Annotated in this window: 54 protein-coding genes and 4 tRNA genes; 1 reads left to right on the forward strand and 57 read right to left on the reverse strand. The window is 54.3% G+C overall.

The genetic code is table 11. The features are described 5' to 3' along the window. Positions 1-90 precede the first annotated feature (90 nt). From ACP7CZ_RS26240 to ACP7CZ_RS26275, 8 genes are all read right to left on the reverse strand, one after another. Positions 91-1,674 (reverse strand): UvrD-helicase domain-containing protein, encoded by a 1,584-nt coding sequence (locus tag ACP7CZ_RS26240; protein WP_294173734.1) that lies wholly within the window; start codon positions 1,672-1,674, stop codon positions 91-93. Then, complete coding sequence (locus ACP7CZ_RS26245) at positions 1,656-3,476, reverse strand: ATP-dependent nuclease (protein ID WP_294173737.1); 1,821 nt, start codon at positions 3,474-3,476, stop codon at positions 1,656-1,658. Before ACP7CZ_RS26245 ends, ACP7CZ_RS26240 begins: the two co-directional genes overlap by 19 nt. Positions 3,477-3,767: 291 nt before the next feature. Next, a complete protein-coding gene (locus tag ACP7CZ_RS26250; protein ID WP_294173739.1) occupies positions 3,768-4,259 on the reverse strand; it encodes a protein kinase in 492 nt (163 codons plus the stop codon). Continuing rightward, positions 4,252-6,234 carry an integrase gene (locus tag ACP7CZ_RS26255; protein ID WP_294173740.1) on the reverse strand — a complete coding sequence of 661 codons (1,983 nt, stop codon included), beginning with the start codon at positions 6,232-6,234 and terminating at the stop codon, positions 4,252-4,254. Before ACP7CZ_RS26255 ends, ACP7CZ_RS26250 begins: the two co-directional genes overlap by 8 nt. Beyond that, a complete protein-coding gene (locus tag ACP7CZ_RS26260) occupies positions 6,231-7,805 on the reverse strand; it encodes a tyrosine-type recombinase/integrase (protein WP_294363410.1) in 1,575 nt (524 codons plus the stop codon). Before ACP7CZ_RS26260 ends, ACP7CZ_RS26255 begins: the two co-directional genes overlap by 4 nt. A 1-nt stretch (position 7,806) precedes the next feature. Then, positions 7,807-8,877, reverse strand: a complete 1,071-nt coding sequence (locus tag ACP7CZ_RS26265) for a site-specific integrase (protein WP_294173744.1) — start codon at positions 8,875-8,877, stop codon at positions 7,807-7,809. 368 nt (positions 8,878-9,245) lie between these two features. Beyond that, positions 9,246-9,761 (reverse strand): single-stranded DNA-binding protein, encoded by a 516-nt coding sequence (locus ACP7CZ_RS26270; RefSeq protein ID WP_003232445.1) that lies wholly within the window; start codon positions 9,759-9,761, stop codon positions 9,246-9,248. 9 nt (positions 9,762-9,770) lie between these two features. Then, the gene (locus tag ACP7CZ_RS26275) at positions 9,771-11,165 is read right to left on the reverse strand and encodes an MFS transporter (RefSeq protein WP_014720149.1); all 1,395 of its coding nucleotides are present in this window, start codon (positions 11,163-11,165) and stop codon (positions 9,771-9,773) included. A 178-nt stretch (positions 11,166-11,343) separates the two neighbouring features. Between ACP7CZ_RS26275 and uvrA the strand changes: the two genes are divergently transcribed. Then, positions 11,344-14,178 (forward strand): excinuclease ABC subunit UvrA, encoded by a 2,835-nt coding sequence (gene uvrA, locus ACP7CZ_RS26280; protein WP_054918198.1) that lies wholly within the window; start codon positions 11,344-11,346, stop codon positions 14,176-14,178. A gap of 67 nt (positions 14,179-14,245) precedes the next feature. Here uvrA and bfr read toward each other — a convergent pair whose 3' ends face one another. From bfr to birA, 49 genes are all read right to left on the reverse strand, one after another. Continuing rightward, on the reverse strand, positions 14,246-14,710 hold the full coding sequence (bfr, locus tag ACP7CZ_RS26285; protein ID WP_003176400.1) for a bacterioferritin: 465 nt from the start codon (positions 14,708-14,710) through the stop codon (positions 14,246-14,248). Positions 14,711-14,865: 155 nt separating this feature from the next. Beyond that, entirely contained in the window at positions 14,866-16,314 is a 1,449-nt protein-coding gene (locus ACP7CZ_RS26290; protein WP_044269390.1) for a catalase, read from the reverse strand. Between the two features lie 237 nt (positions 16,315-16,551). Next, positions 16,552-16,938, reverse strand: coding sequence for a 50S ribosomal protein L17 (rplQ, locus tag ACP7CZ_RS26295; RefSeq protein WP_003176402.1), 387 nt, complete (start codon positions 16,936-16,938; stop codon positions 16,552-16,554). A 41-nt stretch (positions 16,939-16,979) separates the two neighbouring features. Beyond that, positions 16,980-17,981, reverse strand: a complete 1,002-nt coding sequence (locus ACP7CZ_RS26300; RefSeq protein WP_003176403.1) for a DNA-directed RNA polymerase subunit alpha — start codon at positions 17,979-17,981, stop codon at positions 16,980-16,982. A gap of 22 nt (positions 17,982-18,003) precedes the next feature. Continuing rightward, a complete protein-coding gene (gene rpsD, locus ACP7CZ_RS26305; protein WP_003176404.1) occupies positions 18,004-18,624 on the reverse strand; it encodes a 30S ribosomal protein S4 in 621 nt (206 codons plus the stop codon). 18 nt (positions 18,625-18,642) lie between these two features. Then, positions 18,643-19,032: a 30S ribosomal protein S11 gene (gene rpsK / locus ACP7CZ_RS26310; protein ID WP_002555466.1), complete on the reverse strand. Its 390-nt coding sequence runs from the start codon at positions 19,030-19,032 to the stop codon at positions 18,643-18,645. 30 nt (positions 19,033-19,062) lie between these two features. Then, a complete protein-coding gene (rpsM, locus tag ACP7CZ_RS26315; RefSeq protein ID WP_003194635.1) occupies positions 19,063-19,419 on the reverse strand; it encodes a 30S ribosomal protein S13 in 357 nt (118 codons plus the stop codon). Between the two features lie 129 nt (positions 19,420-19,548). Then, positions 19,549-19,665 carry a 50S ribosomal protein L36 gene (rpmJ, locus tag ACP7CZ_RS26320; protein ID WP_002555468.1) on the reverse strand — a complete coding sequence of 39 codons (117 nt, stop codon included), beginning with the start codon at positions 19,663-19,665 and terminating at the stop codon, positions 19,549-19,551. Positions 19,666-19,693: 28 nt separating this feature from the next. Next, positions 19,694-21,022 carry a preprotein translocase subunit SecY gene (gene secY / locus ACP7CZ_RS26325; RefSeq protein ID WP_003194637.1) on the reverse strand — a complete coding sequence of 443 codons (1,329 nt, stop codon included), beginning with the start codon at positions 21,020-21,022 and terminating at the stop codon, positions 19,694-19,696. Further along, a complete protein-coding gene (rplO, locus tag ACP7CZ_RS26330; protein ID WP_003176407.1) occupies positions 21,023-21,460 on the reverse strand; it encodes a 50S ribosomal protein L15 in 438 nt (145 codons plus the stop codon). 3 nt (positions 21,461-21,463) lie between these two features. Continuing rightward, entirely contained in the window at positions 21,464-21,640 is a 177-nt protein-coding gene (gene rpmD, locus ACP7CZ_RS26335) for a 50S ribosomal protein L30 (RefSeq protein ID WP_003176408.1), read from the reverse strand. Between the two features lie 2 nt (positions 21,641-21,642). Further along, the gene (rpsE, locus tag ACP7CZ_RS26340) at positions 21,643-22,143 is read right to left on the reverse strand and encodes a 30S ribosomal protein S5 (RefSeq protein ID WP_003176409.1); all 501 of its coding nucleotides are present in this window, start codon (positions 22,141-22,143) and stop codon (positions 21,643-21,645) included. Positions 22,144-22,146: 3 nt separating this feature from the next. After that, entirely contained in the window at positions 22,147-22,497 is a 351-nt protein-coding gene (rplR, locus tag ACP7CZ_RS26345; protein ID WP_003186037.1) for a 50S ribosomal protein L18, read from the reverse strand. Between the two features lie 10 nt (positions 22,498-22,507). Then, positions 22,508-23,041 (reverse strand): 50S ribosomal protein L6, encoded by a 534-nt coding sequence (gene rplF / locus ACP7CZ_RS26350; protein WP_003194640.1) that lies wholly within the window; start codon positions 23,039-23,041, stop codon positions 22,508-22,510. 12 nt (positions 23,042-23,053) lie between these two features. Beyond that, positions 23,054-23,446 (reverse strand): 30S ribosomal protein S8, encoded by a 393-nt coding sequence (gene rpsH, locus ACP7CZ_RS26355; RefSeq protein ID WP_003176413.1) that lies wholly within the window; start codon positions 23,444-23,446, stop codon positions 23,054-23,056. Between the two features lie 208 nt (positions 23,447-23,654). Beyond that, on the reverse strand, positions 23,655-23,960 hold the full coding sequence (rpsN, locus tag ACP7CZ_RS26360) for a 30S ribosomal protein S14 (RefSeq protein WP_003176414.1): 306 nt from the start codon (positions 23,958-23,960) through the stop codon (positions 23,655-23,657). Positions 23,961-23,973: 13 nt separating this feature from the next. Then, a complete protein-coding gene (gene rplE / locus ACP7CZ_RS26365) occupies positions 23,974-24,513 on the reverse strand; it encodes a 50S ribosomal protein L5 (RefSeq protein WP_003194642.1) in 540 nt (179 codons plus the stop codon). 22 nt (positions 24,514-24,535) lie between these two features. Further along, complete coding sequence (rplX, locus tag ACP7CZ_RS26370) at positions 24,536-24,850, reverse strand: 50S ribosomal protein L24 (protein WP_003176416.1); 315 nt, start codon at positions 24,848-24,850, stop codon at positions 24,536-24,538. Positions 24,851-24,861: 11 nt separating this feature from the next. Further along, positions 24,862-25,230, reverse strand: a complete 369-nt coding sequence (gene rplN, locus ACP7CZ_RS26375) for a 50S ribosomal protein L14 (protein WP_002555479.1) — start codon at positions 25,228-25,230, stop codon at positions 24,862-24,864. Between the two features lie 23 nt (positions 25,231-25,253). Next, a complete protein-coding gene (rpsQ, locus tag ACP7CZ_RS26380; protein WP_003194644.1) occupies positions 25,254-25,520 on the reverse strand; it encodes a 30S ribosomal protein S17 in 267 nt (88 codons plus the stop codon). 2 nt (positions 25,521-25,522) lie between these two features. Next, positions 25,523-25,714, reverse strand: coding sequence for a 50S ribosomal protein L29 (gene rpmC / locus ACP7CZ_RS26385; protein ID WP_002555481.1), 192 nt, complete (start codon positions 25,712-25,714; stop codon positions 25,523-25,525). After that, positions 25,714-26,127, reverse strand: coding sequence for a 50S ribosomal protein L16 (gene rplP, locus ACP7CZ_RS26390; protein ID WP_003176421.1), 414 nt, complete (start codon positions 26,125-26,127; stop codon positions 25,714-25,716). Before rplP ends, rpmC begins: the two co-directional genes overlap by 1 nt. A 12-nt stretch (positions 26,128-26,139) precedes the next feature. After that, positions 26,140-26,826 (reverse strand): 30S ribosomal protein S3, encoded by a 687-nt coding sequence (gene rpsC / locus ACP7CZ_RS26395; RefSeq protein WP_003176422.1) that lies wholly within the window; start codon positions 26,824-26,826, stop codon positions 26,140-26,142. 13 nt (positions 26,827-26,839) lie between these two features. After that, positions 26,840-27,172, reverse strand: a complete 333-nt coding sequence (gene rplV, locus ACP7CZ_RS26400) for a 50S ribosomal protein L22 (RefSeq protein ID WP_003103908.1) — start codon at positions 27,170-27,172, stop codon at positions 26,840-26,842. An 11-nt stretch (positions 27,173-27,183) separates the two neighbouring features. Then, entirely contained in the window at positions 27,184-27,459 is a 276-nt protein-coding gene (gene rpsS, locus ACP7CZ_RS26405) for a 30S ribosomal protein S19 (RefSeq protein WP_002555486.1), read from the reverse strand. Between the two features lie 16 nt (positions 27,460-27,475). Continuing rightward, positions 27,476-28,300 (reverse strand): 50S ribosomal protein L2, encoded by an 825-nt coding sequence (rplB, locus tag ACP7CZ_RS26410; RefSeq protein ID WP_003186055.1) that lies wholly within the window; start codon positions 28,298-28,300, stop codon positions 27,476-27,478. Positions 28,301-28,314: 14 nt separating this feature from the next. Next, positions 28,315-28,614 (reverse strand): 50S ribosomal protein L23, encoded by a 300-nt coding sequence (rplW, locus tag ACP7CZ_RS26415; RefSeq protein WP_002555488.1) that lies wholly within the window; start codon positions 28,612-28,614, stop codon positions 28,315-28,317. After that, complete coding sequence (gene rplD, locus ACP7CZ_RS26420; protein WP_003176424.1) at positions 28,611-29,213, reverse strand: 50S ribosomal protein L4; 603 nt, start codon at positions 29,211-29,213, stop codon at positions 28,611-28,613. The genes rplW and rplD overlap by 4 nt, the downstream gene beginning before the upstream one ends. Before the next feature lie 12 nt (positions 29,214-29,225). Then, positions 29,226-29,861 (reverse strand): 50S ribosomal protein L3, encoded by a 636-nt coding sequence (gene rplC, locus ACP7CZ_RS26425; RefSeq protein WP_003194649.1) that lies wholly within the window; start codon positions 29,859-29,861, stop codon positions 29,226-29,228. Between the two features lie 81 nt (positions 29,862-29,942). Continuing rightward, the gene (rpsJ, locus tag ACP7CZ_RS26430; RefSeq protein ID WP_003186070.1) at positions 29,943-30,254 is read right to left on the reverse strand and encodes a 30S ribosomal protein S10; all 312 of its coding nucleotides are present in this window, start codon (positions 30,252-30,254) and stop codon (positions 29,943-29,945) included. 158 nt (positions 30,255-30,412) lie between these two features. Further along, positions 30,413-31,606, reverse strand: a complete 1,194-nt coding sequence (gene tuf / locus ACP7CZ_RS26435) for an elongation factor Tu (RefSeq protein ID WP_005791980.1) — start codon at positions 31,604-31,606, stop codon at positions 30,413-30,415. Between the two features lie 30 nt (positions 31,607-31,636). Beyond that, a complete protein-coding gene (gene fusA, locus ACP7CZ_RS26440; RefSeq protein WP_003194651.1) occupies positions 31,637-33,742 on the reverse strand; it encodes an elongation factor G in 2,106 nt (701 codons plus the stop codon). Positions 33,743-33,772: 30 nt separating this feature from the next. Beyond that, positions 33,773-34,243: a 30S ribosomal protein S7 gene (gene rpsG / locus ACP7CZ_RS26445; protein WP_002555493.1), complete on the reverse strand. Its 471-nt coding sequence runs from the start codon at positions 34,241-34,243 to the stop codon at positions 33,773-33,775. A 118-nt stretch (positions 34,244-34,361) separates the two neighbouring features. Continuing rightward, on the reverse strand, positions 34,362-34,733 hold the full coding sequence (gene rpsL / locus ACP7CZ_RS26450; RefSeq protein WP_002555494.1) for a 30S ribosomal protein S12: 372 nt from the start codon (positions 34,731-34,733) through the stop codon (positions 34,362-34,364). A gap of 216 nt (positions 34,734-34,949) precedes the next feature. After that, positions 34,950-39,149 (reverse strand): DNA-directed RNA polymerase subunit beta', encoded by a 4,200-nt coding sequence (gene rpoC / locus ACP7CZ_RS26455; RefSeq protein WP_003194653.1) that lies wholly within the window; start codon positions 39,147-39,149, stop codon positions 34,950-34,952. A gap of 64 nt (positions 39,150-39,213) precedes the next feature. Next, positions 39,214-43,287, reverse strand: coding sequence for a DNA-directed RNA polymerase subunit beta (rpoB, locus tag ACP7CZ_RS26460; protein WP_010206926.1), 4,074 nt, complete (start codon positions 43,285-43,287; stop codon positions 39,214-39,216). A 219-nt stretch (positions 43,288-43,506) separates the two neighbouring features. Beyond that, a complete protein-coding gene (gene rplL, locus ACP7CZ_RS26465) occupies positions 43,507-43,872 on the reverse strand; it encodes a 50S ribosomal protein L7/L12 (protein ID WP_020302454.1) in 366 nt (121 codons plus the stop codon). A 78-nt stretch (positions 43,873-43,950) separates the two neighbouring features. After that, positions 43,951-44,451, reverse strand: coding sequence for a 50S ribosomal protein L10 (rplJ, locus tag ACP7CZ_RS26470; protein WP_003232405.1), 501 nt, complete (start codon positions 44,449-44,451; stop codon positions 43,951-43,953). A gap of 199 nt (positions 44,452-44,650) precedes the next feature. After that, positions 44,651-45,346 (reverse strand): 50S ribosomal protein L1, encoded by a 696-nt coding sequence (gene rplA, locus ACP7CZ_RS26475; protein ID WP_003176434.1) that lies wholly within the window; start codon positions 45,344-45,346, stop codon positions 44,651-44,653. Beyond that, positions 45,346-45,777, reverse strand: a complete 432-nt coding sequence (rplK, locus tag ACP7CZ_RS26480; RefSeq protein ID WP_003176435.1) for a 50S ribosomal protein L11 — start codon at positions 45,775-45,777, stop codon at positions 45,346-45,348. The genes rplA and rplK overlap by 1 nt, the downstream gene beginning before the upstream one ends. 116 nt (positions 45,778-45,893) lie before the next feature. Then, a complete protein-coding gene (nusG, locus tag ACP7CZ_RS26485) occupies positions 45,894-46,427 on the reverse strand; it encodes a transcription termination/antitermination protein NusG (protein WP_003176436.1) in 534 nt (177 codons plus the stop codon). Between the two features lie 9 nt (positions 46,428-46,436). Then, positions 46,437-46,805: a preprotein translocase subunit SecE gene (gene secE / locus ACP7CZ_RS26490; protein WP_294182451.1), complete on the reverse strand. Its 369-nt coding sequence runs from the start codon at positions 46,803-46,805 to the stop codon at positions 46,437-46,439. A 45-nt stretch (positions 46,806-46,850) separates the two neighbouring features. Further along, a tRNA-Trp gene (locus ACP7CZ_RS26495) sits at positions 46,851-46,926 on the reverse strand. Positions 46,927-47,069: 143 nt separating this feature from the next. After that, a tRNA-Thr gene (locus tag ACP7CZ_RS26500) sits at positions 47,070-47,145 on the reverse strand. A 26-nt stretch (positions 47,146-47,171) separates the two neighbouring features. After that, a tRNA-Gly gene (locus ACP7CZ_RS26505) sits at positions 47,172-47,245 on the reverse strand. A gap of 24 nt (positions 47,246-47,269) precedes the next feature. Continuing rightward, a tRNA-Tyr gene (locus tag ACP7CZ_RS26510) sits at positions 47,270-47,354 on the reverse strand. 142 nt (positions 47,355-47,496) lie between these two features. Then, entirely contained in the window at positions 47,497-47,943 is a 447-nt protein-coding gene (locus tag ACP7CZ_RS26515; RefSeq protein WP_054896953.1) for a hypothetical protein, read from the reverse strand. A gap of 7 nt (positions 47,944-47,950) precedes the next feature. Then, on the reverse strand, positions 47,951-48,700 hold the full coding sequence (locus ACP7CZ_RS26520) for a pantothenate kinase (RefSeq protein WP_054896954.1): 750 nt from the start codon (positions 48,698-48,700) through the stop codon (positions 47,951-47,953). After that, positions 48,690-49,649, reverse strand: coding sequence for a bifunctional biotin--[acetyl-CoA-carboxylase] ligase/biotin operon repressor BirA (birA, locus tag ACP7CZ_RS26525; protein ID WP_054918205.1), 960 nt, complete (start codon positions 49,647-49,649; stop codon positions 48,690-48,692). The genes ACP7CZ_RS26520 and birA overlap by 11 nt, the downstream gene beginning before the upstream one ends. Positions 49,650-49,864 lie beyond the last annotated feature (215 nt).

Raw genomic sequence — 49,864 nt, forward strand, 5'->3', positions numbered from 1 at the left:
GGCGACCGGCTCGACGGGCTGGGGCAACTGTATCCAAGATAGTGTCCACTAAAAAATGGTGTCCACTATCTTGGCCAATTTGGAGGGCTGTCAGGAGAGGGTGCTGGCCGGACGGTTACTGTGGATGTTCATAACTTGCAAGAAGGGTGAATCCTCAGATCCATCCAGTATCTGTTCTTGCGCCAACGCTTGATCAAGTGCCAAACGAGCATTTGTGTAAGCGCCATCGCGCAACCACTCTGAAGAAAATGCGGAAGCAATGCGATGTCCGCGCCTGAAAGCCACCAAAAAATCCAGCTGTAAAGCAACCCGGATGAGTTCAGCTTGGTTGGTAGATCGAAGACTACGTTTCACCTCCAACCAATCCGCAGCTGGATCACCCGTGAATCTAAGATTTAAGTCGGAGATCAGGATTCGCAATGATCTTGCGATATTAATATTTAACGCTTTTCCACTCCTAATTTTCAGAGCCTGTTCTTTCAATTTTGCTACGTCTTTTCTTGCTTGCCCCGTCGCACTGCGGGCGGCAGCGATTAGCTCCATACCGGTAGCGACGTGAGTTTCCATTTGCTCCAGGTTCTTCGGCTCCAATAAAAATGCAGCAAACCGTGCAGACAACAGCGATTCTGCTTCATCGAAAAGCAACTTGTGATTTATAACCTTGCCCACATTTGAGCCAAGCGCGTTCAGCGCATTAGACATTTTTAATGCGCTTCTATTGTTAGAAACCAAGATAGCTATGGACTCTGGGAATGAGCCCGTCTGCGCCTTAGTAGCATCGTAAAGCTGAGACAGAGCGCGACGCAGCAGATGGTTCCAATTTGGAGGCGGCTTCTCAGGCCTGTAAGACAGCGTCGAGACCCCCTTGTAGGAAGCACCACGCACTTCGCCACTTAGGATGTCATTGCCAAAAGCTAGAATTTCAGAATCAGGACTTCGGTGATTTTGAGCCCCAAGATCAACCTCATGGGGATGAAGTACGTCTCGAATTGCGATGATGCGTTCAGGTCCAACGCCCGGAAGGAAGTCGAATATCTGCTGTTCGAGATCTGCGAGGCATAAGATCTGCGTATATGGAGCAAGCATCCCGATACACTGCCAAGCCTGATCCCCGGTATCTTGGGCTTCATCCACGATTATGAGTGGGTGCCGGCTTGCCAGGGAGGACAGCAGATGTTTACTGAGACTGAGTAACCTCACAACGTTTTGCGCAAATAGATCGAAAGCAACCCTACCGTCTACTCGGAAGAGTTGTTCTCGCTCCGCCTGCCAGTCAGCCCAACCTTCATCTCGCTCATCGATTCCACCAGAAATAGCTTTCTCATCCTGGGGTAATAGAATTGAAAGCTTGTATGGAACACCAAGTAGATAACCATGTGCTTTCAAGATGCTCCAGAAAAATGAGTGAAATGTCTGGATGGACAGTTGCTCTCGCTCCTCGCTGGAGGATTCAAGCTTGGCGGCGTCGAGTATCCGAGCAACTGCTGCGCGGGAAAAGCTGAGAAACAGCACCGACTGTCCTGGCTGCATGCCACGCTTAATGCGTTGTACGGCTTTTCGAAGGGCGACCGTTGTCTTGCCGCTACCTGGGCCGCCCATTACAAGAATGTGGCCCTCACATGCTAATACGCTATCGCGCAGTCCGCAGGCGTCTTTCATATCTTCGGCGGCCATGCATCGTCCCCTACCTCCTGCTCCGGACCGTCATTGATCGGTGGTGGCAAAGGAAAGAGCGCATAAATCGAAGTTAAAAATTTAGTTACCGTTTCCGGCAGCTCGTGAATCGCACATTCATCAAGGAGGCGAGCGGACCAACCAGCTCCCTTGTTACTTCCCAAAACGTCTCTTGCTAAACCTCTTACCATCTCGTCGCTGGGACGCTGGTCAGGAATCGCGGCATTACCATTCTCGTTGTTGGCCTTCAACGTGGTCAGAAATGACCACAGGCGATCCGCAGGCACCTCAGTAGAAAGTAGGCCTTCGAATCCTTTGTAGGCATGCTCTACGTTGATTTCATAATTATCAGCGAGTGCTTTCGCCTGCTCGGCTTTGCGTATGTGCTTGTAGTCGAAGTCATAAAATCCGAATGTGCGAAGTCCCAACGTCTTAAAAAACTTACCGAATTTCGGCATGTTCGATTCGCCGTCTGCATCGAAGAAAGCCACCCCTGCGATATCAAGCGGCTGGAGGGTCGGGTCGCTTTCCTCCATACGGCGAGCAACAATTGGCAATGCGTGAAATTCAGTGATCCCCTCGACAACTATCGCCGCTCTACCAAGCATGCATTCTGAAAGTCCGGAACGGGAAAAACGCTTGTAATCGTTGTCTTTCAGGCCAGTAGCGTCGGACACTTTTCTCGCAGTGACAATACCTCCATCGCGAGCAAGGAGAAGCGTTTTGCTTGGCTCAAACTTTTCAATTACAAATGGTGAGTGTGAGGTAACAAAAGCCTGTGTCGTCTTCGTTGTTAAATACTCAGCGATGCGGCGTTGAGTATGGGGCGGGACTGCAATTTCAGGCTCCTCCATAGCAAAGATAACCGTATCAGGCTTAAGGTCTGCGATGAACGACAGCAGTGCCAATACCAGGGTATTAATAGTGCCGGTGCCAGCGTGAGCGAATGGCACGTGCCCCTGATCAGGCGCTAACGCCAGGAAAAAGGTCATGGTTTTGCGTAGATGCTCGCGGGTCAGTTCTGACACATGCAGCTTCGTGGCATTGCCGTTAGACTCCAGCGCAATGTATCGAGCAAGACGCTTCTCTACAGATCGAAGAACTGGAGCAATTTCAGCGGCATCAGCTTCGATGTCGAGATTTTTCAAACGGGAGATGGTCTTTTCCCACAAGCTTGTCCTTACCCCTTTTGTGCGCAAGATGATGTCTAGCATCGATCCACGTTCAAGACTGAGCGCTCGCGAACCTGTCCTGAGGGTTCTGAGATAAAGAAATCCAAACTGGCGTTTGATCGCCTTGGGAACTGACGTCAGCTCTCCAAGTGGGGCATCTGGGCTGTGCGAAAAATAGCTTTTAGCGACAAACTCATCCTCTTCAGCGTCGTATTTACCCACCGTTTCAATTCGCAAACACGGGACTACCTCGGGGGGATTCGCTGCCTCGATCTCTCCTGGACCGAGAATTCGATTTTCAACCAGGTGCCAAAACTCGATGTTGCCGCCGCATTTGTTGCCAACCTCGCCGTTAAGCTCAATCACAACCGCTTCAATGCGCAGCTGTACCGGTTGCGGCTCGTCCCCCTCCGCTATGGGAGGGAATAAATAAATGCCGTTGTAAAAGTCGAACTCATCTATGGGCGGAAAGCGATTTAATCTGTCAGGGCCTAATACAAGATCCAAAGCTTCGCAAATCGTACTCTTGCCAACGTTGTTGGTTCCGACCATAAGGGTATGGCCATCAAAAATTAGGTTCGCGAGCCGGATGCCACGAAAATTTTGAATGGTGAGTCTGACGACTTTCATACTGTTCCTTCAGCACAAACCCAATGATCTTTTGATCATGGCATCAAAATGATTCTATGGTCACCCCATTCATTTTGGCTAGCTCATTCAATCATGGCGCAGCTACAGGAAATCCCAAAGATCGCAGCGGAATACTTTGGATTGATGAACACGATTTTTTCCGATGAGCGGACTGGATGAAGCGCAACAGGCTTTGGAGACAACTCTGAGCCATTTGGACGCTCGGATCTTGTCCGCAGAAAGCGAAGGATATGAAACTGATCCCGCTAATCGGGCAAAACGTGGCCCCGATTACGTCCGACCGGACGAGGGTATCTCCTTGTCAAATGGTCTTAAAATTGAATCTGTCTCGCGCTCAGAAGGCAACTTCACGCCATCGGGTGCAGGCCGATCAATATGGCTGACTTGACGATTATTCAACCTAAGGTTGAACGCGATTCTTTGCCAGCGTGCCTTCCACGCCGTTTCCCTCGCTGCGTACGCCGCGATCTCAGCCTTGAGGTGTGCGTTCTCGTTGAGCAACAACGCATTATCACCGAGCGCCTCTTGCTTTGCTTTGCCAGCCCCACCGGTCCGTAACGCTTCCTTAGCAACGCCAAAGGCTGCCTTGATCTCAGGGCGTGCATTCAGAGCCTGACGTGTAAATCCCGACATTTCCTCCACAGCGGCCCAAGACAGTTCCCCGTTTTTTTCCCCCAATGCCCAAAGGTCTAGGTCTCTGACTATTCGACGTATATCACCGTCAGTCATACGTCGAGAACGACTTTCACCATTCTTATTCACTAGCCAATGCCTCCATTTTCACAAGGTGCGGATCCACACCATAGTCAAGAAGCTGCCTTTCCATTACGCCAAGCTTTTTTGTCGCGTGCACTAGCCACTGTTCGCTTTCCCCCTTACGTTTTGATGAGTATTTCGAAGCAGCAGCCTCAACCTGCACCACGTGGGTTTTATACAATCGAATGGTTTCAGCCCGGCCATCTTCATTGGTCTTTACCCAAGAATACTCGTTGCACTCCGCTTGGCATTCGAGACCTTTTGGACAAGGGCTCTGCGCGAAGGAGTGCGTACAAAATCCTGGCCCCAGATCATGGATAGCTCTAACCTTAGCTATTAGAAATGCGTCTTTCTGCGTAACCGGGAGTTGGTGGTAAGTATCTGCAATTGGGCCTCCGACCTCGCCAAGTTTGATCATCTCACGATACATGAGCGCCTTCTTCGCCGGGCTGGAATGCTGATATGCCTTGGTATCTCGTGGGTTTGTGCGGTTAAACCAACGAGTTTGCATAAGTTCAGATAGCCCACCTTCATCCAACAAAGTATTTAGCGTGTGTCTAAATTGATGACTGGTAAACTTAAGCTGCAAATCAGACGAAACAAATTTCGCTACCAAAGGATGAATGTCCACCTTTATAAATCTTTGCAACATCGCATGACTTATGGGTTGCGCAATGGAGCGAGAATACATACCTGATGACAACCCCATAAAACGTAGAAGCAAAATATTCTCAGGAAAGTAAGTAATACCCTCCGAATCCTTGATCAGCCACTCAATCTGTCTAGGATTGTATAGAGACTGGCAATACGCAACGATCCCCGAGCGAGTGACATAGTGAGACGGATTCGCTGGCCTTATACCCTGTAGAGTGAGCTTATTGAAATCCGGAAAAGCCAGTCCATTTTTCCTTGCCCATCCATTTGCCCCAACTAAATTAGGAATCCCAAGCTCGCTTAATTCAAGACTGTAAAATCTATAATCCTCAGAAACTTTAGGAACAAAACGCAGATCCGGACCTTCACATCTCCGCATTTCTTTGGCCGTTTCCCTTGGACTTTGACTTAAATCTGAAAACTCCTGGACGCATTGTTCAATAACTTCTTCTGCTTTGGTAGGAATAAACACGCGTCTTTTAACACTTGGATCATCCCCGCTTTTAGCTTTACCTGGAAACGTGTAAATGTAGCGCTCGCCATTGGCCACCGTCCCAACCAATTGAAATGGCATCATTGCAAGCTCGCTAAAACGGCGCCCCATGAAGGCCAGAAATGTGAGCATCACAACATAAATACGAAGATTATGATCCTTGGGCACATCGAGAAACAAAACACCTAGAGCTTGGAGAACCTCGGGGCTAACCATTTTTTCAGCTTTGGTGGTCTCATTTTGCGCATCGTCCAGCCGCGTCTGTTCCCGTGAATTGACAGCACTTGGTCGGCTGAATGCGTGATAGCGATATCGAAGGCTCACATTGCACAAAAAATTCGCATCGCAATAATCAGTAAATTCGTGCAACGCCTTGTAAAGGTTATAAGCCGAGGTTTCAGAATAGTGTGAAGCAATCAAGGCACAAGCCCTATCTAACACCTCACGCTTAAGCTCCCAAACCTCAGTAGACCCAGCAATATGGGCAACATAGCCGAGCGCCGTTACAAAGTTACGCTGACTGGACATTGAAGAGGATTTTCTGTGAAACCGCAGGCACATGAGCGACTTAGCCGCCTCAGCCCACGACCCTTCGAGAGCGGCGCCTCCTAATTTCGGCGCGGTCATAAAGTTAATGGAGGCGTCACCCTTCCTTTTCCCTGGGCTGGCAGAAAGCTTACCGTCCGATATAACCCATGTGACAGCCCCCCACTCAACCGTCTCGAAGCCAAGCATTGAAAGACGTTTCGCACGCGCCACTAGCATGGCTAAATTTCGCTTTCTATCAGTCTCCAAAGAAGAGACGAATGGCGTAACTTTAGAAATTCGCTTCATGCTTTTTCGGCTTCCGACTCACACAACAATACGACCTGTTTAACCGCGTACAAAATTTCGTCTAACTGGACTGCAATCCGCGAATTACCTGCCTCCAAGACTCGCGTCCTTCGCTGGAACAAAAACTCGTAGACGGCTTGGTGATCAGCCTCCGCGTAAGCTTGAAATTTAGGGCACTTGTAGCAAGAGTAAGGTGGATATAGACCACACAAACTATCTTTGCCGCAGATACCAATGTCCTCATTGACGTCCATGCACGGAATCAGCTTACTGGGGTCATCTTCGTTTTTGACTACATCCCCAGGATGGACAACTCTCCCTCGAAAATACTTTAAAAATTCCGCATAAAAACCGACAAGAGCTTTATCCAAATGTTCAACAATTCCCTCGGCAAGCTCGAAGTAGACCTCCACATGCTGAAGATCCGAATGATCCAAAAGCTCGGCAAGCTCTCTCCTGCTTACTCCATCCAAAACGAGATTAGTGGCGAGTGTGTATCGCAACCTTCTGGCACTTATAATCAGCAACCGCCGAGTCAAAGGAGACATAATTTGGTGGCGGCGGACAAAAGACCTAAGGAGATCAGTAACACTATATGTAGCATAATGAAACAACTGATCAAGGCGCCCCGCATTGAGTGCAGATGTGTTTTGCGAAATATTTATGAACATTGGACGAGGTAGAGATACCTTCTTACCGTCGACTTGCGCCGAGCAGTCTATCGACTGGCCCGCTGCAATGAGTTCAAGAATGTATTCAGCATATTGTGTAGGAATCGGCACAACTTTCATATCTGCGCGAGGATTTTTTAGCCTTTTCTTGATCCGAGGATAATTTATAACCCATGTTGGAATCTCGGATTCAGGTGTGAGATTCACTAGGTCCTCCTCCAACAAAAGAGAAAGATTGCCTGGATTTCGCCCATGAGCGATGAAAAGTGCAAGCGCTGCCCGCTCTTGCAACTGCTTCAGAGAGCGATCAGTGGGTCGTTCCATCGCATTGATCAACTGTTGCAATTCCAAGCCCCTGTTCAGTGGGCCTTTATCAACATGCTCGTTTCTTACAGCCTCGCCTTTGGGGTTCCCCGGTAGGATTATGCTATCAAGCTCTAGAGCATACGCCTCACAGAAGCCTAGCTCGGCATAGTTTTCGGAGCACCAGATGTACCAGCGGATAGGACGATACATGCGCCAAAGCTGCTGCTCAGAGCGGGCAGTCTTGAGGGCGTTTTGAAATACACTGATTAGCGAATTTTTAAAATCCACGTTGGAAATGCTAACTGCTTCAGGACGGCTCAAAACTACCTGCCAAACGTCTTGAAACATAACCATTCCCGCATGTGTAGAAACGGTTCTCACGCGATCTACACAGTATAATTGCAACGCCAATTTTGCGTGAAAGCTTACGATCTTGGAGAAATGCCCTGTACTACCGGAAGATAAAGTATACGGAAAATACCAATCTGGGCCGACTGTGGAAAGGACGTAACCTTCAGCTGTAGTTACCTCAGCGGGAATCCACTCCCACTGATGGACCTCAAAAAGTTCTTGAACAGCGAGAGCGGCACTCATATCAAAATTCCGGTATCAGGTCAGCGTGATATTGTTTTAACACTTCATTTGCAGATTCGACTATTCCCGCACGGATATAAGTGTCCTGTGACTCAAGCCGGCTATCACCACGTATCCCGGCCAACGTTTGACGACGGTGCTCTTCATCAAAGCCCGCCTCCCGGAGCCGCCTTTCAAGAGACATCGAGAATGTGTGACGTAGCATTTTTGACGTTAGGTTTGGCGGTAGACTGTCGCAAAATGCAATACGAAGCTGTCGAAAATATTGACCCAGAGTATTCAAATGTAACGGCTCACCCTCATCGCTCACAATCAAATATTCATGGTCATCGACATCTCCGTTATCCATCATCGCTTCACGGTGTATTTCAATATATTCAGATAGTTCACGCGCAAACACGTCATTATCTAAAGGCAACTGTCTAGCGAGACGCTTAACTCTGGGTGGAGGCTGCCTATGATCGTCTGGATCGACAGGGCGACGTACAACTCGCAATTCAGAAATGCTACCGAAGACAATATCCTGAACTCTCAAACTGAGAAGCTCGCCCATCCTCAGACCATACATGAGCATAATCATCGCGCAGATATAGTTTCTGAATTTTACTGACTCATTAACTCCGATAGCTGCGGGATAGTTGTAATGTATCGCCCTATTGAAAAATTCAAGTCCTTTACGTGTAAAAGACTTTCTTAATGATGAAACTGGGGAAGCGTATGCGATAAAAGCCTTATCTATGATACGTTCAACATGCTGTTGATGCATTGTCATACGAGCGTACATTGGGTCTCGACTACTCAAGCGGCCCAACTCGACCCCAAACGCCCAAACCAAAAAATTTCTTACCGTAAGAAGGCGCTGGTTAAACGTTTCTTCACCCACTGGAATCTTTTCGGTTCCCGACCCAATGCGTGTCAGGTTTTGTGCTACAGGAGCTTTGCCCGGAACTGCCTTCTTGACTGAGTGACGCAGCCTTTCTATCAGGCCGCCATTCAGCTCGGCCTCGGTGAACATCCGGTCCGACCGAAGGCGAGACTCCAAATCGATTCCGGAGTCATCCAGCCATTCCATCAATAGGAGCAACTCCCTCCCATTACGAGTAAGGGTATTTCCACTTAGGTCCCTTCGCGAAAGAATCCACTCATTCGGAGCCGGGACTGGGAAGCCCTCACCGTCCAGAATAATTGGAATTCGCTCCCCCGTAGGGTGTTGGATTACCTCAAGCTTCATGCTCCACCTTTACACCGCACCTTATGAGAACCTTTTACTTTACATTTTCCTCTTATGTCTACTTTTTTGATGTCTTTTTTTGATGTAAAGAAAAAGCCCCGCTCTCTTTACAGAGGCGGGGCCATCTTATTTATTATAAAGTCTTTAATTTACGGGGCGTTGCAGCATTTATCCCCGCTAAAGATCTTTACATTCCGACCTTATGAGGTTCAGAACGGGATATCGTCATCAAAGCTGTCGAAATCCGGAGCCGGTTGCGGAGCAGCCTGTTGTGGTGCTGGGCGCGACTCACGCTGTGGCTGCTGGCTTGGCTGCGGACGCGACTGCTGTGGGCGCGGTGCCGAGTTGGACATGCCGCCCTGGCCCTGTTGGTCGCCCTGTGGACGGCCGCCCAGCAGTTGCATGGTGCCTTGCATGTCGACCACGATTTCGGTGGTGTAACGCTTGATGCCGTCTTTTTCCCACTCGCGGGTTTGCAGTTTGCCTTCGATGTACACCTGCGAACCTTTGCGCAGGTATTCACCGGCGATCTCTGCAACCTTGCCGAACATCGACACGCGGTGCCATTCGGTCTTCTCGACCTTCTGGCCGGTCTGCTTGTCGGTCCACTGTTCGCTGGTCGCCAGGCTCAGGTTGGTCACGGCGTTACCGTTAGGCAAGTAGCGAACTTCGGGATCCTGGCCGCAAGTACCGACCAATATGACTTTGTTAACCCCACGGGCCATAACGTTCTCCTAGGCTGGGCGCGCTGTTGGCACTGGGTTGACCAGTTGCTCGAGCGTCGCGCGATCCAATAATTCGGTGTCCAATTTGATGTAAATGGCCGCCTCTTCAGCGACCACGACTGCATCCGTTACCCCTACGACAGCCTTCAGGCGCTCTACCAGGCCGGCTTCGCGGATCGCTTCGGGCGATAGCGGCAAACGCAGACTGGTGACGTAGGGAGGTTCGCGCATGGTAACAGCAAAGACCAGCCAAAGTGCAGCCAGCCCGGCGCATCCGAGGAACACAACCGACAAACCGCCATGCTGGAACATCCAGCCGCCCATGATGCCGCCCAACGCGGAACCCAGGAACTGGCTGGTGGAATACACCCCCATGGCCGTGCCCTTGCCGCCTGCCGGTGAAACTTTACTGATCAATGACGGCAACGACGCTTCGAGCAGGTTGAAGGCGGTGAAAAACACCACCGTACCGATCACCAATGCTCGCAGGCTGTCGCCGAACTGCCAGAAGAATAGTTCAGTGAGCATCAATGTCGCGACGGCGCCGAGTAAAACTCGTTTCATTTTGCGTTTCTTCTCGCCATAGATGATGAACGGGATCATGGCGAAGAACGAAATCAACAGCGCAGTGAGGTAGACCCACCAGTGCTGTTCCTTGGGCAGGCCGGCTTTTTCCACCAGGGCCAGGGGCAAGGCGACGAAGCTGCACATCAGCATGGCGTGTAATACGAAGATACCTAAATCCAGGCGCAGCAAGTCCGGGTGCTTGAGCGTGGGAAGCAACGCCTTGCGTGCGACGCCCGATTCACGATGCTGCAGGGTACCGGTGGAGCGCGGCACCATAAAGGCAACGATCAGGATGCCAAACAACGCCATGCCGCCCGTGGCCAGGAACAGCCCATGCAAGCCGAACGCGCGCGTGAGCAAGGGCCCGACCACCATGGCCACGGCAAACGACAGGCCGATGGTCATGCCGATCATCGCCATGGCCTTGGTGCGGTGTTGTTCGCGGGTCAGGTCCGACAGCAGCGCCATCACGGCGGCGGAAATCGCACCGGCGCCCTGCAGGATGCGGCCGGCGATCACGCCCCAGATCGAATCGGATTGGGCCGCTAGCACACTGCCAAGGGCGAATACGATCAGCCCGAGATAGATCACCGGGCGACGGCCAATGCGGTCGGAAATAATCCCGAACGGGATCTGGAAAATCGCCTGGGTCAGGCCATAGGCACCAATCGCCAGGCCGATCAAGGCGGGGGTCGCACCTGCGAGATCCATCCCATAGGTGGCCAGCACTGGCAACACCATAAACATGCCCAGCATACGGAAGGCGAACACCAGGGCCAGCCCGCTTGCCGCTCGGGTCTCGCCGCTACTCATGCGTTCGCTGTGGGGATCGTGCATGGAAAAACCTCGTGTGAACCGGCGGCGATTCTACCAGTCCCATCGATTGAGAGGGTATATGCGGCGCTTTGCCGCGCAGCTTTCATGTAAGGCTGCAGGCGGCGTTTTGACAGTGTATATTCATCCAGTCTTTAGCCGTATACTCCGGCATCATTTACGCCCGCCGTGCGAGGCCATCTTGGACAAGATCCTGATTCGTGGGGCTAGAACCCACAACCTGAAGAACATCGACCTGACCCTGCCCCGGGACAAACTGATCGTCATCACCGGCTTGTCCGGCTCCGGCAAATCGTCCCTGGCGTTCGACACGCTGTATGCCGAAGGTCAGCGCCGCTATGTGGAATCCCTGTCGGCCTACGCCCGGCAGTTCCTGTCGATGATGGAAAAGCCCGATGTCGACACCATTGAAGGCCTGTCGCCGGCTATTTCCATCGAGCAGAAATCCACGTCCCACAACCCGCGCTCCACCGTGGGTACCATTACCGAGATCTACGACTACCTGCGCCTGCTCTACGCACGCGTGGGTATCCCCCGCTGCCCGGACCACGATATCCCCCTGGAAGCTCAGACCGTCAGCCAGATGGTCGACCTGGTGCTGGCCCAGCCCGAAGGCGCCAAGCTGATGCTGCTGGCGCCTGTCATTCGCGAGCGCAAGGGCGAACACCTGTCGGTCTTCGAAGAGCTGCGTGCCCAGGGCTTTGTACGTGCGCGCATCAACGGCAAGCTCTATGAGCTGGACGAAGCGCCGAAGCTGGACAAGCAGAAAAAGCACTCCATTGATGTGGTGGTCGACCGATTCAAGGTGCGTGCCGACTTGCAGCAGCGTTTGGCGGAATCGTTCGAAACCGCGCTGAAGCTGGCCGATGGCATTGCCCTGGTAGCGCCGATGGATGACGAGCCGGGCGAAGAGATCATCTTCTCCGCGCGCTTTGCGTGCCCGATCTGTGGCCATGCCATCAGTGAGCTGGAACCCAAGCTGTTTTCCTTCAACAACCCGGCCGGCGCCTGCCCGACTTGCGACGGCCTGGGTGTGAAGCAGTTTTTCGATATCAAGCGCCTGGTCAATGGTGACCTGACCCTGGCCGAGGGGGCGATACGCGGATGGGACAGACGTAACGTCTACTACTTCCAGATGCTTGGGTCGTTGGCCTCCCACTACAAGTTCAGCCTGGAAGTACCGTTCAACCAACTCCCGGCAGACCAGCAGAAGGTCATTCTAAATGGCAGCGGTTCGCAGAATGTCGACTTCAAATACCTGAACGATCGCGGTGATATCGTCAAGCGCTCGCACCCGTTCGAAGGCATCGTGCCGAACCTGGAACGCCGTTACCGCGAAACCGAATCGGCGAGCGTGCGCGAGGAGCTGGCGAAGTTCCTCAGCACACAGCCATGCCCGGATTGCCGTGGCACGCGCCTGCGCCGTGAAGCCCGGCATGTATGGGTGGGCGAGAAGACCTTGCCTGCAGTAACCAACCTGCCGATCGGCGATGCCTGTGAATACTTTGGCGTGCTGAAGCTGACCGGTCGTCGTGGCGAAATTGCCGACAAGATCCTCAAGGAGATTCGCGAGCGGTTGCAGTTCCTGGTCAACGTGGGCCTGGACTATCTGTCGCTGGACCGCAGTGCCGATACCCTGTCTGGCGGTGAGGCACAGCGCATTCGCCTGGCCAGCCAGATCGGCGCGGGCCTTGTGGGCGTGCTGTATATCCTCGACGAGCCGTCGATTGGCTTGCACCAACGAGATAACGACCGCCTGCTGGGCACGCTGAAACACCTGCGCGATATCGGCAATACCGTGATCGTGGTGGAGCATGATGAAGACGCTATCCGCCTGGCGGACTACGTGGTCGATATCGGCCCCGGCGCGGGCGTGCATGGTGGCCATATCGTTGCTGAAGGCACGCCTGCCGAGGTGATGGCACATCCTGATTCACTGACCGGCAAATACTTGTCGGGGCGTGTGAAGATTGAAGTACCCGCCAAGCGAACGCCGCGTAACAAGAAGATGGCGCTGCATCTCAAGGGCGCGCGCGGGAACAACCTGCGCAATGTCGACCTGGAGATTCCGCTGGGCCTGCTGACCTGCGTGACCGGTGTTTCCGGTTCGGGCAAGTCGACGCTGATCAACAACACCCTGTTCCCACTGAGTGCCACCGCCCTGAATGGCGCGACCACCCTGGAAGCGGCGGCTCACGACAGCATCAAGGGCCTGGAACATCTGGACAAGGTGGTCGACATCGACCAGAGCCCGATTGGGCGTACGCCTCGCTCCAACCCAGCCACCTACACCGGGCTGTTTACCCCTATCCGTGAGTTGTTCGCTGGCGTGCCAGAGTCGCGCTCACGGGGTTATGGGCCGGGCCGCTTCTCGTTCAACGTCAAGGGCGGCCGCTGTGAAGCGTGCCAGGGCGATGGCCTGATCAAGGTGGAAATGCACTTCCTGCCGGACATCTACGTGCCGTGCGATGTGTGCAAGAGCAAGCGCTACAACCGCGAGACCCTGGAGATCAAGTACAAGGGCAAGAGCATCCACGAGACCTTGGAAATGACGATCGAGGAAGCTCGCGAGTTCTTCGACGCAGTGCCGGCGCTGGCGCGCAAGCTGCAGACGCTGATGGATGTGGGCCTGTCGTACATCAAGCTGGGGCAGTCAGCGACCACGCTGTCGGGTGGCGAGGCGCAGCGGGTCAAGCTGTCTCGCGAGCTGTCCAAGCGTGATACCGGCAAAACCTTGTATATCCTCGATGAGCCGACCACTGGCCTGCACTTCGCGGATATCCAGCAGTTGCTGGACGTACTGCACCGCTTGCGGGACCACGGCAATACCGTGGTGGTGATCGAGCACAACCTTGATGTGATCAAGACTGCCGACTGGCTGGTAGACCTGGGGCCAGAAGGTGGTTCTAAGGGTGGCCAGATCATCGCAGTGGGCACTCCGGAGCAGGTTTCCGAAATGCCTCAATCGCACACCGGTTACTACTTGAAACCGTTGCTGGAACGCGACAGGGCCTGATTTTTTCATCGCCCAATAAAAAGCCCCTGCCACTTTGCGGTGACGGGGGCTTTTTTATAGCCGGGAATCAGAACTGCGATTGCAGGTAATTTTCCAGGCCGATCAACTTGATCAGGCCCAACTGCTTTTCCAGCCAGTAGGTGTGATCTTCTTCGGTGTCATTCAACTGCACCCGCAATATTTCCCGGGTGACATAGTCGTTGTGCTGTTCGCAAAGCTCAATGCCCTTGCAGAGTGCGGCACGGACCTTGTACTCAAGGCGAAGATCGGCAGCGAGCATGTCAGGCACTGTGGTACCCACGTCCAGATCATCAGGACGCATACGCGGCGTGCCTTCGAGCATCAGAATGCGGCGCATCAGGGCGTCAGCGTGCTGTGCCTCTTCTTCCATTTCGTGGTTGATACGCTCATAGAGCTCGGTAAAGCCCCAGTCTTCGTACATACGCGAATGGATGAAATATTGGTCACGAGCTGCCAGTTCGCCCGTCAGCAACGTGTTGAGGTAATCGATTACGTCGGGGTGACCTTGCATCGCCCTACATCTCCCTGCTTGAAAGACTGTAGTTTGAACCATGCTGACTTGAAGGTCACGGGACAAACGGCAGAAAAGTGAAGATTTCCGGAGAAAAGTAGCTGAAATAACGCAAAAACCGCCCAAATGAGGGCGGTTCTGCTTATCGTTTAGAGTCAGTTAAGCGATACACCCAATGCCTTTGCAATTGCTTCTCCATAAGCCGGGTCGGCCTTATAGAAGTGCTGCAGTTGACGCTGGACCACATCGCTGGAAACCCCAGCCATTGCGCCCGCGATGTTATTGGTGAGCAACGCTTTTTGCTCATCATTCATCAGACGGAACAGCGCACCGGCGTGGCTGTAGTAGTCCGTATCTTCGCGGTGATCGTAACGATCGGCGGCACCGCTCAGGGCCAGTGCTGGCTCTGCATATTGCGGGGCTTGTTTTGGTGCGTCGGCATAGCTGTTTGGCTCGTAGTTCGGAGCCGCCCCACCATTGCTGCCGAAAGCCATGGAACCGTCACGCTGGTAGCTGTTAACCGGGCTACGTGGCGCGTTCACCGGCAGTTGCTGGTGGTTAGTGCCGACACGGTAGCGGTGAGCATCTGCGTAGGCGAACACCCTACCTTGGAGCATACGGTCTGGGGACAGGCCAACGCCTGGGACCATGTTGCTTGGGCCAAATGCAGCCTGCTCAACTTCTGCGAAGTAGTTTTGCGGATTACGGTTGAGCTCCAGCTCACCCACTTCAATCAACGGGAACTCTTTTTGCGACCAGGTCTTGGTCACATCAAACGGGTTCTCGTAATGGGCATTCGCCTGTGCCTCGGTCATGATCTGGATGCACACGCGCCATTTGGGGAAGTCACCGCGCTCGATTGCACCAAACAGATCGCGCTGGGCGTAGTCAGGATCGGTACCCGCCAAGCGGGCAGCCTCGGCCGGCGCCAGGTTCTTGATGCCTTGCTTGGTCTTGTAGTGCCACTTCACCCAATGACGCTCGCCCTGGGCATTGATCAGACTGTAAGTGTGGCTGCCGAAACCATGCATGTGGCGATAGCCGTCCGGGATGCCACGGTCCGAAAACAGAATGGTGACCTGATGCAGCGCCTCTGGTGAGTGCGACCAGAAGTCCCACATCATCTGCGCGCTTTTCAGGTTGCTCTGCGGCAGGCGTTTCTGGGTGTGGATAAAGTCCGGGAACTTCAGCGGATCACGGATAAAGAACACAGGGGTGTTGTTACCGACGATGTCCCAGTTACCTTCCTCGGTGTAGAACTTCAAGGCGAAACCACGTGGATCGCGCTCAGTGTCGGCCGAACCGCGCTCCCCACCCACCGTGGAGAAACGCAAGAACGTAGGGGTCTGCTTGCCAACGGACTCGAACAATTTGGCGCTGGTGTATTGGGTAATGTCTTTTGTCACCGTGAAGGTACCGAAGGCACCCGAACCTTTGGCGTGCACGCGACGCTCAGGGATGTTTTCACGGTTGAAGTGAGCGAGCTTCTCGATCAGGTGAAAATCGTCGAGCAGCAAGGGGCCACGAGGGCCGGCGGAACGTGAGTTCTGATTGTCCGCAACGGGCGCGCCGCTGGCGGTGGTAAGGACTTTATTCTGGCTCATGCGCATCTTCCTCAGGTCGGGCTTGAAACTGCCGGCTAATCGGCTTGGAGGGAGTATTGACCATCCACATGACACCTACAAATTCATTAAATTGTAGGCTTCAATAGAAAATAACTACCAACATGCCCGACGCTCATAGTGAAGCGTGCCGCCTGAAGATTCTTGTACGTAACGCGCTTTTGTTACGCGCACAAAAAACCGGGCACTAGGCCCGGTTTTTCGTTGCAGCTTGTCGTATTACTCGGCGCTTACAGCTTCGCCGGCAGTAGCACGATCAACCAACTCGACGTACGCCATAGGCGCGTTGTCGCCAGCGCGGAAACCGCACTTGAGGATGCGCAGGTAGCCGCCCTCACGGGTAGCGTAACGCTTGCCCAGGTCGTTGAAGAGCTTACCAACGATAGCTTTCGAACGAGTACGGTCGAAAGCCAGACGGCGGTTAGCCAGGCTGTCTGTCTTGGCCAAAGTGATCAGCGGCTCAGCAACGCGACGCAGTTCTTTAGCTTTCGGCAGTGTAGTTTTGATCAGCTCGTGCTCGAACAGCGACACCGCCATGTTTTGGAACATGGCCTTGCGGTGCGAGCTGGTACGGCTCAGGTGACGACCACTTTTACGATGACGCATGGTTCATTCCTTACCAAACTCACGTTCGGTGATTACGACGATCAGGCAGTCGCCTTGTCGTCCTTCTTAAGACTTGCAGGCGGCCAGTTGTCGAGGCGCATGCCGAGGGACAGACCGCGGGAGGCCAGAACGTCCTTGATTTCAGTCAAGGATTTCTTGCCCAGGTTCGGAGTCTTCAACAGTTCTACTTCGGTGCGCTGGATCAGGTCACCGATGTAGTAAATGTTTTCCGCCTTAAGGCAGTTAGCCGAACGTACAGTCAGTTCCAGATCGTCAACCGGGCGAAGCAGGATCGGATCGATCTCGTCTTCCTGCTCGATTACCACTGGTTCGCTGTCACCTTTGAGGTCGACGAACGCAGCCAACTGCTGTTGCAGAATGGTTGCAGCGCGGCGGATAGCCTCTTCAGGATCCAGGGTACCGTTGGTTTCCAGATCAATAACCAGCTTGTCCAGGTTAGTACGCTGCTCGACACGGGCGTTTTCCACCACGTATGCGATACGGCGAACCGGGCTGAACGAAGAGTCAAGCTGCAAGCGACCAATGCTGCGGCTTTCGTCTTCATCGCTCTGACGCGAGTCGGCCGGTTCATAACCACGACCACGAGCTACAGTGAGCTTCATGTTCAGGGCGCCGTTAGACGCCAGGTTAGCGATTACGTGATCGGGGTTAACGATCTCGACATCATGATCCAGCTGAATATCGGCAGCGGTAACCACCCCCGAACCCTTCTTCGACAAGGTCAGCGTAACTTCGTCACGGCCGTGCAGCTTGATAGCCAGACCTTTAAGGTTCAACAGGATTTCAATTACGTCTTCCTGTACACCTTCGATGGCGCTGTACTCGTGGAGCACACCGTCAATCTCGGCCTCGACTACTGCACAGCCGGGCATTGAGGACAACAGGATGCGGCGCAGCGCGTTGCCCAGGGTGTGGCCAAAACCACGCTCGAGAGGCTCGAGAGTAATTTTGGCGCGGGTTGGACTGACAACCTGCACATCAATGTGGCGGGGTGTCAGGAACTCATTTACCGAAATCTGCATGGATGCACCTATTTTCTAGCCCTTACTTGGAGTAGAGCTCGACAATCAGGCTTTCGTTGATGTCGGCGGACAGATCACTGCGAGCAGGAACGTTCTTGAAAACGCCCGACTTCTTCTCAGTGTCTACTTCTACCCATTCTACGCGGCCACGTTGGGCACACAGATCGAGAGCTTGGACAATGCGAAGTTGGTTTTTTGCTTTCTCGCGAACTGCGACCACGTCACCAGCACGAACCTGGTAGGACGGAACGTTTACGGTCTGACCGTTAACGCTGATCGACTTGTGCGATACCAGCTGACGGGATTCGGCACGAGTCGAACCAAAGCCCATACGGTATACAACGTTGTCCAGACGGCATTCGAGCAGTTGCAGCAGGTTTTCACCGGTTGCACCTTTCTTGCCAGCAGCTTCTTTGTAGTAGCCGCTGAACTGACGCTCGAGAACGCCGTAGATACGACGGACCTTCTGCTTTTCACGCAGTTGGGTGCCGTAGTCGGACTGGCGACCGCGGCGTTGGCCGTGGATACCAGGTGCTGCTTCAATGTTGCACTTCGATTCGATCGCGCGCACGCCGCTCTTCAGGAAGAGATCGGTGCCTTCGCGACGAGCGAGTTTGCATTTTGGACCAATGTAACGAGCCATTCTTTACAATCTCCTGGATTACACGCGGCGCTTCTTCGGCGGACGGCACCCGTTGTGCGGGATTGGCGTCACGTCGGTGATGCTGGCGATCTTATAGCCACAGCCGTTCAAAGCACGGACAGCAGACTCACGACCTGGACCTGGACCTTTGACGTTAACGTCGAGGTTTTTCAGGCCATATTCCAGCGCAGCTTGACCAGCACGTTCAGCAGCTACTTGAGCAGCAAACGGGGTGGACTTGCGGGAACCGCGGAAACCCGAACCACCGGAGGTAGCCCAAGAAAGCGCGTTACCTTGACGGTCGGTGATGGTCACGATGGTGTTGTTAAAAGATGCATGGATGTGGGCGATGCCATCAACCACTGTCTTTTTAACTTTTTTACGAGGACGAGCAGCAGGTTTTGCCATGATAATTTTCCTGTCGATTCGCTGGGGCGATTACTTGCGGATCGGCTTACGCGGACCTTTACGGGTACGCGCGTTAGTCTTGGTACGCTGACCGCGTACTGGAAGACCACGACGATGACGCAGACCGCGATAGCAACCGAGGTCCATCAAACGCTTGATTTTCATGTTGATTTCGCGACGCAGGTCACCTTCAGTGGTGAACTTCGCCACTTCGCCACGCAGCTGTTCAATCTGCTCGTCGCTCAGATCCTTGATCTTAGCGGCTGGGTTTACCCCAGCAACTGCGCAAATTTTCTGCGCAGTAGTGCGACCAACACCATAGATGTAGGTCAGCGAGATAACAGTGTGCTTGTTATCTGGAATGTTAACGCCTGCAATACGGGCCATTCAGTGGGACTCCAATTGACAGCTACCTACGCCCCGGAAGCCAAGAAATAGGGCGCGAGATAATATCGCTGTAATAACAAATAATCAACCCGGCAGCGCACTAGCTGCCGGGCTTCAAGCGGATCACACTCAGCCTTGGCGCTGTTTGTGACGCGGTTCCGCGCTGCAAATTACTCGAACAACACCTTCGCGGCGAATAATCTTGCAGTTACGGCACAGCTTTTTCACCGATGCACGAACTTTCATCACCAACTCCTCGAACCTTATGGGGTACTCAGCGCAACATGCCGCTGCCGTAGCCCTTCAGGTTGGCTTTCTTCATCAGGGATTCGTACTGGTGCGAAACGAGGTGCGATTGTACTTGGGACATGAAGTCCATCACAACCACGACCACGATCAGCAACGAGGTCCCGCCAAGGTAGAACGGAACGTTTGCTGCAACCACCAGGAACTGGGGCAACAAGCACACGGCCGTCATATATAGAGCACCGAACAGGGTCAAACGGGTCAGAACGCCATCAATGTAGCGTGCCGACTGCTCACCTGGACGGATACCCGGAATAAAGGCACCGGACTTCTTCAGGTTTTCCGCTACGTCTTTCGGATTGAACATCAACGCCGTATAGAAGAAGCAGAAGAAAATAATCCCTGCACTAAACAGCAGAATATTCAACGGCTGACCAGGAGCGATCGACTGAGAGAGGTCCTGCAGCCAGCCCATATTTTCAGACTGACCAAACCAGGTACCCAACGAAGCCGGAAACAGCAAGATGCTGCTCGCGAAAATTGCCGGAATAACACCGGCCATATTCACTTTCAGCGGCAAGTGGCTGGTCTGCGCAGCAAAGACCTTACGGCCCTGCTGACGCTTGGCGTAGTGAACAGCAATACGACGCTGGCCACGCTCAATGAACACCACAAAACCGATAATCGCTACTGCCAGCAAACCGATGGCAACCAAGGCGAAGATATTGATATCACCCTGACGCGCAGACTCGAAAGACTGCCCGATTGCTCTCGGAAGACCGGCGACGATACCTGCGAAAATCAACATCGAGATACCGTTACCAACACCACGCTCAGTAATCTGCTCACCCAGCCACATCATGAACATCGCACCAGCCACAAACGTGGATACCGCGACGAAATGGAAGCCAAAGTCACCAGTGAACGCAACGCCCTGCCCTGCCAGGCCAACGGACATGCCGATAGCTTGAACCAGGGCGAGGACGACAGTGCCGTAGCGGGTGTACTGGCTAATCTTGCGACGGCCAGCTTCACCTTCCTTCTTCAACTGCTCCAGCTGCGGGCTGACGGCTGTCATCAGCTGCATGATGATCGATGCCGAGATATACGGCATGATCCCCAGTGCAAAGATGCTCATCCGCTCCAGCGCGCCGCCGGAAAACATGTTGAACAAGCTAAGAATGGTCCCCTCATTCTGTCGAAACAGGTCTGCGAGTCGGTCCGGGTTGATACCTGGAACCGGGATGTGTGCGCCTATTCGGTAGACGATAATCGCCAGGAACAGAAAACGCAGACGAGCCCAAAGTTCAGACATACCGCCTTTGCCGAGCGCTGAGAGAGCACCTTGCTTAGCCATTTATTCCTCGAACTTGCCGCCAGCTGCTTCGATAGCCGAACGCGCACCTTTGGTGGCGCCGATTCCCTTGCCGATAGTGACAGCGCGAGTCACTTCACCGGACAGCATGATTTTCACACGCTGTACGTTGACGTTGATCACGTTGGCATCTTTCAGGGTCTGCACAGTAACGATGTCGCCTTCCACTTTAGCCAGCTCGGACAGACGCACTTCTGCGCGGTCCATGGCTTTCAGGGATACGAAACCGAACTTAGGCAGGCGACGATGCAGCGGCTGTTGACCGCCTTCAAAGCCTGGAGCGATGGTGCCACCGGAACGGGAGGTTTGACCTTTGTGGCCACGGCCACCAGTCTTACCCAAACCGCTACCGATACCACGGCCCGGACGATGCTTTTCGCGACGGGAACCCGGCGCTGGACTCAGATCATTGAGTTTCATCGATTAACCCTCTACACGCAGCATGTAGTAAGCCTTGTTGATCATCCCGCGATTCTCGGGAGTATCCTGGACTTCTACAGTGTGACCGATGCGACGCAGACCCAAACCTTTAACGCACAATTTGTGGTTAGGGATGCGGCCGGTCATGCTTTTGATCAGCGTTACTTTAACGGTAGCCATGATCAGAAGATCTCCTTGACAGTCAGGCCACGCTTGGCAGCGATGGACTCAGGAGATTGCATAGCCTTCAGACCCTTGAAAGTGGCGTGAACCACGTTTACCGGGTTAGTCGAGCCGTAGCACTTGGCCAGAACGTTCTGAACGCCAGCAACTTCGAGGACAGCACGCATAGCGCCGCCAGCGATGATACCGGTACCTTCAGAAGCAGGCTGCATGTACACCTTCGAAGCGCCGTGAGCGGACTTCATTGCGTACTGCAGAGTGGTGCCGTTCAGATCAACTTGGATCATGTTGCGACGAGCAGCTTCCATTGCCTTCTGGATCGCAGCAGGCACTTCACGTGACTTGCCACGGCCGAAGCCAACACGCCCTTTACCATCACCCACCACGGTCAACGCGGTGAAAGTGAAGATACGGCCGCCTTTAACGGTTTTGGCTACGCGGTTAACTTGAACCAGCTTCTCAATGTAGCCTTCGTCGCGCTTTTGGTCGTTATTTGACATAACTTAGAACTCCAGCCCAGCTTCACGAGCAGCATCAGCCAGCGCTTTCACGCGGCCATGGTACTTGAAGCCAGAGCGGTCGAAAGCCACTTGCGAGACGCCAGCGGCCTTAGCACGCGTAGCGACCAGCTGGCCAACCTTTGTGGCCGCGTCGATGTTGCCAGTGGCACCATCACGCAGTTCTTTATCCAAAGTCGAGGCGCTTGCCAGGACTTTGTTGCCGTCGGCCGAGATGACCTGGGCGTAGATGTGCTGCGACGAGCGGAACACGCAGAGACGCACGACTTCGAGTTCGTGCATTTTCAGGCGTGCTTTGCGAGCGCGACGCAGTCGAGTAACTTTTTTGTCGGTCATTTGCTATGCCCTACTTCTTCTTGGCTTCTTTACGACGGACGACTTCGTCCGCGTAGCGCACACCTTTGCCCTTGTACGGCTCTGGTGGACGGAAGTCGCGGATCTCAGCGGCCACTTGACCTACCAGCTGCTTGTCGATGCCCTTGATCAGGATATCGGTCTGGCTAGGAGTCTCAGCAGTGATGCCCGCTGGCAGTTCGTAATCCACTGGGTGCGAGAAGCCAAGGGCAAGGTTCAAAACCGTGCCTTTTGCTTGCGCTTTGTAACCAACACCGACCAGCTGGAGCTTACGCTCGAAGCCTTGGCTTACGCCTTGGACCATGTTGTTTACCAACGCACGCGTGGTACCGGCCATTGCGCGAGTTTGTTGATCGCCATTGCGAGCAGCGAAACGCAGCTCACCAGCTTCTTCAACGATCTCAACGGACGAATGGATGTTCAGTTCAAGAGTACCCTTGGCACCCTTCACCGAAAGCTGTTGGCCTGCGAATTTGACTTCGACACCGGCTGGCAGCTTAACGGGGTTCTTAGCGACGCGAGACATGCTTATCCCCCCTTAGAACACAGTGCAAAGAACTTCGCCGCCGACACCGGCAGCGCGCGCAGCACGATCCGTCATCACACCTTTGTTGGTGGAGACGATAGACACGCCCAGACCGCCACGAACTTTCGGCAGATCTTCAGCGGACTTGTACTGACGCAGGCCTGGACGGCTAACGCGCTTCACTTCCTCGATGACCGAACGGCCTTCGAAGTACTTCAGCTCGATGGACAGCAGTGGTTTGATTTCGCTGCTGATCTGATAACCCGCAATGTAGCCTTCGTCTTTCAGGACTTTGGCAACAGCCACCTTCAACTTGGAAGATGGCATGCTTACGACGGACTTTTCAGCCATCTGGGCATTACGGATACGAGTTAGCATGTCCGCTAACGGGTCCTGCATACTCATGGGCTAGACGCTCCTAATACAAAAAAATTAGCCTTGCGGCTACATATGTCGCCGAGAATCTCCGAGCACAAAAAACACGGGCTCAGGCGAGCCGCGTATTTTAGACATACTCCAGAAATGAAACAAGCCCCAAAAGGGGCTTGATCCAGATTCAAGGTCACCGGCGGTCAGTATCTTGCGATTCCGACCACCTGGACGTTGAAAGTACTTACCAGCTGGCTTTAACCAGACCTGGTACGTCACCACGCATTGCCGCTTCACGCAGTTTGTTACGGCCGAGGCCGAACTTGCGGTAAACGCCGTGTGGACGACCGGTCAGGCGGCAGCGGTTACGCATGCGCGAAGCGCTTGCGTCACGTGGCTGCTTCTGCAGAGCAACTGTAGCTTCCCAACGCGCTTCTGGACTTGCGTTCAGATCAACGATGATTGCTTTCAGTGCTGCACGCTTCTTGGCGTACTTGGCAACCGTGAGCTGACGCTTCAGCTCGCGGTTTTTCATGCTCATCTTGGCCATGGTCCTACTCCAATCAGTTGCGGAACGGGAATTTGAACGCACGCAGCAGAGCGCGGCCTTCATCATCGTTCTTGGCAGTGGTGGTCAGGGTGATGTCCAGACCGCGGAGAGCATCGATCTTGTCGTAGTCGATTTCCGGGAAGATGATCTGCTCTTTAACGCCCATGCTGTAGTTACCACGACCATCGAAGGACTTGGCATTCAGGCCGCGGAAGTCGCGGACCCGAGGCAGGGAGATCGACAGCAGACGATCCAGGAATTCGTACATACGCTCACGGCGCAGAGTCACTTTGACGCCGATCGGCCAACCTTCACGGACTTTAAAGCCAGCGATGGATTTCCGAGCGTAAGTCACAACGACTTTTTGACCGGTGATCTTTTCCAGGTCAGCAACAGCGTGCTCGATGACTTTTTTGTCGCCGATCGCTTCGCCCAGACCCATGTTCAGGGTGATTTTGGTGACGCGCGGAACTTCCATCACGTTCCCGAGCTTAAGTTCTTCCTTAAGCTTAGGGGCGATTTCCTTCCGGTAAATCTCTTGTAGTCGTGCCATGGTCTAATCTACCTAGCAGTGTTCAAGCATCAACCGCTTTTTGGGTCGACTTGAAGACACGAATTTTCTTACCGTCTTCTACTTTGAAACCAACGCGGTCAGCCTTGTTGGTTTCGCCGTTGAAGATGGCGACGTTAGAAGCGTCCAGCGGAGCTTCTTTCTCGACGATACCGCCCTGCACGCCCGACATCGGGTTAGGCTTGGTATGACGCTTGACCAGGTTCAGACCACCGATAACCAGACGGTTATTAGCGAGAACCTTAAGCACCTTACCGCGCTTACCTTTGTCTTTGCCGGCGATCACGATGATCTCGTCGTCACGACGAATCTTTTGCATGTCGGATCTCCTTACAGCACTTCTGGGGCGAGCGAGACGATCTTCATGAACTTCTCAGTACGAAGTTCACGGGTCACTGGCCCAAAGATACGGGTGCCGATCGGCTCTTGCTTGTTGTTCAGAAGAACAGCAGCGTTGCCATCAAAGCGGATAATGGAGCCATCAGCACGACGTACGCCGTGACGAGTGCGGACTACAACAGCAGTCATCACTTGGCCTTTTTTCACCTTACCGCGAGGAATTGCTTCCTTCACGGTAACTTTGATGATGTCACCGATACCAGCGTAACGACGATGGGAGCCACCCAGCACCTTGATGCACATAACACGGCGAGCGCCGCTGTTATCGGCCACATCGAGCATGGATTGAGTCTGAATCATATAATTTCTCCGACCCCTAGTCCTTAGACTTCCACAGCGCGTTCGAGAACATCAACCAGTGCCCAAGACTTGGTCTTGGCCATCGGACGAGTTTCACGAATAGTGACTTTGTCGCCGATGTGGCACTGATTGGTTTCGTCGTGCGCGTGCAGCTTAGTCGAACGCTTAACATATTTACCGTAGATCGGGTGCTTAACGCGACGCTCGATCAAAACGGTGATGGTTTTGTCCATCTTGTCGCTGACAACACGGCCAGTCAGCGTACGGACAGTCTTTTCGGCTTCAGCCATGATCACTTACCTGCCTGCTGGTTGAGCACAGTCTTCACGCGAGCGATGTCACGCTTAACTTGCGAGAGCAGATGAGACTGCCCCAACTGGCCAGTTGCTTTCTGCATACGCAGATTGAACTGGTCGCGCAGCAGGCCGAGCAGTTGCTCGTTCAGCTGCTGTGCGGATTTTTCACGAAGTTCATTCGCTTTCATCACATCACCGTCCGTTTAACAAAGGAGGTGGCGAGCGGCAGCTTTGCAGCAGCCAGGGCGAAAGCCTCACGCGCCAGCTCTTCAGAAACACCCTCGATTTCATACAGGACTTTGCCTGGCTGAATCTGGGCTACCCAGTATTCCACGTTACCCTTACCTTTACCCATCCGAACCTCGAGAGGTTTTTTGGAGATCGGCTTGTCCGGGAATACACGGATCCAGATCTTGCCGCCACGTTTTACGTGACGGGTCAGAGCACGACGCGCTGACTCGATCTGACGAGCGGTGAGACGACCACGAGCTACAGACTTCAGCGCGAACTCGCCGAAGCTGACTTTGCTACCGCGCTGAGCCAGACCACGGTTGTGGCCTGTCATCTGCTTGCGGAACTTCGTACGCTTAGGTTGCAACATTTGGCGTACCCCTTACTTAGCAGCTTTTTTACGAGGCGCTGGTGCTTGTGGTTTCAGTTCTTCTTGGCGACCACCAATTACTTCGCCTTTGAAGATCCAAACCTTTACACCGATCACACCGTAAGTGGTGTGAGCTTCGTAGTTGGCATAGTCGATGTCGGCACGCAGGGTGTGCAGTGGCACACGACCTTCGCGATACCATTCAGTACGTGCGATTTCAGCACCGCCGAGACGACCGCTCACTTGGATTTTGATGCCTTTGGCACCAATGCGCATGGCGTTCTGTACGGCGCGCTTCATAGCGCGACGGAACATTACGCGACGCTCCAGCTGCTGAGCTACGCTCTGCGCAACCAGCATACCGTCGAGCTCCGGCTTGCGGATCTCTTCGATATTGATGTGCACAGGCACACCCATTTGCTTGGTCAGGTCCTGACGCAGTTTCTCAACATCTTCACCTTTCTTCCCGATAACGATACCTGGACGAGCGGTGTGGATGGTGATACGTGCAGTTTGCGCCGGACGATGGATATCGATACGGCTTACGGACGCGCTTTTTAGTTTGTCTTGGAGATACTCACGCACCTTCAGATCAGCGAACAAGTAGTCCGCATAAGTCCGACCGTCTGCGTACCAGACGGAGGTGTGCTCCTTGACGATTCCCAGGCGAATGCCAATGGGATGTACTTTCTGACCCATCTCTTCGACTCCGTTACTTGTCAGCAACCTTGACAGTGATATGGCAAGACCGCTTGACGATGCGATCAGCACGGCCTTTGGCACGTGGCATGATGCGCTTCAGCGAACGCCCTTCGTTGACGAAAACGGTGCTGACCTTCAGGTCATCAACGTCTGCGCCTTCGTTATGCTCGGCGTTGGCTACGGCCGACTCCAGCACTTTCTTCATGATCTCGGCGGCTTTCTTACTGCTGAAAGCCAACAGGTTGAGCGCTTCGCCCACCTTCTTCCCGCGGATCTGGTCGGCGACCAAGCGGGCTTTCTGGGCGGAGATTCGAGCGCCCGACAACTTAGCGGCTACTTCCATTTCCTAACCCCTTAACGCTTGGCTTTCTTGTCTGCCACGTGCCCACGATAAGTGCGGGTACCGGCAAACTCGCCCAGTTTGTGGCCGACCATGTCTTCGTTAACGAGAACTGGGACGTGTTGACGACCGTTGTGTACTGCGATGGTCAGACCGACCATTTGTGGCAGGATCATCGAACGACGCGACCAGGTCTTAACTGGTTTGCGATCGTTCTTTTCCGCCGCCACTTCGATCTTCTTCAGTAGGTGAAGATCAATAAAAGGACCTTTTTTCAGAGAACGTGGCACTGTCGTATCCCTCTATTTACTTGCGACGACGGACGATCATTTTGTCGGTACGCTTATTACCACGAGTCTTCGCGCCCTTAGTCGGGAAGCCCCATGGCGATACCGGATGACGACCACCAGAGGTACGACCTTCACCACCACCGTGTGGGTGGTCAACCGGGTTCATGGCAACACCACGAACGGTTGGGCGAACGCCACGCCAGCGTTTGGCACCAGCTTTACCCAACGAACGCAGGCTGTGCTCGGAGTTCGAGACTTCGCCCAGGGTCGCACGGCATTCAGCCAGTACTTTACGCATCTCACCAGAACGCAGACGCAGGGTCACGTAGACACCTTCACGAGCGATCAACTGAGCCGAAGCACCAGCGGAACGAGCGATCTGTGCGCCTTTACCTGGCTTCAATTCGATGCCGTGTACGGTGCTACCAACTGGAATGTTACGCAGTTGCAGAGCGTTGCCCGGCTTGATCGGTGCCAGAGCACCTGCGATCAGCTGGTCGCCAGCACTCACGCCTTTAGGGGCGATGATGTAGCGACGCTCGCCATCTGCGTACAGCAGCAGAGCGATGTGAGCAGTACGGTTTGGATCGTATTCGATACGCTCGACAGTGGCAGCGATGCCATCTTTGTCGTTGCGACGGAAGTCGACCAGACGATAATGCTGCTTATGGCCACCACCGATGTGACGAGTGGTAATACGACCATTGTTGTTACGACCACCAGACTTCGATTTTTTCTCGAGCAGCGGTGCGTGAGGAGCGCCTTTATGCAGCTCCTGGTTGACCACCTTGACCACAAAACGGCGGCCAGGGGAAGTCGGTTTGCATTTAACGATTGCCATGATGCACCCCTTCCTTACTCAGCACTGCTGCTGAAATCGAGATCTTGGCCTGGCTGAAGGGAGATAACTGCCTTCTTCCAGTCATTACGCTTGCCCAGACCGCGAGCAGTGCGCTTGCTCTTACCCAGAACATTCAGGGTAGTAACACGCTCTACTTTCACGCTGAACAGGCTTTCGACGGCCTTCTTGATTTCCAGCTTGGTTGCGTCAGTTGCAACCTTGAAAACGAACTGGCCTTTCTTGTCAGCCAGAACCGTAGCCTTTTCGGAAACGTGCGGGCCAAGCAGAACTTTAAATACGCGTTCCTGGTTCATCCCAGCAGCTCCTCGAATTTCTTCACGGCCGACACGGTGATCAACACCTTGTCGTATGCGATCAGACTAACTGGATCGGAACCTTGCACGTCACGTACATCAACGTGTGGCAGGTTGCGAGCAGCCAGGTACAGGTTCTGATCAACAGCTTCGGACACGATCAAAACGTCGGTCAGGCTCATGTTGTTCAGTTTGCCCAGCAGATCTTTGGTTTTTGGACTTTCAACAGCGAAGTCCTGAACCACGACCAGACGATCAGTACGCACGAGTTCAGCAAGGATGGAGCGCAGTGCTGCGCGGTACATCTTCTTGTTGAGCTTCTGAGAGTGATCCTGTGGACGAGCTGCGAAAGTGGTACCGCCGCCACGCCAGATTGGGCTACGGATAGTACCGGCACGAGCACGGCCAGTGCCTTTCTGACGCCAAGGGCGCTTACCGCCACCACGTACGTCGGAACGGGTCTTTTGCTGCTTGCTACCTTGACGGCCGCCGGCCATGTAGGCCACGACTGCTTGGTGAACGAGCGTCTCGTTGAATTCGCCGCCAAATGTCAGTTCGGAAACTTCGATCGCTTGAGCGTCATTTACATTTAATTGCATGTCAGCTTCCCCTTAACCGCGAGCCTTGGCCGCTGGACGTACAACCAGGTTGCCGCCAGTAGCGCCAGGAACAGCACCCTTGACCAACAACAGATTGCGTTCAGCGTCGACGCGCACTACTTCGAGGGACTGCACGGTCACGCGCTCAGCGCCCATATGACCGGACATTTTTTTGCCCTTGAATACACGACCAGGAGTCTGGCACTGGCCAATAGAGCCCGGGACGCGGTGGGAAACGGAGTTACCGTGAGTGTTGTCTTGACCACGGAAATTCCAACGCTTGATCGTACCCTGGAAGCCTTTACCCTTGGACTGACCGGTTACATCAACCAGTTGACCAGCGGCGAAGATTTCAGCGTTGATCAGATCGCCAGCCTGGTAGTCGCCGTCTTCAAGACGGAACTCCATGACAGTACGACCAGCTGCAACGTTTGCTTTAGCGAAGTGACCTGCTTGAGCAGCAGTCACGCGCGAAGCACGACGCTCGCCGACAGTGACTTGCACTGCACGATAGCCATCGGTTTCTTCAGTTTTGAACTGGGTGACGCGATTCGGTTCGATCTCAATGACCGTGACCGGAATGGAGACACCTTCTTCGGTGAAAATACGGGTCATACCGCATTTACGACCGACTACACCAATAGTCATGTTGTAAACCTCATGAGTGTACGGGGCTTTCACCCGCTATGGCCGCCCATTTCAGAGCGTTACACGACTAAGACCCAAGTCTTAGCCGAGGCTGATCTGTACTTCCACACCGGCCGCCAGATCGAGCTTCATAAGTGCATCAACGGTTTTATCCGTTGGCTGGACGATGTCCAGTACGCGCTTATGAGTACGGATCTCGTACTGGTCACGCGCGTCTTTGTTGACGTGCGGGGAGACCAGAACGGTGAACCGCTCTTTACGGGTAGGCAGTGGAATTGGACCACGCACTTGAGCACCAGTACGTTTCGCGGTTTCCACGATTTCCTGGGTGGATTGGTCGATCAGGCGATGGTCAAAAGCCTTCAACCTGATACGGATTTGCTGATTTTGCATTGGATTTCAGACTCCGGCTGCTATTCCCACCGGGCGCAATACGCCCGTTAAAAGGAGGCGCAATTCTATAGACGCCCTAGATAGGTGTCAACCCAATAAAAAAGGCCCCCGCTAAGCGGGGGCCTTTTCAAAACATCAGAGCTCACTCAAAAGAGAGATTACTCGATGATTTTAGCTACAACGCCAGCACCAACGGTACGGCCGCCTTCACGGATAGCGAAGCGCAGACCGTCTTCCATTGCGATGGTTTTGATCAGGGTAACAGTCATTTGAATGTTATCGCCTGGCATTACCATTTCAACGCCTTCTGGCAATTCGCAGTTACCGGTCACGTCAGTAGTACGGAAGTAGAACTGTGGACGGTAGCCTTTGAAGAACGGAGTATGACGGCCGCCTTCTTCTTTGCTCAGAACGTAAACTTCTGCGGTGAACTTGGTGTGCGGCTTGACCGAACCCGGCTTAACCAGAACCTGGCCACGCTCAACGTCGTCACGCTTGGTACCACGCAGCAGAACGCCGCAGTTCTCGCCAGCACGACCTTCGTCGAGCAGTTTGCGGAACATTTCAACACCGGTGCAGGTGGTGACAGTAGTGTCACGCAGACCAACGATTTCCAGTGGATCCTGAACGCGAACGATACCGCGCTCGATACGACCAGTCACAACAGTACCGCGACCGGAGATCGAGAATACGTCTTCGATTGGCATCAGGAACGGCTTGTCGGTCAGACGAACTGGTTCTGGGATGTAGCTGTCCAGAGTTTCAACCAGTTTACGAACGGCAGTGGTGCCCATTTCGTTTTCGTCGTTGCCTTCCAGAGCCATACGAGCAGAACCGATGATGATCGGAGTGTCGTCGCCCGGGAAGTCGTAAGTGCTCAGCAGATCGCGCACTTCCATCTCAACCAGTTCCAGCAGCTCAGCGTCGTCTACCAGGTCAGCCTTGTTCAGGAAAACCACGATGTACGGAACGCCAACCTGGCGGGACAGCAGGATGTGCTCACGGGTTTGTGGCATCGGACCATCAGCGGCCGAGCAAACCAGGATAGCGCCGTCCATCTGGGCAGCACCAGTGATCATGTTCTTCACGTAGTCAGCGTGACCTGGGCAGTCAACGTGAGCGTAGTGACGAATAGTCGAGTTGTACTCAACGTGCGCGGTGTTGATGGTGATACCACGAGCTTTTTCTTCTGGTGCGCTGTCGATCTTGTCGAAGTCAACACGAGCCGAACCGAAAACTTCGGAGCAGACGCGAGTCAGAGCAGCGGTCAGAGTGGTTTTACCGTGGTCAACGTGGCCGATGGTGCCAACGTTTACGTGCGGTAGGGAACGATCAAATTTTTCTTTAGCCACGACAATTAACTCCTTGCCTAAAGGACTGAATCAGCCTTGTTTTTTGGATACAGTTTCAGCGATGTGCGCCGGAGCTGTGTTGTATTTTTTGAATTCCATAGAGTAGCTTGCGCGACCCTGGGACATGGAGCGAACGTCGGTCGCATAACCGAACATCTCACCCAACGGAACCTCGGCGCGAATCACTTTGCCGGAAACCGTGTCTTCCATACCCAAGATCATGCCGCGACGACGGTTAAGGTCGCCCATGACATCACCCATATAGTCTTCAGGTGTAACAACTTCTACCGCCATGATTGGCTCAAGCAACTCACCACCGCCCTTCTGGGCCAGTTGCTTGGTTGCCATGGAAGCAGCCACCTTAAACGCCATCTCGTTGGAGTCGACGTCGTGGTAAGAACCGTCAAAAACGGTTGCTTTCAGGCCGATCAGCGGATAGCCGGCAACAACACCGTTCTTCATCTGCTCTTCGATACCCTTCTGGATAGCAGGGATGTATTCCTTAGGAACAACACCACCTACTACTTCGTTCACGAATTGCAGACCTTCCTGACCTTCGTCAGCAGGAGCAAAACGGATCCAGCAGTGACCGAACTGACCACGACCGCCGGATTGACGAACGAACTTGCCTTCGATTTCACAGTTCTTCGTGATGCGCTCACGATAGGAAACCTGAGGCTTACCGATGTTGGCTTCGACGTTGAACTCACGGCGCATCCGGTCAACCAGGATGTCCAAGTGCAGCTCGCCCATGCCGGAGATGATCGTTTGACCAGTCTCTTCATCAGTCTTGACGCGGAAAGATGGATCTTCCTGAGCAAGCTTGCCCAGAGCGATACCCATTTTTTCCTGGTCATCCTTGGTCTTAGGCTCTACGGCAACCGAAATAACCGGCTCCGGGAAGTCCATGCGAACCAGGATGATTGGCTTGGCAGCGTCGCACAAAGTCTCACCAGTGGTGACGTCCTTCATGCCGATCAGGGCCGCGATGTCACCAGCGCGTACTTCCTTGATCTCTTCACGGGCGTTTGCGTGCATTTGCACCATACGACCCACGCGCTCTTTCTTGCCTTTAACCGAGTTGATCACGCCGTCGCCGGAGGCCAACACGCCCGAGTAAACGCGAACGAAGGTCAAAGTACCCACGAATGGGTCGGTAGCGATCTTGAACGCCAGAGCCGAGAACGGCTCGTTGTCATCGGCGTGACGCTCCATTTCTTCTTCCTCGTTATCAGGGTTGGAACCCTTGATAGCAGGAATGTCGGTTGGAGCAGGCAGGTAGTCGATAACGGCGTCGAGAACCAGGGGAACACCCTTGTTCTTGAACGAGGAACCGCAAACAGCCAAGACGATCTCACCAGCGATAGTACGCTGACGCAGAGCGGCCTTGATTTCCACGTTGGTGAGCTCTTCACCTTCGAGGTATTTGTTCATCAGCTCTTCGCTGGCTTCGGCAGCAGCCTCAACCATGTTGTTGCGCCACTCATCAGCCAGTTCCTGAAGTTCTTCAGGGATAGGCTTACGAACAGGAACCATACCCTTGTCGGAATCATTCCAGTAAACAGCTTCCATGTTGATCAGATCGATCTGACCCTGGAAGTTGTCTTCGGAACCGATAGCCAACTGGATAGGCACCGGAGTGTGACCCAGACGCTGCTTGATCTGACCGATCACGCGCAGGAAGTTGGCACCAGCACGGTCCATCTTGTTTACATAAACAAGACGTGGAACACCGTACTTGTTGGCTTGACGCCATACGGTTTCCGACTGAGGCTCAACACCCGAGGTGCCGCAGAACACAACGACAGCGCCGTCGAGTACGCGCAGGGAACGTTCAACTTCAATGGTGAAGTCTACGTGGCCCGGGGTATCGATTACGTTGAAGCGATGCTCGTCTTTGTACTGCTTCTCGGAACCTTTCCAGAAGGCGGTAATAGCAGCAGAAGTAATGGTAATACCACGCTCCTGCTCCTGAACCATCCAGTCCGTGGTCGCGGCGCCGTCATGCACCTCGCCCATTTTGTGACTTTTGCCGGTGTAAAACAGTACGCGCTCGGTGGTGGTGGTTTTACCAGCATCCACGTGAGCGACGATACCGATGTTACGGTAGCGGCTAATCGGAGTAGTACGAGCCATAAAGCCCTCGCAAAATTAGTGAAGCTAAAATTAGAAGCGGTAGTGCGAGAAAGCTTTGTTGGCTTCAGCCATACGGTGCACGTCTTCACGCTTCTTAACAGCAGCACCTTTACCTTCAGCAGCGTCCAACAGTTCGCCGGCCAAACGCAGAGCCATAGACTTCTCGCCGCGCTTACGGGCGAAGTCTACCAACCAGCGCATTGCCAGAGCGTTACGACGGGACGGGCGAACTTCAACCGGAACCTGGTAAGTAGCACCGCCTACACGGCGCGACTTCACTTCGACCAGCGGAGCGATGGCGTCGAGAGCTTTCTCGAAGATTTCCAGGGGGTCGCTGTTCTTGCGTTCTTTAACCTTTTCCAGCGCGCCATAAACGATACGCTCGGCAACGGCTTTCTTGCCGCTTTCCATCACGTGGTTCATGAACTTGGCCAGGATTTGGCTTCCGTATTTTGGATCGTCAAGCACTTCGCGCTTGGCTGCTACGCGTCTTCTTGGCATGGATAAGCCCTCAAACGGTCTTCAGGTTCGCTCGGAATCGGTGCCCTTTCGGGACGCCTCCGACCTTACTCTTATCGACTCAGAAAATAAGATGATTCAGGTTTACAAAAAGCCGCTACTACTTAGGCTTCTTGGTACCGTACTTCGAACGACCCTGGTTACGACCTTTAACGCCGGAAGTATCCAAGGAACCGCGTACGGTGTGATAACGAACACCTGGCAAGTCTTTTACACGACCGCCGCGGATCAGTACCACGCTGTGCTCTTGCAGGTTGTGGCCTTCACCGCCGATGTACGAGGAAACCTCGAAACCGTTGGTCAGACGCACACGGCATACTTTACGCAGTGCCGAGTTAGGTTTTTTCGGCGTGGTGGTATACACACGGGTGCATACGCCACGACGTTGCGGGCAGTTCTGCAGCGCAGGTACGTCGGATTTCTCGACGATACGCTTACGCGGCTGACGTACCAGCTGGTTGATAGTTGCCATCTACTAGCTCCACTGTTGTCTTGCGACGCTATTGTCTTGCAAGAAAAGCAAAATGGCAGGAACGAATTCCCGCCAAATTTAGGGGTACAAGAGTCTAAAGAGGATCTTGTCCCCAGTCAAGGCAAGGCCCCGACCTCCCCTCGCGTCGAACCGGGGCAAAAATGCCTCGATCCGACGAACGGGAGTGCCAGGGCCCAGACTCATCTATCGCAGAACTCAGTTACCGCTTGAGTTCAGCGCTTCGGTCAGTGCAGCTTCCACTTCACTGGCGCTTACGCGCAGCGGCTTGTCAGCATCACGGCGACGCTTACGCTCGCTGTGGTAAGCCAAACCGGTACCTGCCGGGATCAGACGACCCACGACTACGTTTTCTTTCAGGCCGCGCAGGTAATCGCGCTTGCCGGTTACCGCTGCTTCGGTCAGTACGCGAGTGGTCTCTTGGAAGGAGGCCGCCGAGATGAACGACTCAGTGGACAACGACGCCTTGGTGATACCCAGCAGCACGCGAGTGAACTTGGAGACAAACTTCTCTTCGTTCGCCAGGCGCTCGTTTTCTACCAGTACGTGAGTCAGTTCCATCTGGTCGCCCTTGATGAAACTGGAATCGCCGGATTCAGCGATTTCAACTTTACGCAGCATCTGACGCAGGATGGTCTCGATGTGCTTGTCGTTGATCTTCACGCCTTGCAGACGGTAAACGTCCTGGATCTCGTTAACGATATACTTGGCCAGCGCACTCACACCCAGCAGACGCAGGATGTCGTGTGGATCGCTCGGACCGTCGGAGATAACTTCGCCGCGGTTTACCTGTTCGCCTTCGAACACGTTCAGGTGACGCCACTTCGGAATCAGCTCTTCATACGGATCGCTACCGTCGTTCGGGGTAATAACCAGACGGCGCTTGCCTTTGGTTTCTTTACCGAACGCGATGGTGCCGCTGACTTCAGCCAGAATCGACGCTTCTTTCGGACGACGAGCTTCGAACAAGTCGGCAACACGCGGCAGACCACCGGTGATGTCACGGGTCTTCGAAGTTTCTTGCGGGATACGCGCGATAACATCACCGATCGCGATCTTCGCACCATCCGCTACACCGACCAGGGCGTTGGCTGGCAGGAAGTACTGAGCGATTACGTCAGTGCCTGGCAGCAACAGATCCTTGCCGTTGTCATCGACCATCTTCACGGCAGGACGGATGTCCTTACCAGCAGCTGGACGATCTTTGGCGTCGAGTACTTCAATGTTGGTCATACCGGTCAATTCGTCAGTCTGACGCTTGATCGTGATGCCTTCTTCCATGCCCACGTAGGTCACGGTACCTTTCATTTCGGTAACGATTGGGTGAGTGTGCGGATCCCACTTGGCCACGATTGCGCCAGCGTCGACCTTGTCACCTTCTTTAACCGAAATCACAGCACCGTACGGCAGCTTGTAACGCTCACGCTCACGACCGTAGTCATCAGCGATGGCCAGCTCACCGGAACGGGACACAGCAACCAGGTGACCATCCACTCGCTCAACGTGCTTGAGGTTATGCAGGCGGACGGTACCGCCATTCTTCACCTGAACGCTGTCGGCTGCGGAGGTCCGGCTTGCCGCACCACCGATGTGGAACGTACGCATGGTGAGCTGGGTACCCGGCTCACCGATGGACTGGGCAGCGATAACGCCGACCGCTTCACCGATGTTCACCTGGTGACCACGAGCCAAGTCACGGCCATAGCACTTGGCGCAGATGCCGTAGCGGGTTTCGCAGCTGATCGGCGAGCGAACGATCACTTCGTCGATGCTGTTGAGTTCGATGAACTCGACCCACTTCTCGTCAACCAGGGTGCCGGCAGGAACGATAACTTCCTCGGTACCTGGCTTGAATACGTCACGGGCAATAACACGACCCAATACGCGCTCACCCAGCGGCTCTACAACGTCACCGCCTTCAATGTGCGGCGTCATCAGCAGGCCGTGCTCGGTGCCGCAATCGATCTCGGTTACAACCAGATCTTGTGCAACGTCTACCAGACGACGAGTCAGGTAACCGGAGTTAGCGGTTTTCAACGCGGTATCCGCAAGACCCTTACGAGCACCGTGAGTGGAGATGAAGTACTGAAGTACGCTCAAACCTTCACGGAAGTTCGCAGTGATCGGCGTTTCGATGATGGAGCCGTCCGGCTTGGCCATCAGGCCACGCATACCGGCGAGCTGACGGATCTGCGCAGCAGAACCCCGTGCGCCCGAGTCGGCCATCATGTACATCGAGTTGAAGGACTCTTGGTCAACTTCGTCGCCGTGACGGTCGATGACTTTCTCTTTCGAGAGGTTGGCCATCATCGCCTTGGACACTTCGTCGTTGGCCTTGGACCAAAGGTCGATCACCTTGTTGTACTTCTCGCCCTGGGTTACCAGGCCGGAGGCGTACTGGCTCTCGATCTCTTTCACTTCGTCAGTGGCAGCACTGATGATGCGGGCTTTTTCATCCGGGATAACGAAGTCGTTAACGCCGATGGAAACGCCGGAGATAGTCGAGTAAGCGAAACCTGTGTACATCAACTGGTCAGCGAAGATAACGGTCTCTTTCAAACCAACCACGCGGTAGCACTGGTTGATCAGCTTGGAGATCGCCTTTTTCTTCATCGGCAGGTTGACGACGTCGTACGACAGACCTTTTGGCACAACCTGGTACAACAGCGCACGGCCGACAGTGGTGTCGACGATACGGGTGTTGCTCACGCTGCCGCCGTCACGGTCGTTGACGGTTTCGTGGATCCGCACCTTGACCTTGGCGTGCAGTGCGGCTTCGCCGGCACGGAACACACGGTCAACTTCTTGCAGGTCAGCGAACACACGACCTTCGCCTTTGGCGTTGATCGCTTCACGAGTCATGTAGTACAGACCCAATACAACGTCCTGCGACGGAACGATGATTGGCTCACCGTTGGCTGGCGACAGAATGTTGTTGGTCGACATCATCAACGCACGCGCTTCCAACTGGGCTTCCAGTGTCAGCGGTACGTGCACGGCCATTTGGTCGCCGTCGAAGTCGGCGTTGTACGCGGCACAGACCAGAGGGTGCAGCTGGATAGCCTTACCTTCGATCAGCACCGGTTCAAACGCCTGGATACCCAGACGGTGAAGGGTCGGTGCACGATTGAGGAGAACCGGGTGTTCGCGAATCACTTCAGCGAGAACGTCCCAAACCTCTGGCAGTTCGCGCTCGACCATCTTCTTGGCCGCTTTGATGGTGGTCGCGAGACCGCGCATTTCCAGCTTGCCGAAGATGAACGGCTTGAACAGCTCGAGTGCCATCTTCTTAGGCAGACCGCACTGGTGCAGACGCAGGGTCGGGCCTACGGTAATTACCGAACGACCGGAGTAGTCAACACGCTTACCGAGCAAGTTCTGACGGAAACGACCTTGCTTACCCTTGATCATGTCAGCCAAGGATTTCAGAGGACGCTTGTTGGAGCCGGTGATAGCGCGGCCACGACGACCGTTGTCGAGCAGGGCATCGACCGCTTCTTGCAACATACGCTTTTCGTTGCGCACGATGATGTCCGGAGCGGACAGATCAAGCAGGCGCTTCAAGCGGTTGTTACGGTTGATCACGCGGCGGTACAGGTCGTTGAGGTCGGACGTCGCGAAACGACCACCGTCCAACGGTACCAGCGGACGCAGGTCTGGCGGCAGAACCGGCAGAACGGTCAGCACCATCCACTCTGGCAAGTTGCCGGAACCCTGGAAGGCTTCCATCAACTTCAGACGCTTGGACAGCTTCTTGATCTTGGTTTCGGAGTTGGTTTGCGGAATCTCTTCACGCAGACGACCAATCTCGTGCTCCAGGTCGATAGCGTGCAGCAGTTCGCGGACAGCTTCGGCACCCATGCGGGCATCGAAATCGTCGCCGAACTCTTCCAGCGCTTCGAAGTACTGCTCGTCGTTCAGCAGCTGACCTTTTTCAAGGGTGGTCATGCCTGGATCGATAACGACATAGCTCTCGAAGTAGAGAACACGTTCGATATCACGCAGGGTCATGTCCATCAGCAAGCCGATACGGGACGGCAGCGATTTCAGGAACCAGATGTGGGCAACCGGCGAAGCCAGTTCGATGTGCGCCATGCGCTCACGACGAACTTTGGCCAGTGCGACTTCAACGCCACACTTCTCGCAGATCACACCACGGTGCTTCAAGCGCTTGTACTTACCGCACAGGCACTCGTAATCCTTTACCGGGCCAAAGATCTTGGCGCAGAACAGGCCGTCACGCTCAGGTTTGAACGTACGGTAGTTGATGGTTTCCGGCTTTTTAACTTCACCGAACGACCACGAACGGATCATCTCAGGCGATGCCAACCCAATACGGATGGCGTCGAACTCTTCGACTTGACCCTGGTTTTTCAGCAAATTCAGTAGGTCTTTCAAGGCCTTTCCTCCTGGCGGAGCAGAGAGCGGGCTAAACAGCCCCGCTCTCGATTCGCGTCACGTGTTATTCGGTTTCCAGATCGATATCGATGCCGAGGGAACGAATTTCTTTGATCAACACGTTGAAGGACTCGGGCATGCCCGGCTCCATACGGTGATCGCCGTCCACGATGTTTTTGTACATCTTGGTACGACCGTTCACATCGTCCGACTTCACTGTGAGCATTTCTTGCAGAGTGTATGCAGCACCGTATGCTTCCAGTGCCCAGACCTCCATCTCCCCGAAACGCTGACCACCGAACTGAGCCTTACCACCCAGCGGCTGCTGGGTAACCAGGCTGTACGAACCGGTAGAACGAGCGTGCATCTTGTCGTCTACCAAGTGGTTCAGCTTCAGCATGTACATGTAGCCAACAGTAACCGGGCGCTCGAACTTGTTGCCGGTACGGCCGTCGAACAGCTGCATCTGGCCGCTTTCTGGCAGGTCTGCCAGTTTGAGCATGGCCTTGATTTCGCTTTCCTTGGCACCGTCGAACACCGGGGTAGCCATTGGAACGCCGCCGCGCAGGTTCTTCGCCAGATCCAGGATTTCCTGGTCGGAGAAGGTGTCCAGCTCTTCGTTGCGACCACCGATCTCGTTGTAGATCTCGTGCAGGAACTTACGCAGGTCTGCGACCTTGCGCTGCTCTTCGATCATACGGTTGATCTTCTCGCCCAGACCTTTGGCCGCGAGGCCCAGGTGGGTTTCAAGGATCTGACCAACGTTCATACGCGAAGGTACGCCCAACGGGTTGAGGACGACGTCGACCGGGGTGCCATTGGCATCGTGCGGCATGTCTTCAACCGGCATGATCACAGAGACCACACCCTTGTTACCGTGACGACCGGCCATCTTGTCGCCCGGTTGGATGCGGCGACGGATTGCCAGGTAAACCTTGACGATTTTCAGCACGCCTGGAGCCAGGTCATCGCCCTGCTGCAGTTTGCGCTTCTTGTCTTCGAACTTGTCGTCCAGCAGACGGCGGCGATCAACGATATAGGCCTGGGCCTTCTCGAGCTGCTCGTTCAGAGCATCTTCAGCCATGCGCAGTTTGAACCACTGGCCGTGCTCAAGACCGTCGAGGATTTCGTCGGTGATGTCCTGACCTTTCTTCAGGCCTGCGCCGCCTTCAGCCTTGTGGCCTACCAGAGCGGAACGCAGACGTTCGAAGGTCGCGCCTTCAACGATACGGAACTCTTCGTTCAGATCCTTGCGGATCTCGTCGAGCTGGGTCTTCTCGATGGACAGTGCACGAGCATCACGCTCAACGCCGTCACGGGTGAAGACCTGTACGTCGATAACAGTACCCTTGGTACCGGTAGGTACACGCAGGGAGGTGTCTTTAACGTCGCTGGCTTTTTCACCGAAGATGGCACGCAGCAGCTTCTCTTCCGGCGTCAGTTGAGTCTCACCTTTCGGAGTGACCTTACCGACCAGGATGTCGCCAGCGCCAACTTCAGCACCTACATAAACGATACCGGCTTCGTCCAGCTTGTTCAGTGCAGCTTCACCCACGTTCGGGATGTCTGCAGTGATTTCCTCAGGCCCAAGCTTGGTATCACGCGCCACACAGGTCAGTTCCTGGATGTGGATCGTGGTGAAGCGGTCTTCTTGAACCACACGCTCGGACAGGCAGATGGAGTCTTCGAAGTTGAAGCCGTTCCATGCCATGAACGCGATGCGCATGTTCTGGCCGAGAGCCAGTTCACCCATGTCGGTGGACGGGCCGTCAGCCATGATGTCGCTACGCTGAACGCGATCACCCTTGCTCACCAGCGGACGCTGGTTGATGCAGGTGTTCTGGTTCGAGCGGGTGTATTTGGTCAGGTTGTAGATGTCGACACCGGCTTCGCCAGTTTCTACTTCGTCATCGGCAACACGAACCACGATACGGCTGGCATCAACGGAGTCGATCACGCCGCCACGACGAGCCACGACGCAAACGCCGGAGTCACGTGCTACGTTGCGCTCCATGCCGGTACCTACCAGCGGCTTGTCAGCACGCAGGGTCGGTACAGCTTGACGCTGCATGTTGGAACCCATCAACGCACGGTTGGCGTCATCGTGTTCCAGGAACGGGATCAGCGACGCTGCAACCGAAACTACCTGCTTCGGAGAAACGTCCATCAAGGTGACGTCTTCCGGCGCCTTGACGGTGAACTCGTTCAAGTGACGAACAGCTACCAGCTCGTCGACCAGGACTTTCTTGTCGTTCATCGTGGCCGAAGCCTGAGCGATCACGTGATCAGCTTCTTCGATGGCGGACAGGAATACGATCTCGTCGGTGACCAGGGCGTCTTTCACCACACGGTATGGGCTTTCGAGGAAGCCGTACTGGTTGGTGCGCGCATAGGCAGCCAGGGAGTTGATCAGACCGATGTTCGGACCTTCCGGCGTTTCGATCGGGCATACACGACCGTAATGCGTCGGGTGTACGTCACGGACTTCAAAGCCAGCACGCTCACGGGTCAGACCGCCCGGGCCCAGTGCAGAAACACGGCGCTTGTGGGTGATCTCGGAGAGCGGGTTGTTCTGGTCCATGAACTGCGAAAGCTGGCTGGAACCGAAGAACTCTTTCACCGCCGCAGCCACTGGCTTGGCGTTGATCAGGTCTTGCGGCATCAGGCCTTCGCTTTCAGCCATCGACAGACGCTCTTTGACCGCACGCTCAACACGCACCAGGCCAACGCGGAACTGGTTCTCGGCCATTTCGCCTACGCAGCGAACACGACGGTTACCCAGGTGGTCGATGTCATCGACGATGCCTTTGCCGTTACGGATGTCGACCAAAGTCTTCAATACCGCGACGATGTCTTCCTTGCACAGCACGCCCGAACCTTCGATCTCGGTACGACCGATACGACGGTTGAACTTCATCCGGCCGACCGCAGACAGGTCATAACGCTCAGGGCTGAAGAACAGGTTGTTGAACAGGGTTTCGGCAGCGTCTTTGGTTGGCGGCTCACCAGGACGCATCATGCGATAGATTTCGACCAGCGCTTCCAATTGGTTGCTGGTGGAGTCGATCTTCAGTGTGTCGGAGATGAACGGACCGCAGTCGATATCGTTGGTGTACAGGGTCTCGATGCGAACAACCTGGGCCTTGGCGATTTTGGCCAGGATCTCGGTGTTCAGCTCGGTGTTGCACTCAGCCAGGATTTCGCCTGTAGCCGGGTGAACGATGACCTTGGCGGTAGTGCGACCCAGAACGTAGTCCAGAGGCACTTCCAGCTCTTTGATACCGGCTTTTTCGATCTGGTTGATGTGGCGCGCAGTGATACGACGGCCAGCCTCAACGATGACCTTGCCTTTTTCATCCTGGATGTCCAGGACGGCAATTTCACCACGCAGACGCGAAGCGATCAGCTCCAGCTTGAGGGTTTCATCCTTCAGGCTGAATACGTTGGTGGTATAAAAAGCGTCCAGCACTTGCTCAGTGGTATAGCCGAGTGCGCGCAGCAGTACCGAGGCCGGCAGCTTGCGACGACGGTCGATACGTACGAACACGCAGTCTTTCGGGTCGAACTCGAAGTCCAACCACGAACCGCGGTACGGAATGATCCGCGCGGAGTACAGGAGTTTGCCGGAGCTGTGCGTCTTGCCGCGGTCGTGGTCGAAGAACACGCCCGGGGAACGGTGCAGCTGGGAAACGATTACACGCTCGGTACCGTTGATTACGAAGGTACCGTTCTCGGTCATCAATGGGATTTCGCCCATGTAGACTTCTTGCTCTTTGATGTCCTTGATCGCTTTGTTCGACGATTCTTTGTCGAAAATGATCAAACGGACTTTTACCCGCAAAGGTACGGCGTACGTAACGCCACGTAACACGCATTCTTTGACATCAAATGCCGGTTCGCCCAGGCGATAACCGACGTACTCCAGCGCAGCATTGCCGGAGTAGCTGATGATCGGGAAAACGGATTTGAAGGCCGCATGCAGGCCCACGTCGCGGAACTGATCTTTGGTCGCTCCCGCCTGCAAGAATTCACGATACGAATCCAGCTGGATAGCCAGAAGGTACGGGACATCCATGACGTCCGGCAACTTGCTAAAGTCCTTGCGGATACGTTTTTTCTCAGTATATGAGTAAGCCATCAGCGTTCCCCAGCTTGGTCACCTGCTTGTTTGGCCCCTCCGACGGGAGCAGCCAGAAAATCTTGCAAACCCCATGGTTTGCACCACCGCTTCGGGTGGCTACAGCGCGTTAATGGCGGCGACCGAGTCGACAGCCAAGAACGGAAAAAGGCCGGTGGCAAGAGCCACCAGCCATCAGCCTTCAGCTTAACGCTTGGGCTGGAGACGCAAGGTCGATGCTTACTTCAGCTCGACTTTAGCGCCTGCTTCTTCCAGAGTAGCTTTGGCTTTGTCAGCTGCGTCTTTAGTAACAGCTTCCAGAACCATGGCAGGAGCGCCGTCAACTACAGCCTTGGCTTCTTTCAGGCCCAGACCGGTCAGTTCACGTACTGCCTTGATCACGTTTACTTTCTTCTCGCCAGCTTCGGTCAGCATGACGTTGAATTCGGTTTGCTCTTCAACAACGGCAGCAGCAGCAGCTGGACCGGCGGAAGCAGCGGCAGCGGAAACGCCGAATTTTTCTTCGAAAGCTTTGATCAGCTCAACAACCTGCAGAACCGACATTTCAGCTACGGCGTTGAGGATATCGTCTTGGGAGATAGACATTGCTGTATTTCCTGAATTGGGGGACGGCCTACGCGGCCATCGAAATAAACAAAAATACGCGAGAGAGGTTGCTCAGCCTTAGGCTGCGGCAGCTTCTTTTTGCTCGCGAACTGCAGCCAGAGTACGAGCCAGCTTGCTGGTAGCGCCTTGAATCACGCTCATCAGCTGCGAAATGGCTTCGTCGCGGGTCGGCAGTGTTGCCAGTACGTCGATTTGGTTAGCTGCGAGGAACTTGCCCTCGAACGCAGCTGCCTTGATCTCGAACTTATCCTGACTCTTGGCGAACTCCTTGAACAAACGGGCAGCAGCGCCTGGATGATCTTTAGAGAACGCGATCAGAGTCGGGCCAGTGAACACGTCGTTGAGAACACTGTATTCAGTGTCAGCAACGGCGCGCTTGAGCAGGGTGTTACGTACAACACGTACGTATACGCCAGCTTCACGAGCCTCTTTACGGAGTCCGGTCATAGCGCCTACTGTCACACCACGGGCATCAGCCACGACAGCGGACAGAGCAGCTTTGGCAGCCTCGTTGACTTCAGCGACGATGGCCTTCTTGTCTTCGAGATTAATTGCCACGGGTTTAACTCCTGCTTGTTACCGTTTCATCTGGCCTAGGCCTGATGTCGTTTTGGTGTCTGATTCGGTAAGGAACCGGGAGCACCATCTGCGTAGGCTTGTTGGTTTAAGACTTGCGTCGCCTACGGTCTTGGATAGCCCCCGCCAGGCAGGGACCCCAATCTTTCAATTGGCGCAATTACTTGCGCCAATTTATGTCTTATACGTCCAGCGAGCCTTGGTCGATGACCAGACCTGGGCCCATAGTGGTGCTCAGGGTAACGCGCTTGACATAGATACCTTTCGAGGAAGCAGGCTTGATACGCTTCAGATCAGCGATCAGGGCTTCAACGTTTTCCTTCAGCTTGACGGCATCGAAGCCGACTTTGCCAACGGAGGTGTGAATGATGCCGTTTTTGTCGGTGCGATAACGAACCTGACCAGCCTTGGCGTTTTTAACCGCGGTAGCTACGTCTGGAGTTACGGTGCCGACTTTAGGGTTAGGCATCAGGCCACGTGGACCGAGGATCTGACCCAACTGACCTACAACGCGCATTGCATCCGGGGAAGCAATTACGACGTCATAGTTCAGGTCGCCGCCTTTCATTTCGGCAGCCAGGTCGTCCATGCCAACGCGATCAGCACCAGCGGCCAGAGCAGCTTCAGCAGCTGGGCCTTGGGTGAAGACGGCAACACGTACAGTCTTGCCAGTACCGTGTGGCAGCACAGTAGCGCTACGAACGACCTGGTCGGATTTACGTGGGTCAACGCCCAGGTTCACAGCAACGTCAACAGACTCGCTGAACTTGACAGTCGACAGCTCGGTCAGCAGGGCAGCAGCGTCTACGAAGTTGTAGGACTTGCCCGCTTCGATTTTGCCGGCGATAGCCTTTTGGCGCTTGGTCAGCTTAGCCATTACACACCCTCCACGTTAAGGCCCATGCTACGAGCAGAACCGGCGATGGTACGCACGGCTGCATCCATATCAGCTGCAGTCAGATCCGCGTTTTTGGTTTTCGCGATTTCTTCCAGCTGAGCACGGGTTACAGTGCCAACCTTAACGGTGTTAGGACGAGCGGAACCGCTGGTCAGACCGGCAGCTTTCTTCAGCAAAACCGAAGCCGGGGTCGACTTAGTTTCGAAGGTGAAGCTACGGTCGCTGTATACAGTGATGATCACTGGAGTCGGCAGACCTGGCTCAAGACCCTGAGTACGGGCGTTGAAGGCCTTGCAGAATTCCATGATGTTCACGCCGTGCTGACCCAGAGCTGGACCGACGGGTGGGCTAGGGTTGGCCTGAGCGGCCTTCACTTGCAGCTTGATGTAAGCGGTAATCTTCTTGGCCATGAGGCACTCCAATTACGGGTTCAAACGCCTCGAAAGGCTCCCCGGTTACTTGCGCGTTTATCCCAGTGACGACAAAACCCCACAGCCTAGGCTGCGGGGTTGGGATGCTTGTCCTGCTAGACCTTTTCGACCTGGCTGAACTCCAACTCTACCGGGGTAGAGCGACCGAAAATGAGCACTGCCACTTGGATCCGGCTCTTTTCGTAGTTAACTTCTTCGACGGTACCGTTAAAATCAGCGAACGGACCGTCTGTAACGCGAACAACCTCACCCGGCTCGAACAATGTCTTCGGCTTGGGCTTGTCGCTACCGTCAGCAACACGACGCAGAATTGCTTCCGCCTCTTTGTCGGTGATCGGAGCAGGCTTGTCGGCAGTACCGCCAATAAAGCCCATGACGCGAGGGGTATCCTTGACCAAGTGCCAAGTACCTTCGTTCATGTCCATCTGTACCAGCACGTAGCCAGGGAAGAACTTGCGTTCGCTTTTGCGCTTCTGCCCATTCCGCATTTCAACCACTTCTTCAGTGGGAACCAGAATTTCGCCGAAGCCATCTTCCATGCCTGCCAGCTTTACGCGCTCCAGCAAAGAGCGCATAACATGCTTCTCGTAACCCGAGTAAGCATGCACAACGTACCAACGCTTAGCCACGGGACACCCTTAGCCAACAATCAAGGAAACAAGCCAGCCGAGCAGGGAGTCAAGCCCCCACAACAGCAACGCCATAACCAGAACAACAGCCACGACAATCAATGTGGTCTGAGTGGTTTCTTGGCGAGTCGGCCAAACGACTTTACGGATTTCGGTGCGAGCTTCCTTAACCAGTCCCGCGAAGGACTTGCCTTTGGCAGTCTGCAGGCCTACAAAGGCAGCTACAGCAGCGAGGGCAAGCAAAGCGAGTACACGGTACAGGATCGGCGAAGCAGAATAGTACTGATTGCCAACAACGCCTACGACCACCAAGGCGACTACAGCGAGCCACTTTACCAGATCGAAACGAGAGCTTTGAGCTTCAGCCTTAGGAGTCATCTATGAAGATCCTGTGAAAAGAAAGCCAGACACACCACGTGAATCTGGCAGGTCAGGAGGGAATCGAACCCCCAACCTACGGTTTTGGAGACCGTCGCTCTGCCAATTGAGCTACTGACCTAAAACAAAATCAGGCCGACCATTATGCAGGCCTGAAAAAGACTTTACAACAACCAACCCCACAAGACCTGAAACACCGAACAACATTCAAGCCGAGGCAGCTGTTAAAACAAAGGCAGATATTTTCATATCTGCCTTGTCATATGGAGCTCTTGAGCGGATTTGAACCGCTGACCTCACCCTTACCAAGGGTGTGCTCTACCAACTGAGCTACAAGAGCGAAACACCTTGCACAACCTGCAAACTTGGAGCGGGTAGCGGGAATCGAACCCGCATCATCAGCTTGGAAGGCTGAGGTTCTACCACTAAACTATACCCGCGGAGCTTGCAGCTCACGCTAAAAATGGTGGAGGGGGAAGGATTCGAACCTTCGAAGTCGTAGACGTCAGATTTACAGTCTGATCCCTTTGGCCGCTCGGGAACCCCTCCTAAGCGAGCCGGCATTTTACATCACGCCGACCTTCTGTCAAGCATTTTCTCATTTAAATTATGAGGTTAGCTGCATTGACGGTAGCTTCGCACTGTAGCCCTTAAAGGTCTTCACTGCGAAGCGGGCGCCATTCTATGCAAACTATTCGAGAGTTGCAATGCCTTCGCACAGCATTATTTTATGTTTTAACTCATTGAATTCATTAGCAAGGCTTTCAAAGGGCAGATCGTCAGCCAGGCGACGGCTTTCAGGGGCCACACGCAACCAATAACCCGAGGCGCTCTGTGCATTCAGCAACTGGACCGTGACCTTTATATCCAGGCTCGTGAGCCTCTGCTCAAGAGAAGAGGCTTGGCGTCGATCCGAGAAACCGCCGATGTACAAGCAGGTATTCTGCGCCTCCGCCGACCTCGCTCGATCACGCCGAGCCACCGCATCTGCCGACTCACTCAAGAGGCGAATATCTTGCTGCGCTCCTCGATGGAGATTCAAGGGCGTGACATCCTTGGCCCGCAATGGCGCCTCTTGCTGATGCCAGACGTAATAAAAAACATTGAGAACCAGTAAAAGTAAAAACAGCCAGCGCATAATCACCTCAAGACAAAGGACACGCCATCGCCAAACCAACAAACACCAGGTCCGGGACCAGCCGAGCCTGCGGCGCAGCATCCCTGACCAGGTCGGCATCGCCTCCAGTGAGGAAGACCGTGAAATCCTCCCCCCAATAGCCTCGCGCCAACTCGAGCTGAGTCAGCACGAAACCTCTAAGCATGAGCGTACAACCACGCTCGACGGCCTCTACGGTCGTGCGACCTGGAGAGAGACGCTCCAGCGCCCGCTCAGCGGCCGCGTCGTCATAACGTATCTTGCGAGTATGGGTTCGCAGTTGATTACGCATAAGCGGCATACCCGGGCAAATAAACCCCCCCAGGTGCTCACCGTCCGGACCGATAAAATCTGCGGTCGCCGCCGTACCAAAATCGAGTACCAGACATGCACCTGACGCCAACTTGAACGCGCCTAGCATGGCCAGCCATCGATCCATTCCTAGGCGCTGGAAGTCTTCGTAGCCGTTGCGTACTCCGCTCATTTCTCGAGCAGAGGTGGCACAGGAAACAGCAACGCCAAATGCCCCTACCAACGCTGCTATCAACTTATCGGTCTCCTCAAGCGCGCGAACACTCACCAACCGACAACGCGTGAGCAATAGACCAGGCAAAGCCACCAAACTGTCGATCAGCGCAATATCCGAACCTGCGATGCCTTCGGCGCGGACACTTGCATCACTCGACTCAAGAACACGCCACTTGATAAAGCTATTTCCACAGTCGAGCTCAAGAATCATCACGCAACCTCAGACTTAGCTCACCACCGCTGTATATTTTCTCAACGCCACCGACATCCAAACGCAACGCGCCCTGACAATCCACACCGAGCACAACCCCATCAATCCGATTGACACCCGCGATAAGCGACACACACTTCCCTTGCCACGCGTGATGCTGCTGCCATTCTGCTTGCAGCCCGGCAAAACCCGCAGCCTTGTGTCGGTCCAGGTAGGCTTGTAGTTGCAAGCCCAGTCGCGCCACCAGGTGATTGCGATCAACAGAAGAGCCCGTCTCGAGCTGCATCGAGGTCCACTGCTGATCAACCTCTACAGCCTTCTGCATATTCACATTGATACCTATCCCTAGCACAACGTGACAGATATCTGCGGGATCTCCCACCAACTCAAGCAAGATGCCTGAGATTTTCTTGTGCCCAACCAGGACGTCGTTTGGCCACTTCAAAGCTGCGCCCTCCACGCCCGACTCACGCAGAGCCTGCAGGACTGCCAACCCCACCACCAGACTCAGCCCTTCCAGTTGCCGCAGGCCGCCCTCAACACGCAATACAAGGCTGTAGTAAACGTTTTGCGCAAATGGACTGACCCATTTGCGGCCTCGTCGCCCCCTACCAGCCGTCTGCTGCTCCGCTAGCACAATAAAAGGAGCCGCACTGCCCGCATCGACAAGACGTAAAGCCTCAGCATTAGTGGAGTCAATGGAGTCGAAAATGTGAACGGGCCAAGCCAAGGAAGCCGCCCTCTGAGAAATTTCCTGCGCATTCAAAAACATCAATGGCGCAGCCAATCTATATCCGCGCCCCCGGATCTTATGAATGGGGAGATTCAATTCTGCCTCAAGATGCTGAAGCTGCTTCCACACGGCACTGCGACTGACGCCTAGGGCGGCACCAAGCGCTTCTCCAGAATGAAAGCGACCATCTTTCAGAAGTTTCAACAACGTCAGCATGCACATATCGCCTCAGAATGAGGCACGCATGATAGCCATGCGCAGGGTCATTGCATAGAAAGGCTGGATATCAGTCATGATCGACGCCCCACCAGATTTTCGAGCGCCCAAAACAAAACCCCAACTGCTTTCGCAATTGGGGTTTCGGAATTTAATCTTGACGATGACCTACTCTCACATGGGGAAACCCCACACTACCATCGGCGATGCATCGT

It is taken from the genome of Pseudomonas sp. DWP2-2 (assembly GCF_049897065.1).
Lineage (GTDB): Bacteria > Pseudomonadota > Gammaproteobacteria > Pseudomonadales > Pseudomonadaceae > Aquipseudomonas > Aquipseudomonas paracarnis.

What these genes read in the sequence shown, in the direction of transcription:
- rplK (WP_003176435.1), bottom strand. Translation starts at nt 45,777, where the DNA reads ATGGCCAAGAAGATTACCGCTTACATCAAGCTGCAAGTGAAGGCCGCT.
- rplB (WP_003186055.1), bottom strand. Translation starts at nt 28,300, where the DNA reads ATGGCAATCGTTAAATGCAAACCGACTTCCCCTGGCCGCCGTTTTGTG.
- rplF (WP_003194640.1), bottom strand. Translation starts at nt 23,041, where the DNA reads ATGTCTCGCGTCGCTAAGAACCCCGTTAAGCTGCCAGCCGGTGTCGAA.
- rplQ (WP_003176402.1), bottom strand. Translation starts at nt 16,938, where the DNA reads ATGCGTCATCGTAAAAGTGGTCGTCACCTGAGCCGTACCAGCTCGCAC.
- rpmD (WP_003176408.1), bottom strand. Translation starts at nt 21,640, where the DNA reads ATGGCTACCGTTAAAGTAACGCTGATCAAAAGCATGACCGGCCGCATC.
- rpsE (WP_003176409.1), bottom strand. Translation starts at nt 22,143, where the DNA reads ATGTCAAATAACGACCAAAAGCGCGACGAAGGCTACATTGAGAAGCTG.
- ACP7CZ_RS26260 (WP_294363410.1), bottom strand. Translation starts at nt 7,805, where the DNA reads ATGAGTGCCGCTCTCGCTGTTCAAGAACTTTTTGAGGTCCATCAGTGG.
- ACP7CZ_RS26515 (WP_054896953.1), bottom strand. Translation starts at nt 47,943, where the DNA reads ATGCGCTGGCTGTTTTTACTTTTACTGGTTCTCAATGTTTTTTATTAC.
- rpsC (WP_003176422.1), bottom strand. Translation starts at nt 26,826, where the DNA reads ATGGGTCAGAAAGTACATCCCATTGGCATTCGCCTGGGAATCGTCAAG.
- rpsM (WP_003194635.1), bottom strand. Translation starts at nt 19,419, where the DNA reads ATGGCCCGTATTGCAGGCGTTAACATTCCAGATAACAAGCACACTGTT.
- ACP7CZ_RS26520 (WP_054896954.1), bottom strand. Translation starts at nt 48,700, where the DNA reads ATGATTCTTGAGCTCGACTGTGGAAATAGCTTTATCAAGTGGCGTGTT.
- rplE (WP_003194642.1), bottom strand. Translation starts at nt 24,513, where the DNA reads ATGGCACGACTACAAGAGATTTACCGGAAGGAAATCGCCCCTAAGCTT.
- birA (WP_054918205.1), bottom strand. Translation starts at nt 49,649, where the DNA reads ATGCTGACGTTGTTGAAACTTCTGAAAGATGGTCGCTTTCATTCTGGA.
- rplW (WP_002555488.1), bottom strand. Translation starts at nt 28,614, where the DNA reads ATGAACCAGGAACGCGTATTTAAAGTTCTGCTTGGCCCGCACGTTTCC.
- rplD (WP_003176424.1), bottom strand. Translation starts at nt 29,213, where the DNA reads ATGCAATTAAATGTAAATGACGCTCAAGCGATCGAAGTTTCCGAACTG.
- rpsN (WP_003176414.1), bottom strand. Translation starts at nt 23,960, where the DNA reads ATGGCCAAGATGAGCATGAAAAACCGCGAGCTGAAGCGTCAGCTCACG.
- ACP7CZ_RS26265 (WP_294173744.1), bottom strand. Translation starts at nt 8,877, where the DNA reads ATGGAATGGCTGGATGACTCCGGAATCGATTTGGAGTCTCGCCTTCGG.
- rpsJ (WP_003186070.1), bottom strand. Translation starts at nt 30,254, where the DNA reads ATGCAAAATCAGCAAATCCGTATCAGGTTGAAGGCTTTTGACCATCGC.
- ACP7CZ_RS26300 (WP_003176403.1), bottom strand. Translation starts at nt 17,981, where the DNA reads ATGCAGATTTCGGTAAATGAGTTCCTGACACCCCGCCACATTGATGTG.
- rpsL (WP_002555494.1), bottom strand. Translation starts at nt 34,733, where the DNA reads ATGGCAACTATCAACCAGCTGGTACGTCAGCCGCGTAAGCGTATCGTC.
- rplL (WP_020302454.1), bottom strand. Translation starts at nt 43,872, where the DNA reads ATGTCTATCTCCCAAGACGATATCCTCAACGCCGTAGCTGAAATGTCG.
- ACP7CZ_RS26245 (WP_294173737.1), bottom strand. Translation starts at nt 3,476, where the DNA reads ATGAAAGTCGTCAGACTCACCATTCAAAATTTTCGTGGCATCCGGCTC.
- rpsK (WP_002555466.1), bottom strand. Translation starts at nt 19,032, where the DNA reads ATGGCAAAACCTGCTGCTCGTCCTCGTAAAAAAGTTAAAAAGACAGTG.
- rpoB (WP_010206926.1), bottom strand. Translation starts at nt 43,287, where the DNA reads ATGGCTTACTCATATACTGAGAAAAAACGTATCCGCAAGGACTTTAGC.
- ACP7CZ_RS26290 (WP_044269390.1), bottom strand. Translation starts at nt 16,314, where the DNA reads ATGAGCCAGAATAAAGTCCTTACCACCGCCAGCGGCGCGCCCGTTGCG.
- rpsG (WP_002555493.1), bottom strand. Translation starts at nt 34,243, where the DNA reads ATGCCAAGAAGACGCGTAGCAGCCAAGCGCGAAGTGCTTGACGATCCA.
- rpsQ (WP_003194644.1), bottom strand. Translation starts at nt 25,520, where the DNA reads ATGGCTGAAGCCGAAAAGACTGTCCGTACGCTGACTGGCCGTGTTGTC.
- rplC (WP_003194649.1), bottom strand. Translation starts at nt 29,861, where the DNA reads ATGACTATTGGTGTAGTCGGTCGTAAATGCGGTATGACCCGTATTTTC.
- rplV (WP_003103908.1), bottom strand. Translation starts at nt 27,172, where the DNA reads ATGGAAGTAGCCGCTAAGTTGTCGGGCGCTCGAATCTCCGCCCAGAAA.
- rplO (WP_003176407.1), bottom strand. Translation starts at nt 21,460, where the DNA reads ATGAAACTCAATGATCTGAGTCCAGCGCCGGGTTCCCGTCGCGAAAAG.
- rplA (WP_003176434.1), bottom strand. Translation starts at nt 45,346, where the DNA reads ATGGCTAAGCTGACCAAGCGCCAAAAGGCTATCGCCGGCAAAATCGAA.
- rplR (WP_003186037.1), bottom strand. Translation starts at nt 22,497, where the DNA reads ATGACCGACAAAAAAGTTACTCGACTGCGTCGCGCTCGCAAAGCACGC.
- rplP (WP_003176421.1), bottom strand. Translation starts at nt 26,127, where the DNA reads ATGTTGCAACCTAAGCGTACGAAGTTCCGCAAGCAGATGACAGGCCAC.
- ACP7CZ_RS26240 (WP_294173734.1), bottom strand. Translation starts at nt 1,674, where the DNA reads ATGGCCGCCGAAGATATGAAAGACGCCTGCGGACTGCGCGATAGCGTA.
- rpmJ (WP_002555468.1), bottom strand. Translation starts at nt 19,665, where the DNA reads ATGAAAGTTCGTGCATCGGTGAAAAAGCTGTGCCGTAACTGCAAGATT.
- rplX (WP_003176416.1), bottom strand. Translation starts at nt 24,850, where the DNA reads ATGCAAAAGATTCGTCGTGACGACGAGATCATCGTGATCGCCGGCAAA.
- bfr (WP_003176400.1), bottom strand. Translation starts at nt 14,710, where the DNA reads ATGCAAGGTCACCCCGACGTAATCGATTACCTCAACACGTTGCTGACG.
- ACP7CZ_RS26275 (WP_014720149.1), bottom strand. Translation starts at nt 11,165, where the DNA reads ATGCACGATCCCCACAGCGAACGCATGAGTAGCGGCGAGACCCGAGCG.
- fusA (WP_003194651.1), bottom strand. Translation starts at nt 33,742, where the DNA reads ATGGCTCGTACTACTCCGATTAGCCGCTACCGTAACATCGGTATCGTC.
- rpmC (WP_002555481.1), bottom strand. Translation starts at nt 25,714, where the DNA reads ATGAAAGCGAATGAACTTCGTGAAAAATCCGCACAGCAGCTGAACGAG.
- secY (WP_003194637.1), bottom strand. Translation starts at nt 21,022, where the DNA reads ATGGCTAAGCAAGGTGCTCTCTCAGCGCTCGGCAAAGGCGGTATGTCT.
- secE (WP_294182451.1), bottom strand. Translation starts at nt 46,805, where the DNA reads ATGACTCCTAAGGCTGAAGCTCAAAGCTCTCGTTTCGATCTGGTAAAG.
- rplN (WP_002555479.1), bottom strand. Translation starts at nt 25,230, where the DNA reads ATGATTCAGACTCAATCCATGCTCGATGTGGCCGATAACAGCGGCGCT.
- ACP7CZ_RS26255 (WP_294173740.1), bottom strand. Translation starts at nt 6,234, where the DNA reads ATGAAGCGAATTTCTAAAGTTACGCCATTCGTCTCTTCTTTGGAGACT.
- rpsH (WP_003176413.1), bottom strand. Translation starts at nt 23,446, where the DNA reads ATGAGTATGCAGGACCCGTTAGCGGACATGCTAACTCGTATCCGTAAT.
- ACP7CZ_RS26270 (WP_003232445.1), bottom strand. Translation starts at nt 9,761, where the DNA reads ATGGCCCGTGGGGTTAACAAAGTCATATTGGTCGGTACTTGCGGCCAG.
- rpsD (WP_003176404.1), bottom strand. Translation starts at nt 18,624, where the DNA reads ATGGCTCGTTACATTGGTCCAAAATGCAAACTCGCTCGTCGCGAAGGC.